Source organism: Spartinivicinus poritis, assembly GCF_028858535.1.
GTDB lineage: Bacteria > Pseudomonadota > Gammaproteobacteria > Pseudomonadales > Zooshikellaceae > Spartinivicinus > Spartinivicinus poritis.
The window spans coordinates 115,344-173,014 of the sequence record NZ_JAPMOU010000001.1; the positions used below are offsets into that span (position 1 = coordinate 115,344).

The window sequence follows — 57,671 nt, forward strand, 5'->3', positions numbered from 1 at the left end:
CTTTGATTTTCCAACTATTTTCAAATGTTAAAACTAAGTCGATATTTTTGACTAAGTGCTCTCGCTTTTCATATTTAAGGCTGGCGGAAAGAAAACCACTCTCTTTTTTAACGACCACATCTTTAACATTTACATCACGAATCATATTGGTGGTAAAACCTTTAGAAATATAGTCCCGCACCTGCCTGGGGCTTGATTTAGCAATGCCAGGGCGCTCATCCAATGAGTCAAATACATTTTGAATTGCATAATTATCCATATAAATAGGTGCCAACTTCATTACCGTTACAACAGCAAAACCACCTACACATAATGCTAAAAACCAACCAAATGCAGTTAAGCCCAACTGCGACTTTTTAAGTTTCATGCCCAATAGCCCCTTAGTTTCTTATTAATTATTAGCTACTTACCAAAACTAGTTAATAGCTCCATTATTCTTAAAGCTAGGTAATTGCGTCCATTTTGGCCAGTGCATCCAAATGGCCACCGCTTTACCCACTATGTTCTCATCCGGAACAAACTTCCAAAAGCGACTATCATTGCTATTGTCACGATTATCACCCATGACAAAATAGTGTCCTTCTGGCACTACCCACTCGCCTTCTCCATCTTTTCTTGAAGCAGCCCCTAGGATTTTGCGTATGGTATGCTTATTTTCATCAATTGTTTCTTCAAATACTTTATATGGGCCTGCTCCAACATCAGTTCGTTTGGTGATAAATGACTCCTCAACCACATTACCATTGATATAGAGTTTTTTATCTTTATATTTGATGGTATCACCAGGCAAGCCAATCACCCTCTTAATAAAGTTAATATCGTCTCCGGGTTTGATAAACACCATCACATCACCACGTTGTGGATCACCAACATCGATTACTTTAGTCCCAATAACGGGCAGCCTGATACCATAGGCAAACTTATTGACTAAAATAAAATCACCGATATCAAGAGTGGGCTTCATTGAACCTGAGGGTATTTGAAATGGTTCATATAAAAATGAGCGTAATACCAACACAATAAATAACACAGGAAATACTGATTTAGCGGTTTCAATACCCACTGGCTCTTTCTGCAAACCTGCTACAACCTCATGGTCTTCAGCCGTTACGGTTGAACGGTATTGCTCTACTGCTAGTCTTCTTTTTGGCAGCAGTACTAACACATCCACCAGGTAAATAAGACCTGTGCCAAATACCAGTAACACTAAAATCAGAGGGAAATTGATATCCATATAATCCTACTTATCAACTTTTAACACCGCTAGAAAGGCATCTTGGGGGATTTCGACCTTTCCTACTTGTTTCATCCGCTTTTTACCTGCTTTTTGTTTTTCAAGCAGTTTTCGTTTACGACTAACGTCACCACCATAGCATTTAGCTGTCACATTTTTACGCAATGCTTTAACCGTTTGCCGAGCAATAATATGACCACCAATAGCCGCTTGGATAGCAACATCAAACATTTGCCGAGGAATAATCTCTTTCATTTTTTCACACAACTCTCGCCCCCGACGCATTGAGTGTTCTTTATGAACAATCAAAGCCAAAGCATCTACTTTCTCGCCATTGATTAAGATATCCAACTTAACCAAATCAGATGCTTCAAAGCGATCGAAAGTATAGTCTAGTGAAGCAAATCCTCGGCTCACTGACTTTAGACGATCGAAGAAGTCTAACACGACTTCACTCATAGGCAGTTCATAGGATAACGACACTTGTCCACCAACGAACTGCATATCTTTTTGCACTCCACGCTTTTCAACACACAGGCTAATGACGTTTCCTAAATAATCTTGTGGCACCAAAATATTGGCTATCACAATTGGTTCGCGCATTTCCTGAACACTAGAGGGATCAGGTAGTTTCGAGGGATTATCCACCATCACAATAGAGCCATCTTTCATTTCCAGCTCATAGATAACCGTGGGTGCCGTGGTAATCAGGTCTAGATCGTATTCTCGCTCGAGCCGCTCCTGGATAATTTCCATATGCAGCATACCCAGAAATCCACACCGGAAACCAAAACCCAACGCATCAGACGTTTCTGGCTCATAAAATAATGAAGCATCATTCAGGGTTAATTTTGCTAATGCATCTCTAAATGACTCATAGTCATCCGAAACAACAGGAAAAAGGCCTGCATATACTTGTGGTTTTACCTTTTGAAATCCTGGTAAGGGGGCCACTTCAGGGGTTTTTATTAAGGTGAGGGTATCACCGACAGGTGCACCATGAATGTCTTTAATACCAGCAACAACATAGCCTACTTCACCTGCTTTTAGCACACCCGTGGTTGCTCGTTTTGGAGTAAAAATGCCTACATCATCAACGACATGGCTGGCACCTGTAGACTTAACCAGCATTTTATCGCCTTTTTTCAGCTGCCCCTGTTTTACCCGAACTAATGAAACAATACCTAAGTAGTTGTCAAACCATGAGTCAATGATCAGTGCTTGCAGCGGGGCATCAATATCACCTTCAGGTGCAGGAACCAGTTCTACTAGTCGCTCTAATACATCTTCAATACCCAAACCGCTTTTTGCACTACAGCGCACTGCATCAGTAGCATCAATACCAATAATGTCTTCTATTTCCTGGGCTACTCGCTCTGGCTCAGCTTGTGGTAGATCCATCTTATTGAGCACTGGCACTACCTCAAGCCCTTGCTCAATAGCGGTATAACAGTTAGCTACCGATTGAGCCTCTACCCCTTGCGCTGCATCCACCACTAACAATGCACCTTCACAAGCAGAAAGTGATCGAGAAACCTCATAAGTGAAGTCAACATGGCCTGGTGTATCAATAAAGTTCAGCTGATAAGCCTTGCCATCCTTTGCCTGATAAGACAATGTGACACTTTGTGCTTTAATGGTAATGCCTCGCTCACGCTCCAAATCCATTGAATCAAGCACTTGCTCAGCCATTTCTCGCTCAGTAAGCCCTCCACAAAGCTGGATAAAACGATCGGCTATGGTGGATTTTCCATGGTCGATATGGGCAATAATAGAAAAGTTACGAATATGACTTAAATCACTCACGATGTAATCTACACATAATGCTAATGATGCATCCTGGAACAGGCTGCATTACTAAGTAGTTATAACAGACAAAGCCGATTGCTCAGCGGTTAATTTGGCGGGTAGTTTAGCCCATTAGTGGCAGGGCTGTCATGTAACAGCAAGAGATATAGTCTGCCAGGGCAAGAGATTTTGCCCTGACATAATTAGCTAATACCTACTCTGTTAATTTAAAAGTGATATAGCCTGGCCGAGCATTTCTTACCAGCCGCATTGAGACTGAGCGGTTAGTAGGCAGCTTAGCCATTATCTGTTTAAAGTCACGTACTGAATTTACTGGTTGGTTGTGGAGATCAGTAATGATATCTCCCCGACGGATACCCACTGAGCTAGCAGGTCCAACTAATACGCCAGTAACAATGACTCCATTACTTACTTCATATCTACGTTTTTGCTCATCAGTCAGATCTTCCACCTGTAAGCCTAACCGATTACCTGACTTGGTTGGTGCTGAAGTACGAGTTTTCCCTTTTTCATCTGGTAACTCACCAATAGTAACATCCAGCGTAATCTCTTTACCCTGGCGAACCACTTCAACAGGCACTTTTTTACCTACTGGTGTTTGGCCTACCGCATGAGGTAGATCAGCTGACACATCAATTTCTCTTTCAGCAAACTGGGTAATGATATCCCCTGGTTTAAACCCTGCCTCATCAGCAGGACCTTCTGGTAAAACTTCAGCGACAAGGGCGCCATGGGGCTTATCTAAACCAAATGACTCAGCCAAGTCTTTATTTACATCCTGAATATAAACACCTAGCCAGCCACGGCTCACATAACCTTTATCTTTTAGCTGAGACACCACATTCATTACAACATCAATGGGGATGGCAAATGAAAGTCCCATGAATCCACCAGAGCGGGTAAATATCTGCGAATTCACTCCAATTACTTTACCATCCATATCAAATAAAGGCCCACCTGAATTACCTGGGTTAATAGCAACGTCTGTTTGGATAAAAGGCACATAGTTTTCACTTGGCAAACTACGATTAATAGCGCTGATAATCCCTGCGGTTACTGAGTAGTCAAACCCAAAAGGTGAGCCGATAGCAACCACCCACTGCCCTGGTTTTAAGTTATCAGTTGTACCCAGTTCAACGGTTGGTAAGTTTTTAGCCTTAATTTTAAGTAGTGCCAAGTCAGAACGCTTATCTGCTCCAATCAGCTTTGCTTCTAGTTCCCTGCGATCACTCAGGCGAACAATAATTTGATCAGCCCCTTTGACCACATGATTATTTGTTAAAATGTAGCCATCTTCTGAGATAATAAACCCAGACCCCAACGACTGCGGTCTTGGCTTTCCACCTGGAGCTGGGCGCTGAGGATGAGGTCGACCAAAAAACTCTTGAAAAATATCAGGTATTTCATCATCAGGAAAATAGTAGCGATTCATTCGGTTCTGTTTCGGCAGCTGCAGCGTACTAATATTAACTACCGCAGGAGAAGCCTCTTCTACTAACTCCGTAAACTCAGGTAAAGACTTTGCATAAGCAGTTAGTTGAACCGTCATAAACAATGCAAAAATTGCAGTTGATTGTTTAAGCCAAGATCTCACTTTCATAAAAAATTTAATCCCTTCGCTAAGAGTTTGTTATTAACCTAATGTCTTAAAGTGTTAGCTTTATAAGGAAGTCACTATTGGGCTTTCAGCGTCTTGAATAGGCACTAAAACCTTTAGCACTGAGGGCTCCAGTGATTGTTGAAAAGATGTTTTATTAATAATTTTTCGTAACAAATAAAAACTCAGAAACAAACTGATAAAACCAAAAAGTATAGTGACCTGTTCCTGAAAACCTTGCCACTTCAGTAGCCAGCAGGTAAATAACATAAATATCAAAGGCAATAAATAAACCAATAATGAACCCTTGACTAAAGTATTTTCAGGTATTCCAATAACAACCGTGTCGCCCACTTGCAGGGAATGTTCGCTTCTCACTTTAATAGAGGAAGCAGAAGCAGTCTTTCTAGATGACGGTAGTTTATTTAACAGCTTATGACCACAGCCCTTATTTGCGGCACACTGACCACATACTGACTGCTGTTGGGTTTCTACCCAAGCACCACCATTTTTATCAATAGCTGTTACAATTCCGTGCTCTTCAACCATTAATAACTAAACCAACTGTATTTCAACCTATAATAATAGCCCAGTTGCTGCTAAAGCTAGTTATACATAACTTGTTATTAAGCTTAGACGGCTACTGGCTTATAGAAACAGCACTGCCTTTCTGCAACTTTACTGACATTGCAATGCGTTCAGCTGCTGCTAAAGGAAGCTCGCCTACTACTGTAATTAAAAACTCACCTTGCTCAAATGACAGTACTTTAGTAAACGCGGTAATCGCACCTTCTCGCTTAATGACTGATACAGCATTTGTAGGTTTTGCCTCTACAAAGACAGAGAACCCTGCAAGACCATCAGTATACATCAATGACTCAACTGCTTTTTTGGTTACAGGGCTATGCTGTTGATTGCGACGAAATAGCTCAAACCCTGGAGGAACCCAATTCACATACCAGCTTTCATTATCGCCTGGCTTGTCATTAGCTTTATTGTAAGCTTTGGATACGATGACTTTTTCTGATTTAACAGACCCTTTTAACGAAGCAACCAGCTTGGTTTCAGGTATTTCATGCCCCACTTCAAGGGAAGTAAACTGGAGTCGTTCTAGCATTTCCCCTTTTCGGTTAAGCAAGACCAGTTTTAACAACAAAGATGAGGCCTCATCCAACCATATTTCATAGCCATACCGAAACTCATCCTTTGGCTGAACTAAAACAACAACCGCCTCTCGGCCTGCTACTCGACCTTTACCTGCTACTTTTAAACTATAATGTTCCGCTAGTTTGCCTGGATTTTCACTAAGAACCCTGCCAAATGCTAATGGAGAGTCACCACGCTCAAAGCGAATCACTTCATTATCAGCATTTATACAAACTACCTTGTTACCATCTCGCACAACCTCTCGCTTAGGTCCATCTAAAAATACCAACCGCTCTCTTTCTTGGCCATCAGTGACAGAATGAGTAATAGCAATACTATTTAAGCCTTGGCTGTGCTGATAAATAAACTGGCCTTCATAATTTAATTCACGAAAGGCCTTAGTCATTCCTGTCAACCATTGTGCAGCTGACAGGCCGGTTTCTGCTAAAATATTGCCACTTGATCCAATCAATAATGAAAAAGCTAGCCACGAGGTAGCTCGACTCCAACACCGCTTTTTCATACTACTGAGTCTCAAATTTATCTACCCGGGCAAACGGTAAAATACCTTGACCATTAGTAAGAGTCGAGTGCTCAGCATGCTGTATCAAATAAGACTGAATGCGAGTTTGCGTTGCTTGGTCAATTGTCTGCTGAGGAAATAGCCGAGGCGAATTCACAGAAGACTGTCGAACAGCCGAGACAGGAGTTGCTACTTGCGGCGATGATGCTAATTGTGGCCCAGAATTAAAAGCAGGTGCTGTGTATTTTGCATTAGTTTCAGCTGCTCTTTCTTGATCAGTAACAGCAAGCGGTTGTCCTGGCTGTTCTAATTGCTCAGCCTGAAATACCTGCACCCCTACTACTACAGCAAAAGCAACAGATGCTGCAACAGCAACACTAGCTAAAGGCTGCAACCAGCGCCCCACCACTGTTTTTTCAGCTCCATTCACAGAGCTAACTTGTAACGCTGGCTCCTCCTTTATCGAAGCACTCACTGCAGAGGAAATATCAATGGAGGAAAACTGATGCGTTTCATGTCGCATGGCCTCACCAATCAGGTGATACCGAAATGATGTTTGTCTAACCGCATCATTCTCTTGCGACTGTTTAAGTAGTCGGTGTATTTCTAACTCACTGGCCTCACCATCGATGAATGCGGACAATGACTCGCACAAACGTTCATCTTGATTCATGAGGCACCTCACAAGAATAGCTATATTTTTGTCGCATTTCTTTCTCTTTCATGCCTAACTTTAAATAGCTTAACTTCAATAATCTCAAACCAATTATTAAATCATTAAGCTTGGTTAACTAATGGCCTAATTTGTTTATCAATTGCTTCCCTTGCACGAAAAATTCGTGACCGCACTGTCCCAACGGGACATTGCATAACCTCAGCAATTTCTTCATAACTTAAGCCATCAAATTCTCGTAATGTCACCGCTGTTCTTAGGTCATCAGGCAAGCCCGCAATTGCCTTGTAGACCACTTTTTCTACTTCATCACGAAAAAGCCGATTTTCTGGTGATTCAATATCTTTAAGAGGATTTTGCCCTTCAAAATACTCAGCATCCTCTGTATCAACATCAGTATCAGGTGGGCGTCGCCCCTTGGATACTAAGTGATTCTTTGCTGTATTTATCGCAATTCGATACAACCAGGTATAAAATGCGCTATCTCCTCTGAATTTATCAAGTGCTCGATAAGCTTTGATAAACGCTTCTTGAGCAACATCCTGAACTTCCTGATGATCATGAATATAACGACTAACAAGTCCCAGGATTTTGTGTTGGTACTTCATTACCAACATATCAAAAGCACGCTTATCCCCCTGTTGCACTCGCTCAACTAATCGTTGATCCGAGTCTTGCGTACTTACCATCGCCACCTCCCCCGCTCAATGGCTAAAGGCTGCAGTTGCAGCTGAAAGCCCCGTGGGAGTTGCCGAAGCATCACATTTTGTTCTGTTGTGTAGACCATACTCAATAACAAAAGTTCTCTGCTTTTTTAGGATAAGTCATCTAATCATGCCCCGCAGGATTTAATAAACCAACTTACCCAATTAACTTTACTCAACTGCCTTCTTAAACTACCTAAAAATGCCTTAGTTATCTGTATTATCTGTCTGCCTAACTGCTGATTAGCTATCAAGCTAGTTGTACCTCAGCCAAACTAACAACAGTTGTAGTCTATTAATAGAAAACAACTTTCTATTTCCTGACGGATAATTGATTCACTCAATCGCCTTAAGTTCCTTCCAGAACCTTAAGCCTTTTCACAAAATTGGTTGATTAGCGCCACAGCAGTCTCGTTATTTAATTAACAGTTTTAGTGTCGTAATCATGCTAGCCGCCATAAAGGGTATGCAGTTATACTAGCGTTTTTTGTTAAATGCCCATTGATTAGCTCCCACCCTATGAAAACAGCCCATCATTTTGATGTCCTCATTATCGGAAGCGGTGCAGCAGGTCTGACGTTAGCGCTTCACCTTGCTGAACAGTCCAGTGTAGCCGTATTAAGCAAAGCCGACCTGGCTGCTGGCTCAACTTATTGGGCCCAAGGAGGTGTTGCCGCTGTAATTGACAGTGACGATACCATAGAAGCGCATATTAACGATACTGAAAAGGCTGGAGCGGGTCTTTGCCACGCAGATGCAGTGAAATATACCGTTAGTCACAGCCAAGAAAGCATCCAATGGCTGATTAATAGTGGCGTGCCTTTTACCAAAGACAGAAAAAGTAACAATGGCTTTCACCTTACTAAAGAAGGTGGTCATAGCCATCGCCGAGTTATCCATGCAGCCGATGCCACTGGCCAAGCAATTTTTGAAACACTTATAGAAAAAGCACAGGCTCATCCTAATATCACTCTATTTGACCAACGTGTTGCCATTGACTTGATTAATAGCCAAAAATTTGGTCATGCTCACAACTGTTGTATAGGTGCTTACGTACTGAACCTTAGCACTGATCAAGTAGAGCTATTTCAAACTAAGTTCACTGTCATTGCGACAGGTGGTGCCAGCAAAGTTTATCTATATACGAGTAATCAGGATGGTGCTTCAGGAGATGGCATTGCGATGGCTTGGCGAGCAGGTTGCCGAGTAGCCAATATGGAGTTCAATCAGTTTCACCCTACTTGTTTATTTCATCCCCATGCCAAGTCATTTTTAATTTCTGAAGCCGTTAGAGGAGAAGGTGGCAAATTACTATTACCCAATGGCCAGCGCTTTATGGATCAGTTTGATCCTCGTGGTGAATTAGCTCCTCGCGATATTGTGGCACGAGGCATTGACCATGAAATGAAACGCTTGGGTTTAGACTGTGTATTTTTAGACATTAGTCATAAGCCTGCCAAATTTATTGAGCAGCATTTTCCCACCATATTACAGCACTGTGCCAGCTTTGGTATTGATATCACCAAAGAACCTATTCCAGTAGTGCCTGCCGCTCACTACACTTGTGGGGGAGTTTTAGTTGATCAGCATGGCCAAACAGATATTCCCAACCTTTACGCTATTGGAGAAGCCAGCTTTACAGGCTTACACGGAGCCAACCGATTAGCCAGTAATTCATTATTAGAATGTATTGTTTATGGCCGCTCTGCTGCAATAAACATTTTAGCAAAACTGCCAAACACCCAGACAACACCAGCTGTACCAGCATGGGATGAGAGTCAGGTCACTGACTCAGATGAAGACATTATTATTGCCCACAACTGGGAAGAGTTAAGACGGTTCATGTGGGACTATGTAGGCATCGTCAGAACCAATAAGCGCTTACAGCGTGCCAAACACCGTATTGACCTTTTACAACAAGAGATTTATGAATTTTACAGCAACTATAAAGTCAGTAATGACTTAATTGAGTTGCGTAACCTGGCTGTCGTTGCAGACTTAATTATCCAGTCTGCCTTGCAACGAAAAGAGAGTCGTGGTTTGCATTATACCCTTGACTATCCAGAGCAATTACCCGTTGCTACTGACACTATCTTAATCCCTGAAAATTTTCTAGGTGCGAACTTCTAACGGTAAGCAACAGAAAGTTGTACCTAATTGCAACAAGAGAGACTTTTGCAAAGCTAGGTTTTAAAGAATAGGGTTTTCTGGCTCAGTGGCAAAGTCGTGGCTTAAAATTACTCGCAATTGACGGTAGGCTTCTTTATCAACAGAGTCGGGGGTAATCACCAGCGAGTATCGTGACAACTGGCCTACTTTAATCCGAACAATCGTTAAGGGCACAGTGATAAAACAGTCATTTGCTAGCTCACCCTGAAAAGTAACTTGCTGGTTGGTTAGTAACTGCCACTGAGTTTGACTCAACCGCCTAAGCTCAATAATGCTACCTGGCAGCTTTTTTAATCCATACAACAAAGTTTGATAACAACCAAAAGCCAGTAGGCCACCAACCGTAGTTAACTTAAGTGCCCAGTGTATATTTACCAGCCAACAAAGTAATACTGCCAACCCTAAATATAAACTAGTAAGGTAAATACAAAGCGCCTTAGAAGAACTGATTTTTAACTTAAGTTGGTGACCATTAATTTAGCGCTACTCCTTTGGTTGCACTCGATCCAAAATAATATCAACAATACGAGCTAGGTCAGGGTCTTCTGGGCGACTTTTTTGCATAAACCAGCCAAACATATCTTGATCCTCACAACTCAGTAGCTTTTCATAACGGGCTTGATCTTCAGGGCTCAACTGCGGATAAGCTTCCTTTAAAAAAGGCACTAATAGTACATCCAACTCCAGCATACCGCGCCGACTATGCCAAAATAACCGATTGAGTTCAGTTTGTGATTTCATAACAAGCCTCTACTACTTTGAGATAAGGGTCTGTTCCACTCCCTAGCCCTAGCATTATATGCTTCCTCAACAAATTACGCATTTATTCATGTTGATAATCTCAGTAATATGTCAATCATATTCTCTTTTATCATCATCACTAACAACAGGTTAAATGTTCAACATGACCACCACATGGCAATCATTTCTAACTAAACAGGGTGCAACCTTTGATGGCCATCTACTGACATGCTTCCATAACCAAGAAGAGCTATCAGACATAACTCAACAGTCCATCATTAGTGACCTTGGACCACAAGGAATTTTACAAGTATCTGGAGAAGGTGCTGAGCAATTTTTACAAGGCCAACTGACTTGTGATGTCAAAGCACTCCCAGACAATACCCTGACATTAGGTGCCTGTTGTAATAACAAAGGACGAATGCTTACTAACTTTTACTTACTTCGCTTGCCCAATCATTTTTGGCTAATTATGGATCGTAATTTAGTCGACTCGATGATTGAAGAACTGAAAAAATACTGTGCTTTTTTTAAAGCCGAAATGCTTAATGTCACTGACCAATATGTAAGCCTTGGACTAACAGGCTCACATATCCCTTCATTACTCAATAGCCAGCAAATACCAACACCATCCGAAGCTGGACAAAGCCAGTCTTTTAGTAACCAGGTGATTTGTCAGCTACCAAGCCAGCTCCATCGTTATCAAGTCTGGTTAACTACAGCAACTGCAGTCCAATTATGGGAAAACTTGCCTGCCGAAGTTGCTCCAGTTAGTTACAACCAGTGGCAACTACTTGATATTCAGGCTGGTTTAGCTTGGGTAAACCAGGAAGCTCGCCTGGCATTTATTCCTCAACAGTTTAATATGCAGGTAACAGGAGGTATAAGCTTTAAAAAAGGCTGCTATACAGGTCAAGAAATTGTTGCGCGCATGCAATATTTAGGGAAACAAAAAAATCATCTGTATTGCATTCAATACCAAACAGATCAGCCGATTCCTAATATGACTCCTCTCCAGTCTCACTCACATACGGCAAATGTAGGCCACTTGATTAATAGCGCACAAATAACCAATAACCAGTTCCAAGCACTAGCTGTACTACAAGATAAGGCAGTTGCAGCAGATGACTTATATTTTGCCAAACAGCCAAATGAAAAAGTGATATTGTTGGATTTGCCCTATACTGTCTAAAAAGATACACCTCCCAGGTAATAGAGGGTGTTGCAAAAGAGTACAGAAAGTAAATTTTGCGACAACCTGAATACACTAGGGGTATATTTATCTGTTCGCCAAATAAACGGACTATACTAATCCCGGACTGATTAATTTGGGTGCTTTCCCTATGGCTAACCTGTCAGAACGAATTGAAGAAGAGATTTTAGACGCACTTAGAAATGATGAATTAAGCCTGCCAACCCTTCCTGAAGTAGCATTAAAAGTACGGGAAACCGCAGAAGACCCGGAAGCAGGAGTGGTTGAGTTGGCAAAAGTTATTAGTAATGATGCCGCCATTACCGCTCGCATTATAAAGGTCGTTAACTCCCCCTTAATGCGTACCAGCCGTGAAATCGATAATATCCAAATGGCGGTGAATCGGCTAGGTATGACCTATAGTGCCAACCTTGCCACCGGGCTGGCGATGGAGCAAATGTTCCAAGCTACTTCAGATGTTGTAGACAAAATGATGCGCGATGTGTGGTCTAAAAGCACTGAAGTTGCAGGTATCTGCAATGTGTTATGCCGACACTATACTAAGCTACAACCAGACCAAGCAATGCTTGCAGGACTCATGCATAAAATTGGTGCACTACCAGTGCTGACTTATGTGGAAAGTATCTCTAACATTCCCGATAGTATTACCCTGGCTCATGTTATTGAAAAAACTCACCCCACTCTAGGCACCAAAATTCTTGAAGCCTGGGATTTCCCCAGCATGATTGCCAAAGTGCCTGAAGAATATATCAAGTTTGATCGAGACTCCCCTAAAGTAGATTACGTAGATATTGTGATGGTCGCTAACTTACAAAGCTTAGTCGGCACTGGCCACCCTTATACAGAAATGGACTGGAGTTCAATAAAGGCTTTTGAAAAACTCGGCTTAGATCCAAATGTAGACATGAACGAAGCTGAAGACTTGAGTGATGAGATGGAAGCCGCTATGGCCCTGCTAGCTCAATAATGACCTAATGCTATTAATGGTTTAACACTATCACTTGCCCTGCTGCCAAACAAATGCTGCCTTTAGGCTTCTGGCAACAGGGTTTATTGATAGGCGTATTGCTAGTCTTTTGCAACGATATATTTAAGGGATATTCTCTTCTACTAGGTGCAACGCTTCATCAAAGTCAAAGTTATCAATTTTTTCTCCAATTTGGCCAAGCAGCTTTGGATCAAGTGCGTTCGTTAACTGGGGCATTAACTTTTGCCATACAGCCATTACTTCGGTATCCCCACTAGCCAGCATATTTTTCAATTGACCAAGTTCATCTGCAGCAGAGGCATCACTACTATTATGCTCACTAGTCACTTCAGCTCCAACAGCTGCTTGGATGTCAGTTGTCGTATCATCAGTGTCTTCACTAATGACTCCTGGTAACTGACTCAATTCTTCTGACAACATTTGAGAGCATGCTTCTAGTTGATTAAATGCCTGCTCAGCCTGCTCAAACTGCTCTGCTTTAATTAGTTTTTCTAATGCCAAGCAACTGTCTTGTAATTCGTTAGCACCAATATTACCCGCAACCCCCTTCATTGTATGAGCTTGATAAAGGGCTTGCTCCCAGTCTCGATTAGTAAGTGACTGCCCTAGTGACTGCAAATTTGCTGGCTGCTGATTAATAAAATCGCGGAGCAACTTACAATATAAAACCTGATTTTGCATAACCCTGGATAAGCCTGCAGTTAAATCAATACTAGCAAGCTGCTCTGGCCACTCTAACTGAGGTTGATTAACCCTTTTATTGCTAATAATGGGTTTCGCTTTGAGCCACCTGGCAATCATGACACTCAATTCATCAGGGTTTAATGGCTTTGCAATATGGTCATTCATACCTGCAGCCAAGCACTTTTCTCGATCTCGTCGCATTGCATGAGCTGTCATTGCCACAATAGGCAGCTTATCAAATTGAGGCATACTGCGAATTTTTTCTGTTGCCTGAAAGCCATCCATTTCAGGCATTTGAATATCCATAAATACCAGTTGAAAGTTATCCTGCTGAATGCGGTCTACTGCCTCTCGACCATTATTAACAATGACAACATTCAAGCCCAGTGCTAATAATAATTCCTGAGCAACCTGCTGGTTAATTTCATTATCTTCTGCCAACAATACTTTAGCACCCGCCAGTTGTGGTGCTATTTGAGTCAATTGCTGACTGCCTTTTAATACTCTGGCTCGATACCAGCGGTCGCAGGTTCTTAAGACAGTTTCCAGTAATACGGAAGGGCTGACAGGTTTAATTAAAAAACCATCCACGGCACCTTGTGCCTGTTGCATAATTTCTTCCCGGCCATAAGCGGTGACCATTACAATTGCAGGTATTTTATATAGCCCCTCCATTTGCTTGATATGAATTGATGCATCTATACCATCAGTGTCGGGCATTCGCCAATCCATCAACACCAGCTCAAAACAATCACCAGGCATCTGGTTAGCCTGCTTAATTAATTCATAAGCTTCCGTCGCTGAGCTGACCGCCTGAGGTCTCAGGCTAAATGTTTCCAGCATATCAGTAAGCACTGTTTGTGATGTTTCATTATCATCCACTATTAATACGCGAACACCTTGCAGCTCTTCACTGAGTCTTTTTAATTGATCTTCTGAGCGATGGATGCCAAGTTTAGCGGTAAACACAAACTCACTGCCATGCCCCACTTCACTCACTACTTTTATATCTCCTCCCATCATGGCCACGAGTTTTTTACAAATGGCTAGGCCTAGCCCTGTGCCACCAAACTTACGGGTGGTTGAGCCATCCACCTGAGAAAATGAGTCAAATAAGCGAGTTAAATGATCTTCACTAATCCCAATACCACTGTCCTTGACAGTAAATACCAGTTCAACTTCTTCATCACCTTTCGAGCGTACTTTAGCACTAACCGTCACCTGCCCTTTACGGGTAAACTTAATCGCGTTATGAGTTAAATTAATTAAGACTTGGCCCAACCGCAGTGGATCACCGATCAATTGACGAGGCACATCAGGCTCTATTTGATACACAACTTTTAGGTTTTTCTCTTCTGCTTTAACCCCCATCATGCTCGATAAATTATCAAAGACTTCTTCTATATCGAAGTTGATGGACTCCATATCCATTTTGCCTGCTTCAATTTTTGAGAAATCTAGAATGTCATTAATAATGCCCAGCAAAGCGTGGGATGAAGATTTAATTTTACTAATATAGTCGTATTGTTTTTTACTGAGCTCTGTCTGAAGTGCCAAATGACTCATACCAATAATAGCGTTCATTGGTGTACGAATTTCATGGCTCATATTGGCTAAAAATTCACTTTTCGCTAAATTTGCCTGATCTGCTGTTTCTTTAGCTTGACGAAGCGCTTCTTCAGCGTGTTTACGGTCAGTAATATCCCGGCTGGACATAAACACATAGCCTTCACCGTCATACTCCATAAAGTTAGCCGTTACCTCCACAGGGTAAACAGAATTATCTTTACGGCGTCGGAGGGTTTCGAAGGTTCTGGGTTTACCACGGGTTAGTACATTCCACAACGATTCCCAGGCTCGCTGATTCAACTCAGGGTCAATGTTCGTAACTTTTTTATTGAGTAACTCTTCCTGCTCGTAACCCAATGAACGGCATAAGGCCATATTCACATAACGATGGCTGCCATCCTGACGCACCCAAAGAATATCATCTGCAGAATTATCTAAAGAAAAACGAGCTAATGACAATTCTTGTCGGCGGGTTAACTCTTCCGTGATATCGACATGCGTACCCACTGCACGCAAGGGTTCATTTTTATGATTACGCTTAACCACCTTACCCCGAGTTTGTACTGTACTATAACTGCCTTCTTGCCGGCGTACTCGATAAGTGCATTCAAAACTGTCATTTTGGGTGGCAAACATATGGTCTAAAAATGCCGTCGTTTGCGCTTTATCATCAGGGTGGATTAAATCTTCCCAGGCTTCTTTCGTTCCTTTTATCGTATCAGGCTGATACCCCAGCATAATGGCAAAACGAGGACTAAAATAAATTTTGCCTGCCGGAATATTCCAGTCCCAAAGCCCATCTGTCGCAGCATCCATTGCCAGTTGATAGCGCTCTTCACTTATACGTAATGCATCCTCAGCATCTTTACGGGCTCGGCCAATGGCAATTAATTCTCCTGCGCGCCATAACAAAGCAACTTCTTCACTAGTCCAGGTTTTATCCTGATCAACTGTGACTTGGGCAATGGAGCCAACAACCCGCCCTGACAGCAACATAGGCACATGAATAACTGAGCGAATATTGAGTGATTCCAAATAATGGCGTACTGATGAAGGCTCATGCACACCAAAGCTACCCAACGACCACTGGCACACTTCCCCTTTTAATGGCCGACTATCCAGTGCCCGAAAATGTTCAGTTAACATTTGCTGCTGCTGTTCGGTATAGTCTGGCATGGATTTAATGTGCCAGTTATGAGTGATGCTGGCTCTTTTATAATCAGTGTCATAATTCAGTACATAGCTGCGATCAGCCCCCATAAACTCACCAATCACTCTAATGGTGTACTGAATTGCTTCATCCAGCTCCCGATCCATAAACTGCCGGGTAATGTTACTGATCATCCGGTCCATTTGCGCCCGCATCCGTAAGGCTTTTTCTGCCTTATGACGCTCATCAATTTCTCTGGATAACCGCCAGTTCCAGTAAATAATCAGTAAAATAATGGCCAGGGTAATAACCACCCCGATAATAAATTCTTTCGTAGGCTTCCATACTCTAGGTTGAATAGAAATCCACTTTCCTTCGATTTCATTTTTTTCTTTCGTTGGAATACTACTCAACACTTTATTTAGAATGGTGCTAAACACTTCCCAGTGGCGATGGGTGGCCATTCGATAGTCGTAGTTATACCCCACTTCAGCAACATTGCGTAAATTGGTTATCTTAGTCCGATCAATGGAGTACGATAGAGTCGCCCGGTTAACTATCATCGCATCAAGCTGACCTAACGACACCTGCTTAATACCACTAACAAAGTCCGGCACATTGATAAATTCGATTTCTGGGTAGCGGGATTTAATAAATTCCGTTGGTTCAAAATCAGGCAAAGTAGCCACTTTTTTGCCCGCTAAATCTTTTATGCTTTTAATGCTATCGTCGGTACTGCGCGCAATAATGTCAGTTGGAATTTTCAGATAAGGCTGAGTAAAGGCATAGCGCTTGGCATGATCTTCATCCCAGGCAATCACACTCAGCATATCCACTTCACGACGACGTAATTTCTCTTTAGCTGCTTCCCAATTAGCCGAAGGGACGTATTTCATAGTAATCCCTAAGCGCTTCTCAATAATCTCTATATATTCAGCAGCAATTCCCCGATATTTGCTATCTTCATCTAAAAACTCGATCGGTGGGTATTTAGGGTCACCCGTAAAAGTTATTATGGGGTGGTCAGCTAGCCATTGTTTTTCTTCTTCAGTTAATTTAAGGGGAACAGCCTTATCACTAAAATAACGGGTTTTTGGGTCTGCTAACCAACGAGCTTCCATTTCTCGAAACTGTTCATGGGTGATTAAACTGAGCCCCTTATTAATATCATTTAATAGATCTCGACGCCCTTTCAGTACTCCCGCATGAAATTTTTCCCGAAAAGTAAACTGGGTGGATGCTTTTATTTCACCCACCAGCCCCAACCGATTCAGCAAAATATTAATTGACACGCGCTCAGCAATAAACGCATCAATTTGTTTTACCTGTAACGCACGAATTAGGCTTTCATTATTTTCAAAGGTAATCACTCGGGCATCAGACCAATGTTTATCTATATACACCTGATGGGATGTCCCTCTTACTACCCCTAAACGTCTACCCGCTAATTGCTCTTTGCTACGAATTGGCTCACCCGACGCGTCATAAAACAACACCGAGCTCATTTCATAAAAGGGTTGTGAAAATTCCAGCCATTCTTTGCGAGCAATCGTTTCCGAAAGCCCAGAGTGAATATCCACCTCTCCATCCTGCACTGACTCAAGGGTTTCCTGCCACTCAGTCGCCTTAAAGCGCACTTGCTTGCCATTTTTTTTCGCCCAAAGCCGCCATAAATCAACAAAGAGCCCAGCTGGACGACCTTTGGCATTTAAAAATGATAACGGAGGGAAGTCAGTATCAATAGCAACAATTAAAGCCCCACTGGTGTAGCTTTGGGTTTGCTCCAACCATTTATTTTCTATTGCTTTGCGATCAGCTGCTGAAATTTCTTGCATACCTTCTCGAATCAAGGCTTCGATTGACTCATTATCAGGATTTACTGCAGCATAAAGGGTTCGATGATACAGAGGCTGTTCTGCTTGGTAATTATATTCCCGAGAGATCCCCTGCTTAGCCATTAAAAACCGCAAAGTAGGTCCACTGCCCACAAAAACGCGGATTTCTCCTGCTTGAGCAGCTTTCAACATTGCTATATTATTTTGATACCTAACTAATGACGCATCTTTTAAGCGGCTTGTTATTTCTTCAGCAGTGTCTGAGCCACTGACTATGCCTATTTTAAAGCCTGCTAAATCCTGTAGACTTTTTACCCCCAAAACATTTCGATGATAAAAAAAGTAAATACTGCTTTTTCCAACTGGCGTAACGCCTTTTAGATTAATTGCTTTTAGTTCCTTGGTAAGTAAGCCTGCATGGATATCCGCATGCCCCCTTGCTACCATTTCTGCTGCCACTATCGCAGGTGCACCCAAAAAACGCACCTGCACATTAGCTTGATCAGCCCAGCGACGCCACAAATCAATAACAAAACCATCAGCCTTGCCTTGTTCATTAGTGAATTGATAAGGCTCTTGGCCGAGTGAGTAGGCTACCGTTATCGTATCTTGGGGCTGATTACCAACCTGCTCCCCCTGTTCTGCTTGGAGAGAACTGCAAAAAGTGGTGATAACTAACCATAACGGGAACAACAGAAAAAAAGTAAATTGCTTCATCAATAGACCATGGCAATGCTGACTGAGATAAACCCATTGTTATTATTAGGGGTACCCTTTACTTAATGAATTATAACCATGGCTGGGTAATGAAAGAAACGGGGAAATAAATCCAATGCGATTGATCTATAATTTAAACGTATCCTTGTTTTCAGGCTTCTGAAATAACGGAGGCTACTATGGCTATTCCCCAACTAACCGAATACTTACAGGAAAAAAACGTTCCCTTCAGTATTCATGAGCATTCTGTAGGCTTTACAGCACAAGAAGTAGCCCAATCGGCACATGTTAGTGGCAAAGATTTTGCCAAAACAGTCATGGTGAAAGTGGATGACGTCATGTCAATGCTAGTTATGCCATCCAATTACGCTATCGACTTAAATACTATTGGCAAATACCTAGGCGCAGTTGATATTGAATTAGCCCATGAAAGTGAATTTAGCGACTTATTTCCTCACTGTAAAACTGGCGCTATGCCCCCCTTTGGTAATTTGTTTAATATTCCAGTTTATGTAGCAGAAGCATTGGTTGACGACCATAAAATTGCATTCAATGCTGGCAACCATAATGAAATAATCCGCATGGATTATCGAGACTTTGAACGACTGGTAAAACCTAAAATCGTACGAGGAGGCTTTTATACCCAAAGCAGTCATTATGAACATGACCGCCCAAGAATGGGTACGGTTAAACATTAAGCTCCAAAAAACAAGTGGCTCATAAATGAGCCGTTTGTTTAGTTAAATTTAATAGCGGCTAGAAGGGTGAGTCTTATTTTGGCTTATAAAATCGTTGAATACTTGAAAAGTCCAATTGCTCACTTCCTTGAGCTGCATGAAGATTAAATAGATTACGCGCAAGCGCTCCTAGTGGTGTACTAGAGTGACTCAGCAGTGCAGCTTGTTGAGATAAGCCTAAATCCTTCACCATTAAGTTGACTTTAAAGCCACCTTGATACGCTTTTGATGCTGGTGCAGTTTCCATTACACCTGGATAGGGATTATATAACTCAAGTGACCAGTTTCTACCCGAGCTTTGCACCATAATATCCGACAAGACTTTTGGATCTAAGCCATTATTAACCCCTAGCTGAATAGCCTCTGCCGTACCTGCCATATGAATGGCCAGCAGCATGTTATTGCATATTTTTGCCATCTGCCCAGCGCCATGGTCGCCTGCATGCAAAATATTTTTCCCCATTGCCGACAATATAGGTTGAGCTGCCTCAAAACCTGTAGCAGAGCCGCCAACAATAAATGTCAGAGTACCATCTTGTGCACCTTTGGTACCGCCAGAAACAGGGGCATCCAGCATCGTAATACCTTGCTTAGCTGCCGCATCTGCCACGGTTTTTGTAACATCAGGGGCTATAGTGCTGCAATCTATCACTAGTGTTTTCGGATCAATATGATCTAACAGCGCTTCTTCCTCTAGATATAACTTCAACACATGCTCACTGGCTGGCAGCATGGTAATTAAACAGTCAACCCCTTCTATTGCTAATCGCGCATTATCAACTGCTATTGCTCCATCTTGAATTAATGGCTTTAACAGCGCAGGTACCAAGTCAAATACTTTCAGCTCATAGCCAGCTTTTAATAAATTATGAGCCATAGGGCCACCCATTAATCCTACGCCAATAAATCCGATTTTCATAAATCCCTCTTGCTTATTTCAATAAACTTTTTAGTGGATTATTTTTATCAATCCATGGAGTTTGAAAGTGTGCTTCTACCCATTCTGTAGGTACTTCAGCTACTGATTTAAATTGCCAGTCTGGCTGATTATCTCGATCAATTAACCTTGCTCTTACGCCTTCCGCCAAGTCAGGATGTAAACAGCATTGCACTGATAAAATTAATTCTAATTGAAAAGCTTCAGCCAATGATAAGTGGCGACCGCGCTGGATCTGTTCCCACACAATCCAGGCCGTTGTTGGGCAACCATTAATATAGCTTTGTAATGTACCTGTTAGCCAATCATCTTCTGTTTTTGCAACATGGTATTTCACAGCCACATCGATTTCTTGCAACGAAGGTAAGCTAAACAGATGACGTATATCTTGCCAATGTTCCACAACCTTAGATACTGGAAGATGACGCCAGGCCTGACTTTCCAGTGGTTTTAAGAGCTGCCCCACTAATATTTTATTAGCTGCGTCAGATTGTTCCCAGTCTACCTGAATTAAACTATCTAACAATTCAGCCTTTAATTCAGCAGCAATAAAATAATCAGCAAAACCTAATCTAATACTATCAGCTGCATTCAATGCAGCACCTGTTAGCCCAACAAAACAGCCCAAGTCAGTAGGCAAACGAGATAAAAACCAAGTACCAGACACATCAGGATATAATCCAATATTAATTTCTGGCATGGCAACTTGGCTGGTTTCAGTGACCACTCGGTGACTTGCTCCGACCATTAAACCAAGCCCACCTCCCATCACAATTCCATCGCCCCAACAAATAATCGGTTTTGGGTAGGTATGAATTAAATAGTCTAATTGGTATTCATGTTGGAAAAATACAGTTGCATGCGCTAGTCGGTGGTCTGATTGTTCTATCAGCATTTGGTATAATTTTCGAATATCGCCACCAGCACAAAAAGCACGATCGCCCTCACCTTCCAGCCAAACCGCCACCACATCTGGCTGGCTACGCCATTGTTGCAGCTGTTGAAAAATGGCCATGATCATTTCTAAATCGATTGCATTCAGTGCTTTAGCTCGATTTAAAGTAATTTTAGCCAGCCGCTTTCCTTTACTGACGGGTAATTCTTCAAATAACACTGCAGACTGTGACATGTATAATCTCCTAGCCACTTTTTTATATTTTTTGCGTAACCTGCTAACGGTTTTTCCAAACAGGAGGCCTTTTTTCTAAAAAAGCCCCAACCCCTTCCTGTTGGTCTTCCGTATTAAATAAATCAATAAACAATTCTCGTTCGACAGGTAGTGCCTGCCACATAGGATGAAAGCGAGCTTTTTGAATCAATTTTTTACAAGCCTGCACACTTGATGGGCTTTGTTTAGCAACACTTTCTGCTAATAACAGCGCTGTTGCCCTGGCTTTTCCAGATTCTACCTGCTGCTCAGCCAAACCAATTTCAACCGCTTTTTCTGCAGTGACTCGTTCACCACAAAGAATCATTCGTTTTGCCCAGCCCTCACCTACTAACCACGGCAGCTGTTGAGTACCACCTGCACAAGGCAATAAACCCACCGACGCTTCAGGTAGGGCTAATACCGAATGAGACTCTACAATCCGTAAATCACAAGCCAAGGCACACTCTAGTCCACCACCCATTGCATAACCATTAATAGCTGCAATTGACACCCCTTGATATTGGCTAAGGGTTTCAAATGCATCTGCAAAGTGTTTGGCAATATCACGTGCTTTGGCTTTATCTCCTTCTGCAAACAGTTTTAAATCAGCTCCTGCGGAAAAGAATTTTTCTCCCTGGCCAGTAATCACCAAACTATAAATAGAGCGGTCTTGGTTTAATAACTCAACTATCGTTTTTAAACCCAATAAGCTTTCACTATCCCAGGTATTGGCAGATGGATTATTAATAGTGATTAATGCAGTATGACCAATTTTTTCAACTAACAGTTTATTGGTAATAGCCGTTAACTGTCCGGCTGTTATAGGTTCTAATTGTTTTGTCATGGAATTTCCTTAAAAAATCATCTCCAAGCCATTTTCTATTAACAGGCGTCTAGCAATAATCACCCGCATAATTTCATTGGTGCCTTCCAAAATTTGATGGACCCGAGCATCTCTTACATAGCGCTCTAAAGGATATTCTTTGATATAGCCATATCCGCCATGTAACTGTAGGGCTTGGTTACAAATATCAAAACAAAAGTCAGTTGCCAGCCTTTTTGCCATTGCACAATAAGTGGTAGCTTGACTAGACTGTTGATCTAAATGAAAAGCAGCCAGGCGCACCATTTGCTGAGCAGCAATTAAGTGAGTGGCCATATCAGCAAATTTAAATTGCAATGCCTGAAATTCAGCTAAGGGTTTACCAAATTGCTGGCGTTGGTGTAGATAATCGTGAGATTGTTTTAATGCAGCTTGTGCTGTACCTAATGAGCAAGATGCGATATTAATTCGACCACCATCCAACCCCTGCATGGCTATCTTAAAGCCTTGTCCTTCATTACCCAAACGCAAGTTGGCGGGTACTGTTACCTGATCAAAACTAATAGTGCGGGTAGGCTGGCTATTCCAGCCCATTTTTTCTTCTTTACGCCCATAACTAATCCCAGCGGAGTCTGCTGGTACTAAAAAGCTGGAAATACCTTTTGGCCCAGCTTCTCCCGTACGAGCCATCACTAACAGTATATCAGTTGAACCCGCCCCAGAAATAAACATTTTACTGCCGCTTAGTAGATAATAATCACCTTTTTTAGTGGCACTGGTTTTTAACGACCCAGCATCAGAACCTGCATTAGGTTCAGTTAAACAATAAGACCCTAGCACCTCTCCTGTCGTTAAACGAGGACACCATTCTTCTAGCACCGTAGCTTGACCAAATTTACAGGCCATCCAAGTCACCATATTATGGATGGTCAAATAGGCAGTGGTAGATGTACACCCTTGTGATAAGGCCTCAAAAATTAAACTGGCATCCAATCGGCTTAAACCCATCCCACCTTGTTCAACTGGAGCATAAATAGCACAAAACCCCAAATTGCCGGCTTTTTTAATCACATCAATAGGGAAGTGCGCTTGCTGATCCCACTCAGCTGCATTTTCAGCTAATTCTTTTTCTGCAAATTGCTTTGCTGTTGCCTGAAACGCTAGCTGCTCTTCTGATAAATTAAAATCCATATTTTCTCCTAACAAGACTGCTGCGAAAGGTAGCGGTGGCTTTAAAGTAATTACATCCTCACCCTGTCCCAGCTGGCGGGTATAGAGTGACAGGGTGTTCTGTAGCTAAGTTAGCTTTTGATGGGCCAGGGATGGCACTTCAAGAGCGGCGGAAGAACATCCTGTTACTCCATATCGGACACTAGACTTATTTTCAACCCCCTTTTCTAACCGATACTCCTACCGTAAATGGATAGTCATATTAGGTGATGCACTCATACCCGGATCAAACCAACGGGCAGTAACTGTCTTAGTTTCAGTATAAAATCGCACAGCCTGCTTACCATAAGCATGCTGATCGCCGTAAAATGAATTTTTCCAACCAGTAAAAGAGAAAAAGGGTAATGGCACTGGAATGGGTACATTAATACCCACTTGTCCTACTTCAATATAATGTTGAAAGTGTCGTGCAGCCTGACCAGAGGCAGTAAAAATAGAAGTCCCATTGCCGTAAGGGTTTTGATTAATTAACTCAATAGCCTGATCAAGGGTATCCACACACAATACGACAAGTACTGGACCAAATATTTCTTCCTTGTAAATACTCATCTCTGGCGATACATCAGTAAATAAAGTGGGTCCGACCCAATTACCGTCTGGTGCTTCAGGCACTTTACAGTCAGAACCATCGAGTAAACAGGTTGCACCTTCTTCTTTACCTTTAGCAATAAAACTCAACACCCGTTGTTTAGCCTGGGGAGAAATTTGTGGCCCATAACTGGCCTGGGGATCATCCCACAGCCCTGGCCTGACATCAGCCATTGCATCACGTAAATCTTCCAACCAGTTTTTAGCATCACCCACCATCACAGCCACACTGATTGCCATACAGCGTTGTCCTGCAGCTCCCACACTTGAGCCAACCAGATTACTAATCACTTGCTCTTTATCAGCATCAGGCATCACTACCATATGATTTTTTGCTCCAGCAAATGCCTGAACACGTTTTAAATGATCTGTACCAGTACGGTAAATGTGTTGACCTGCAGTGACTGAGCCTACAAACGACACCGCTTTTACTAGCGGATGAGTAATTAGCTGGTCCACTTGCTCTTTATCACCATGCAACACTTGTAGAACACCTTTAGGAAAGCCCGCCTCTACTGCCAGCTCCGCCAACTGAACTGGCGTCATTGGGTCTTGTTCTGATGGTTTTAAGATAAAGCTGTTACCACAAGCAATAGCCATCGGGTACATCCACAAAGGCACCATCGCAGGGAAGTTAAAGGGAGTAATTCCTACACAAATACCTAGCGGCTGCAAATAGCTATAACAGTCAATCGCGCGAGCAACATTCTCTACTGTTTCCCCCATCATTAAACTGCTGACATTTGCTGCCTGCTCAACCACCTCAATCCCCCGCCAGACATCTCCTTTCGCATCTGCCAGGGTTTTTCCAGTTTCTTTACTGAGAGTGACTGCTATATCTTCCTGATGTTGCTTCAGCACCCCCTGATAGTTAAGCATTAGTCTCGCTCGTTCTGGAGTAGGCACTTCCCGCCACTGATAATAAGCCTCTTGGGCACTTACTATGGCCGCTTCAACTTCCTGGTCGGTAGCACAGGGCGCTTCACACAATACCGCCTGGGTAGCAGGATTCGTAACAGGAATGCGCCGTTTAGCTTCACTGACAGTAAACTCACCATCAATAAATTGGTTTAAGCAATTAGGTTGAGTAGTCATTATTTAGTTACCTACTTGATGGGTAAGAATTGTATTGTTGTTATTATTGTTGTTGCTTTAGAGTTTTATAATTCTCTTGTAACATGCTTACCACTGATCCAGGATTAACTATCTTGGCAGAAAACTGGACTTTATTGTGGTTTTATCAAAATCGACTACCGAGCCTGAGCTTACCTCAGACTGGCCTCTATCCCACAAAGCAGTTCGATATATAACGCCAGACTCACTTACTAGGCAACTCAGTTTGCATCCGCTCAGCCAGCATTGCTATCCACTAGGGTTCGGCTATTATCCCCAGGCAAAATCCCACCAAATGGAACGCCACCAACATGTAGATCATTTATTAATTTACTGCATTGCCGGCGAAGGAGAGTTACAAACTCAGCAGCACCAAGCAGCAGTCTCAGCAACTACGATCACAGTGGGAGATTTTGTTGTATTACCTCGAGGCTTATCCCATCAATATCAAGCATGCAAAACTAACCCTTGGTCAATTTACTGGGTACATTTTGATGGGGTATTAAGTGACACTTATGTACAGCATTTACTACCAGAGCCATCTACTATAAAACTATCCCTTGGTTTACACCCAGAATTAGTCGCTGGTTTTGATACCCTGGTGTCATTACATCAGGCCGCCTACCAATTAAACCCTTTAATTTATGCAGCTAACCATTTAACGCAATTACTCAGTCTAGTAGCTGTCATTAAACCGCAATTACAAGCTGAGCACTTCGACTTGCAAAAAGTACTGAGTAATATGCAAAAGAATATCCATGGCCAGCTTAAATTAGAGCAACTTGCCGCCAGTGTTAATTTATCAAAATACCACTTCTGCAAGCGATTTAAAGCATTAACAGGTCACAGCCCCATTCAGCATTTTATCCATTTAAAAATGCAGCGTGCCTGTTATTTGTTAGATTTAACTGACCAACCCATTTCAGCAGTGAGCCATAGCTTAGGCTATGAAGACGCTTATTATTTTTCACGCCTTTTTAAACGAGTTATTGGTATTCCGCCCAGAGAATACCGAAAATTAAAGCGAGGGTAATTGCCAGTCGATGGGTGATAATCCTTGTTGCTGTAAATAAGTATTGGTTTTTGAAAAAGGACGACTACCAAAAAAACCTCGATGAGCAGATAAAGGAGAAGGGTGAACTGACTTAATTACCATATGCTTTTCGGTGTCAATAAAGCTGCCTTTACGCTGCGCGTAGCTGCCCCATAGGATAAACACAACCCCATTCCGCTCTGCATTCAACCGAGCAATGACTTCATCAGTAAACTGTTCCCAGCCTCTACCTTGATGAGAGGCTGCTCGTCCTTGCTCTACAGTGAGCACACTGTTTAACAATAATATCCCTTGTTTTGCCCAGTGCTCCAGATTGCCATGATTAGCAGGAGAAATACCAAGATCCTGTTCCAGCTCTTTATACATATTGACTAATGAAGGAGGAATTTTAATCTCTTGTCTAACAGAAAAACAAAGGCCATGGGCTTGCCCTGGTCCATGGTAAGGGTCTTGCCCTAAAATCACGACTTTTACCTGATCAAAGGGAGTGAGTTCAAACGCTTTAAAGTATTCAGAGCCTTGTGGATAAATCACCTTGCCCGCCCGCTTTTCTGCTTGTAAAAAAGCACGCAGACTTTTCATATAGTCTTTTTCAAACTCCTCAACCAGGTGTTCCTTCCAGCTCACCTCTAATTTCACTTCAGCCATCTGCTGCTTCACCCTCACTCACTATCATTCAAAGTGCTATTATAACCATCATAAGAAGCGGCTATAAAGTTAACTGCAGGTGCATCCTATAAATAGCAATGGCAACAGCTCCTCATATTCAAATAGCACAACAGTTAGAGCAAGGTAAAAAGCCTCTTCCTCACCTTCCTGAAACAGTCGTTACCATCCGTCAGATTATTGCTAACCCCAGCCACCACCAAAACGACATTATTCAATTATTAGAACAAGACCCCGTACTAGTTGATCAGCTGATGAAGCTGGCTGACTCCCCTCTCTTCCATCAAGCTGCCTCCCCTGTAGATTTACGTGGAGCAATCCAAAGGCTGGGAGAATACGCCGTTAGTAATTTTGTCTTAACTTACACAATAAAAAAGCTGTTTCCTTCTGATTCGAAGTTGGCCAAACGTTTCATGGCCATCTACTGGCAGCGCAGTGTTGCCTTGTCAGCTATCAGTGCCATTATGGCAAAGCACATTCCACAGCTAAGTACTGATGAAGCAATGCTTGCATCATTATTACAGGACGCTGGCAGCATGTTATTGATTATCAACTTGGCAAAAGAGCCCAACCTGCTTGCCAATGAGAAAAAAGTGAAACAAATGTGTCGGAGCGTTAATAACCGCCTAACTAGCTTACTGCTAAACCACTGGCATATGCCTGTTACCTACATAGAAGCTGTAAAGCATCGAGTTAATTGGCAGTACGCCCCTCAGCAGTATGACTTAACCTGCCACTGCATATTAGCCAGGCATCTTTGGCTTACCCATAAACCCAAGCCAGTTAAACTAATCGCCATAGAGGAACTACCAGCTTATCAACTGTCTCCTATCGTACAGCACCAGTTACCCGAACAAACTCACTTAATGAACTTTATTTATCAGGATGCTTGTGAAATGACAGAAATGCTGGGTGGGAAGGTTAATTTTTATCCACAAAAACGCGCTACAAAAAAAACCAGACCATCCTCGCGCCCTTCTTTTTTCCAAACCATTAAGAAGCATTTTCAAGGTAAAGGTAAATAGACCACCTTCTCCCTCTGAAAAACACTCCATTACTGGTTTGGCTTACAAGGAATCGGTTGCTTGTTTTTATAGGTTAATACACCAGCAACACCTGGCCTTTTCTGGTGGCTCATGACTAAATACCCGCCTGCACAATAGGCTAAAAAAGGAGCTGGTTTATGAGAAAGGAACTGCTCTTGTCCTGGAATATTTTTAATCAGATTAAACTCTGCCAAATACACAGAGTCTTGTTCAGTAGAATGCCGAAGATAGCCATACCAGTGCAACACAAATACGGTTATTGTCACACTAACCACTGCAACGACTATTAGCATGACGGGTTGATTCTTCATAATATCCTCAAAGCCTACCTTAATTTAAGTCAGTAGATTCTTACACTCGCAGCCATTGTTGTCACTATCTTTAGTTGGCTTTAACTTTAATAGGCTTTAAATAGTAGCTATGCCTAAGATGCTTGCTTTAATAAAGCAGCGCTTGAAGAAAAATCCCCTAAAAAGTATCTACCTTGCAACCAAACTCCGTTTTATATGGCACAAGGTTAACTAGCCCAAATATTTCGCCGAATACTCTTATCCCTTGCTATCTGAAGAAATACTTGGGCAAGATAGATGCTGATTAGTTTACAACCTCCTCATCATCAGGGATTTGTAGAACCAACTGAATATGTCGCTGTAAAAATGCTCGTATATATTCACGGCCATAGCGGCTTGGATCAAGCAAACAATAATACTCAGCTTCAACCACTACAGCCTTAGTCAATACGGCATCCAGCTCGGGCTTAGTTGTGCCTAGCAGCTGATAAAAGCGAGTTAGATCCTTTAACAGATTTTGATGATGCACATGCACTAACTGTCGTAAGTGAGAAGATCTCAGTGCTTCTAGTAAAAAAGCCTGTTCAGCAATCAACTCATCACGACGATCAGTCACTTGCTGTTCAATATAGCTTACGGCTAACTCAGTAAAATGCTTAAGCAACCGACGCTTAGTAGTATCTACTGACTCTGATTGCGACAACTGTTGTCTAATAGCTATTTCAGCTTCAATCCAAAAATTACTTAGTCTGGCATTTCCTAGCTCAACAAAGTAAGAAAAGGTGTCACTAATTAAATCATTTATATCCTTAAAATAGTAAGTCGTTGCTGATAATGGTACGTTAGCGGCTTTAGCAATTGCTCGGTGGCGAACGCCACGTACCCCTTCCTTGATTACAATATTAAGTGCTGCTTCTAAAATAGCTCGGCGTCTTTGCTCACTCCCTACACGACTGGCTTTACGACCTTGGTAAGGAATGGTTTGCGCTAGCTGCTCCCTTAATTCAGACATGATTAGTAAGATCCCGTCACTGTACTTTTTTACTGCTCAAGAAAACGGCTTGTTATTGATATGGCAGTACTTACTAACTATCAATAAACCGGATGAGCGATTTTTAGTTTTGTTTATAAAATATGCTTTGACTTTAAAAGCACTTAAAGCCTTGAACTGATAAAAACTCAAACCAGTAAAAGTCGAATAACAAGCTAATCATCAGACAAACATAAGCCTTATTAAAAAGACTACTGAATGAGTGACTACAGTCAGAACTGAGTAAAAGTGCTTTTAACGTTGAAAGCACCTTAATAATAATTATTAAGGCGACAGTGTAAGGATAACTGACCATTGAGCCACAACTCAATGGTCAAATGCGTCAAATTTCAGTTTGAGGTCTCATGTGGGGAAAAAGTAGCACATCACGAATAGAAGCAGAGTTGGTAAATAGCATAACTAAACGATCGATGCCAATACCCTCTCCTGCAGTAGGCGGTAAGCCATATTCCAGTGCATTGATGTAATCGGCATCATAGTGCATGGCTTCATCATCACCTGCTTCTTTTTCAGCTACTTGCTGCTGGAAACGCTCAGCCTGGTCTTCTGGATCATTTAACTCAGAAAAACCATTGGCGATTTCTCGACCGCCCACAAAAAACTCAAACCGATCAGTCACAAACGGGTTGTCATCATTGCGACGGGCTAATGGAGAAACTTCCGTTGGGTATTCAGTAATAAATGTCGGCTGATCTAAACGATGCTCAACGGTTTTTTCAAAAATTTCTATCTGTACTTTACCCAGGCCATAACTGTCTTTTAATGGGATATCCAGTTTTTCAGCCACTTTACGAGCAGACTCAAGATTATCAATATCGCTGGCTGTTAATTCTGCATTAAAGTGCAAAATAGAATCAAATACCGTCATCCGCTGAAATGGCTTAGCAAAATCATAAGTACTCCCTTGATAAGTCACTTCTGTGTTACCAAGCACTTGCTGAGTAACTGTACGCAACATGTCTTCTGTTAAGTCCATTAAGTCATGGTAATCTGCATAAGCCTGGTAAAACTCCAGCATCGTAAATTCCGGGTTATGGCGGGTTGATAAGCCTTCATTACGGAAGTTCCGATTTATTTCATAAACCCGCTCAAAACCACCTACTACAAGACGCTTGAGGTATAACTCTGGCGCAATACGTAAATACATATCAATATCCAGGCTATTATGGTGCGTAATAAATGGTTTTGCTGCTGCACCACCGGGAATCACTTGTAGCATTGGTGTTTCCACTTCCATAAATGCCTGATTATTTAAATATTGGCGGATCGCTGCCACAATTTGGGTTCTAACTGTAAATACCTGACGTGATTCGTCATTGACAATTAAGTCGACGTAACGCTGGCGGTAGCGCATTTCAGTATCTTCCAGACCTTTATGCTTATCTGGCAGCGGACGCAGTGCTTTGGTCAATAATTGCACCGACTCCATATCCACATAAAGGTCACCTTTACCAGAGCGCTGCAAAGTGCCTTCAGCACCAATAATATCCCCTAAATCCCAGGTTTTAATATCGGTTAGTACATCTTTAGCCAACACTTTACGATTAACATATACCTGAATCCGGTCACTGGTATCCTGGATAACCATAAAAGCACCCCGGTTCAGCATAATACGACCAGCGATTTTTACCCGAATGCCTGCTTCAGCCAGCTCTTCCTTCGATTTATCCTTGTATTTAGCTTGTAAATCTCCGGCTAAGCTATCGCGCCGAAAACTATTGGGGAAAGCATTACGCTCCTCCCGAATAGCTGCTAACTTTTCCCGGCGCAATGCAATCAGCTTATTTTCATCCTGTTGCTCAACTGCATTCTGAGTATCTTCAGTCATACGGGTTACCTGTTATTACATTACTTACTTTAATCGCTCAAGACGATTTTCATTGGCTGTTAACGCCTGCTATACCCACTACTGCTTTAATGGGTAAAATCACAAACCTTTCTTTAAGCTTGCCTCAATAAATTTATCAAGGTCACCATCTAATACAGCATTACAATTTGAGGTTTCCACCCCAGTTCGTAAGTCTTTAATTCTGGATGAGTCCAGCACATAGGAGCGAATTTGACTGCCCCAACCAATATCAGATTTACTGTCTTCTAATGCCTGCTGCTCTGCCGTACGCTTCTGCATTTCTTGCTCATACAACTTAGCTTTTAACTGTTGCATGGCTTTATCTTTGTTTTGATGCTGCGAGCGCTGGTTTTGACACTGAACAACAATGCCCGAAGGTAAGTGAGTAATCCTGATGGCTGAATCTGTCGTATTAACGTGCTGACCACCAGCCCCACTGGAGCGATAGGTATCAATCCGCAAATCAGCCGGATTAATATCTACTTCAATATCTTCGTCAATTTCAGGGGAAACAAAGACGGAGGCAAATGAGGTATGTCGACGATTACCAGAATCAAAAGGTGACTTTCTCACTAATCGATGTACGCCAGTTTCAGTTCTAAGCCAGCCAAATGCATAATCACCCGAAAACTGGATGGTGGCACTTTTAATCCCAGCCACATCACCGGCAGATACTTCAATCAAGTCAGTTTTAAAGCCTTTTTGCTCACCCCAACGCAAATACATCCGTAGTAACATATTGGCCCAGTCCTGGGCTTCCGTTCCACCAGATCCTGCCTGAATATCCAGGTAGGCATTATTGGGGTCCATCTGGCCAGAAAACATTCGCCGGAACTCAAGCTGGCCAAGTAAGCTCGACATCTCACTTAGCTCAGCCTCTACTTCTGTTACTGAGTCAGGATCATTTTCATCAATCGCCATATCCAGTAACTCTTTAGCATCATCAACACCTTGAGAGAGTTTATCAATTGTGCCGACGACTGACTCTAACTGAGACCTTTCTTTACCTAGTGCCTGCGCCCGCTCAGGTTCATTCCAGACACTAGGGTCTTCAAGCTCACGTTCAACTTCGACTAGCCGCTCCTGCTTGCCAGCATAGTCAAAGATACCCCCTCAGCACCTCAGTACGGCGCTTTAAATCATCAATCGTTTGCAGGATTGGATTAATTTCTTGCATTGAGAATAGTTTCCAAAAAAATCTTGCGTAAAAAAACTGGCATTTTAACTGAATGCCAGTCATTTAGAAATGGAGAATTAGTGCCTGCTGGCGTTTAAGCCTAGTTAGTTAATGAAGGCTTTACAGGCTCAATATACTCAACCATCAGCTGTAAATTCTGCTTGCCTCGAAAGTAGTTCACATCAAGCCTATAGGCTAATTTTACTTGGGCAATAGACTGATCAGGCCACACAGCTAAATCGATATTAAAAGCAATAGCATCAACGAATAGCTCTCCACTAAGGTGTTTTACTAATAATTTTAAGTGCTTCTCGCCCACTATACGCTGCTGAATAACTTGAAAATTCCCTTGAAAAACCGGCTCAGGAAAATGCTGCCCCCAAGGCCCAGCTTCTCTAATCAGAGATGCCAGATACAAATTAATTTCATGACAGCCTAACTCACCATCAGTTAACACTTCCGCTTCGAGCTGCTCTTTAGTCAACTGGCTGGCAGCAACCTCCTGAAAGGCCTGACTAAAAGCAGCAAAGTTTTCATGTTTGATACTAAGACCTGCCGCCATTGCATGACCGCCAAACTTAATGATCAATTCAGGGTATTTTTTATCCACAATATCCAATGCATCGCGGATATGAAAACCAGGGATAGATCGTGCAGAACCTTTAATTTCACCATTATCCCCTTCCGCAAAAGCAATCACAGGGCGATGGGTTCGCTCTTTAATTCGGGCAGCTAAAATGCCAATAACACCTTGATGCCAGGCAGCATCAAATAAGCAAATACCCGTTGGCAGCTGCTCCTCTTGATCCAGTTGTAACCGCTGTAATTCAGTTAACGCCTGTTGCTGCATATCAGACTCGATTTGCTTGCGATCACGATTTAATTCATCCAGTTGAAAAGCAATTTCCCTTGCTCGCTGATGATCATTTGTTAACAGGCACTCAATACCCAGGGACATATCATCCAAACGCCCAGCCGCATTTAGTCTTGGCCCAACGGCAAAACCCAGATCGGTTGCAACCAGTTGTTCCCGGTGCCGTCCAGCCACTTCGATAAGCGCTAAAATACCTGGCCTGGCTTTTCCTGCACGAATCCGTTTCAACCCCTGCTGAACCAGTATTCGATTATTGTCATCCAGCGGTACCACATCAGCGACCGTTCCTAGTGCCACAATATCCAGAAAATTTGCCATATTGGGTTCTAGTCGATTAGCAAACCAACCCCGCTCACGAAGGTGCTGTCTGAGCGCTACCATCACATAAAAAATCACACCAACCCCAGCAGGATTACGACTGGGAAAATCACATCCAGGCTGATTGGGATTTACAATAGCATCAGCTTGGGGCAGTTCAGCACCCGCTAAATGGTGGTCAGTGACTACCACCTTAATTCCTTGCTCTTTTGCGAATTCTACCCCGGCAATACTGGAGATCCCATTATCAACTGTAATGATTAATTCAGGCTGATACTTCAGTGCTTCTACAACAATTTCTGGCGATAAGCCATAGCCATACTCAAACCGGTTCGGTACTAAATAGTTAACTTTTTCTGCACCCAATGCATTCAGTGCTAACACAGCCAAAGCACTACTGGTTGCTCCGTCAGCATCAAAGTCACCTACAATCAAAATTTGTTGTTGAGCCTCAATAGCCTCTGCAATTATCTCAACAGCACGCTCAATTCCTTTAAATGAAGTAAATGATAAGAGAGCTTGCAGAGAATGATTCAGTTGTTTTTCTTCACTGACTCCTCGCGCCGCATAAATACGTTGCAAAACAGGGGAGAGAGAATCAGAAAACTGGCATTGGCTAAGGTCAAAAGAGCGTTGGGTTATGCGTTTTTGCATAGAGGCTTTCTATAAAGGTGTCTGACTAACAATTGCTTGAAGAATATGAGCTGTATTTTTTTACTTGAGAAAGGTAAATACCTATCTCTTAAGGAGACCGCTAAAAATAAACATTTTAGCGGTCTCCTTAAATAAATATAGTTTATATACCCAAAGCGTAGAGCTCAATCATTCTCGAAGGGTATAAGCTCATCTATTTTTTATTTAAAAAAACGCCCGTGAGTTTGGATATACTGCTGTACATCTGTCAGTTTATTTTCCAGCACCTGATAGTGTTCTTGCCGCTCAAATAAATCGGTTAAGTGATGAGGTAGCTCAGGGCTAGCCAAACCAGCTTGAACAATAGCATCAGGAAATTTCACTGGATGTGCCGTTGCCAACGTTATCATTGGGTTGACTTGGCTATTTCGACAACGTCGAGCTGCTTTTACGCCTATTGCGGTATGAGGATCTAGTAAGTAACCTGTTTCAGCATAAACCTGTTTAATGGTAGCAACTGTCTCTTCATCTGATACCCGGCAACTACTGAACAACTGTTGTGCTTGTTCCCAGCGGTAAGGCTCAATACTCATAGTGCCTTGTACGTTAAACTGCTCCATTAGAGTTGCAATTGCTTGCCCATCACGACCATGCAAATCAAACAGTAAACGTTCAAAATTGCTGGAAATCATAATATCCATACTAGGCGATAAGGTTGGATGCAGCTGCTCTTTAGCATACTGATTACCACTGATAAACCGGTGCAATATATCATTGCGGTTAGTGGCCACGACTAGCTGATTAATTGGTAAGCCCATCTGTCTGGCAATATAGCCTGCGAAAATATCACCAAAGTTGCCAGTTGGCACAGAAAAACTAACACTACGATGTGGGGCTCCTAAATGAATTGCAGCATAAAAATAGTACACCACTTGCGCCATAATTCTGGCCCAGTTAATCGAGTTCACTGCAACCAAGCGCGCTTTGTTTTGCAAAAAGTTTTGGTTAGCAAAACAGGTTTTAACCATGGCCTGGCAGTCGTCAAAATTACCGTCAATAGCCAAATTAAAAACATTATCGCTAATAACTGTGGTCATTTGCCGGCGCTGAACTTCTGACACACGATTATGAGGATGCATAATAAAAATATCGACATTTTCACAAGGGCGGCATCCTTCAATTGCAGCAGAGCCTGTATCTCCAGACGTAGCACCAACAATCACTGCTCGCTCATCACGCTTAGCAAGCACGTAATCTAGTAGTCGACCCAATAATTGCAGAGCAAAATCTTTAAACGCCAAAGTAGGACCATGAAATAACTCCATCACCCACTCATTAGCCGCCAATTGTTGCATAGGGGCTATCGCCGTATGACTAAAACTGGCATAAGTGTCTTGAATAATCTTGTGTAAATCTTGAGTAGGAATGCTATCGGCAACAAAAGGGGTAATAACTTGTTCAGCAAGTTCCGCATAATTTAAACTTGCCCACTCTGCTATTTGCTCAGGTAAAAATTTAGGCAAGGTTTCCGGCACATACAGACCACCATCACTAGCTAGTCCCGCCAGTAAGACATCCTCAAAGTTCAACGCAGGCGCCTGCCCACGGGTACTTATATACTTCACAGTATTACCTATTATGGAATTTTACTTAATTAGTTTGTTGCTTACACTATACCTTTTAGATCAGATTTTCTTGAAAGGTATAGTCTTTTATTAATCGCTTATCAATGATTTAGGTGATCCATCCGAATAGTAACGACCTCACCCGACACATCAGCTAGTGCTTGAATAGAGTCAATTGCTGCCTTCATGTCTTTTTCTCGTACTTCTCTGGTTAGCATAAAGATATCGGCAAACTGCTCACCTTCAGGCACTTCTTTTTGATTAATCGCTTCAATATTAATATTTAAATCACTAAGAATACGGGTAATGTTTGCCATCACACCTGGGTGGTCTGCTGCCTGCATTCTTAAGTAGTAAGCAGACTCCACTTCTTCAATATCAAGAATTTTAGTGTCATCAATTGCTTCTGGATGAAATGCTAAAGGGGCAACTACCGAAGATACTGAATCGATTGAGCGAGCCACATCGACAATATCTGCTACTACAGCAGAAGCGGTAGGCTCTGCACCAGCACCGGGACCATAATACATAGTTGGCCCAACGGCATCGGCATCGACCATCACCGCATTCATTACCCCATCAACTTTGGCAATTAACTTTGTATCAGGAATCAACGTTGGGTGTACTCTTAGCTCAATACCATCTGACTTGCGTCTGGCAATTCCCAGATGTTTGATTTGATAACCAAGCTCCTTGGCATGAGCTAAATCTTCTGGAGTAATCTGGCTAATGCCTTCGGTATAAGCCGCCTTAAACTGAAGTGGAACACCAAATGCAATGGATGCCAAAATAGTTAACTTATGTGCAGCGTCAATACCTTCTACATCAAATGTCGGGTCAGCTTCTGCATAGCCTAACGCTTGGGCTTCAGCCAAAACATCTGCAAACTCTCGCTTTTCCTTTGCCATAGCAGTCAGAATAAAGTTACCTGTACCATTGATAATGCCAGCAATGGTATTAATCCGATTAGCTGCTAGCCCTTCACGAATGGCCTTAATTACAGGAATTCCACCCGCTACCGCAGCCTCATATGCGACAATAACTCCCTTTTCTGCTGCAGCTGCAAAGATTTCATTACCATGCTCAGCTATCAACGCCTTATTAGCTGTTACCACATGTTTACTATGTTGAATAGCCGTTAATACCAGCTCTTTTGCGGTGTCATACCCCCCAATTAACTCAACCACAATATCTATGGCAGGGTTCTTGGCAACCTCAAAAATATCACGAGTTATATTGATGGACGAAAGATTACAAGCAGGATTATCCCGTCTTGCTCCCACCTGCTCAATTACAAGCGCTCGACCAAGGCGACGCGCAATTTCTTCCGCATTGCGTTGTAACACATTGAATGTACCGCTACCCACGGTACCTAACCCACATATTCCTACTTTTACGGGCTTCAAAATAGACCCCCAGTTGACTTAGCCATCATCAGATTAGGTATTTAAGAGCAACCCCAACCTCTTATATCAAGCCGGTTATTATAGCGCCATTAATCAATGTGTGGAGCAGGAATTGCAGAACAATTATTACTATGCAAACAACATAACTGGAATAGTTAGCATGAGAATGCTAATTAGAGGGGCAAAAGCAAATAGAATACATAGGCCGTCGATATAATACACATAGCACTATACCGACACTAGAAAGTTATGGCTGACATCAAATCATACAAATGTCGGATAACTTATATCACTTATTTTTAACGCCTAACAACTTAGCTAAGTTTTCAGCTGGCTGATAACCTGGAATCAAACGTCCATCAGCCAAAACTAAGGCAGGTGTACCGCTTACACCAACCTGTAAGCCCAGCTTATATTGCTCTTCGACAGGGTTATCGCACTTTTTACCTGCTACTTTTTGGCCTTTTTTCGCTTTGGTCATGGCATCCTTAGGATCCTTAGCACACCAGACATTTTCCATTATTGAATAGGCTGGGGATTGTTTACCACCACGAGGAAACGCTAAATAACGGACTTCTATGCCCATTTTGTTAAGCTCTGGCACTTCGGTATGCAGCTTACGACAGTAGCCACAGTCGACATCCGTGAATACAGTGACATGAGACTTGGCCTTACCCTCTGGAGAAAAAACTACCATCTTCTCTTTTGGTACACCATCAATTACCTTGGCTAGCGCCTTGCTTCGAGCCTGCTCAGTTAAGTTTGTCCATTTATTGCCGTCAATCTTTAACAGATCGCCACGAAACAGATAGCCACCATCAGCACTTGAGTAAACTAGCTGGCCACCAGAAAACTGTACTTCGTAGACCCCTTTCACTGGCGTTTCAGTAATTCGGTCTATTGTCACTTTACCACCCAGCTTACTTAACTTGGCTTTAATCGCTTCCTCAGGAGAAGCCGCTATCGCTGAGCTTGCCACTAAAGCAATTGTTGCTCCAAGGGCTAATTTACGAAAGGGAGTCATACAAATCCTCGTTGTGTTTTAAAATCCACCTGCACTAGAGAGAGAAAATAAAGCAAAAGGTTCCCTCCTACACGCGAGCAATTATAACAGATTGATTACTTGATTAAATTGCACTTTCATCAAAGAAAATGTCGCCAAAGCAATGATTTGGGTAAGAACTACAGCCTGATTCATTGGTAGCAATACTAGGGCCTGTTAACACTATTTGAATCACCACTGCCGGAAACTATTTTTTTGTCCAGCAAAGCACAAGGAATGCCGTGTAGCCATTCTACATAAACGACTTGTAACACAGCTGGGCGGAAAAATAGTCTCGGCCCAAAGGGTTGTGGCTGTAAAAGTGCTACTCGTTGTTGCTCACTGTTCATTTAGAATAACTAAACTTCTCGCTTCGCGCCTAGATTAGCGCTTTTACAGTCACAACAGTGACGGTTCAAATAGTTTAACAGGCCCTAGGCTCTTGGGTGGTGTTCTTTATAAAGCTGTTGCAATCGATGCTGCGCAACATAAGTATAAATTTGCGTAGTAGACAAATCACTGTGCCCAAGCATCATCTGTACTGCCCTTAGGTTTGCGCCATGATTGAGTAAATGCGTAGCAAAGGCATGACGTAGCGTATGTGGAGAAACTTCAATGGTAATTCCTGCCAATACTGTATATTTTTTTACTCGGTACCAGAACGTTTGTCTGGTCATTGCAGTACCACGCGTCGAAGGAAACAGTACTTCACAGCTAGCACTTCCCACTAAGTGGGACCGGCCATTTGCTAGATAACTTTCAAGCCAATCTTGTGCTTCTTCTCCTACTGGAATCAACCGCTCTTTTTTGCCCTTACCAACCACTCGCAAAGCTCCACGATTAAGACTTAACTGATGTACGGTTAACCCCACCAGCTCCGATACCCGAAGCCCACTACTATATAAAAGCTCTAACATAGCTTTGTCTCGCTGCCCTACTAAAGTCGACAAATCCGGGGCTTCGAGCAATGCTTCAACCTGTTCTTCAGACAACGACTTCGGTAAATAACGGCCCAGTTTTGGCATTGCAATATGTTGGGTTGGGTCATCCTCTCGTAACTGCTGCAATAATAGATACCGATAAAAGCGACGCAACACAGATAAACAACGAGCTTGAGAACGTTTATTGTAGCCCGCATGCAACCGGTGCTGAAGGTAGGCCTGAATATGATCAGACGTTGCTAATAGCAGCTGCTTAGACTCAAGCCAGCTTACAAACCCAGACAAGTCACTCCGATAAGCAGTTAAGGTATTTTGGCTAGTCCCTCTTTCTAACCATAAGTGATCTAGAAACTGATTAATTAACTGGTCTGCTTGTATTGTTGCCATTCTTGCCATCACATATAAACTTGATTAACTGCCGTATTAATAAACACTTTTAAGGTTTGGGTTTCAATAAATTTAAAGTTATGAACCAACAGCTAATCAACAAACGTCGTATTTTGCGGTTTCTCTTATCGCCCATTACCCTGTGCTTAATAATACTATTCATTTTACCCTCTGCTATGCCTGCTAATTACTGGTTAACCCGACAGTTTTTTTATCCTGATAGCCATTATCGACTTACTCCTGCTCAATTAGGCATTGAGTACGAAACCATCACTTTACAGCCTTCGCCAGGCAATACTCTCAAAAACTGGCTGCTCAAACCAAAAGATACACCCAAGGCTACTATTTTATTTTTACATGGTAATGCTCAAAACATCAGTACCCATATTCATAGCGTTGCCTGGCTAGTTGAGCACAACTATCAACTTTTTATGCTAGATTACCGTGGTTATGGTAAGTCGACAGGCAGCCCAATTATGCCAGAGGTACTTGAAGATGTGGCTGCTGCCAGTCAGTGGCTCCAACAGCATACTTCTTCTCCTTATTTTTTAATGGGGCAAAGCCTTGGTGCTGCTTTAGCTATTAATCATGCTGCTACCAGCAACACTCAATTTAATGCAATTATTATTGATGCACCTTTTACTGGCTTTCGCACTATTGCTCAGGATGTATTAAGCGCAAACTGGTTAACTTGGGCTTTACAATATCCACTTTCACGCCTGATACCCGACGAGTATGAACCTATTAACCAATTGACTAAAATCACCCACTCGCCTCCCATCCTAGTTTTTCACAGTCAAGATGATGAAGTAATTCCTTATTATCATGGAAAGCGCTTAGTAGAGTCCTGCCCAGACAACTGTCGATTAATTACAACCAAAGGCCCCCATATTGCCACTTTTAGCTATAACCAACACCGCCAAATGCTATTGGATTTTCTTGACCAAAACCTGCAAAATAAATAGCTGCGCTCTACCTATAGAAACAAAGTAAAAGCTCTAGAAAACTATATTGAGCTTTTGCAACACAACCAAGTGGGGTGGCTCAAAGATAAACTATAGCTCTTCATAAGAAATATGGAGCAGCTAGATGAAGTCACGGAAGAGGAGTAAACCATGACACTCTTAGCCCAGTCGTTGGCTAAACCTGTCGTATCTTATTGGCAGTTACCTAGCCGAAAAAACCCGCAATCTGCCGTACGCTTAATAAAGAAGCAATTTCCAAATGTTTGTCACTCTCAGACAACTCAATCAATCTCTTTGTATGACGCTTTTGGTTGGCCCCTTTGGTTTGACAATACAATGCTGTACCAAAGCGACAGCCAACTCATTCTTGCTCCAAAAGGCTGTTTTGCCTACGAAAGCTTAATTGCAAGCTGCACTGTAAACAACCTTAACGGCCATAGTCAGCCGCTGGAGATAAGCCAGCTACCCAGTGGCATACTGAAAAATAAAGTAAAACCTCTTGTTAAGCTTAGAGCTTTGCAACAAATGGCTACCTTAACCTGTGACAGCCATACCATCAAAATGATTAACTCAGACCAAAAAATGGTTTGTAAAGCAATTATCTATATTTTATCAGACCAGCGTAACAGCACTACAAATATAGAGTATTTAGAGTTGCAACCGTTAAGAGGCTTTAATGAAGAGGCTCAACAGTTTACTCAGTTTTTAGAACAACACTTCACAACTATTGCAGAACCACCCCTCATTGATTATTGGGATAAGAATAAATTCACCCCTCAGCCTTACAGCATCAAGCCGCATTTCACTATCCAACCAGAAACGCCTACTCGCGAAGTAGTACTTAATATGGTTAATACCATGCTGGCGCTTGCCCAGCAAAATGAACAAGGTGTAATTAATGATATAGATACTGAGTATCTACATGACTACCGAGTAGCCATCCGTAAAATCCGCTCCTTACTAAGTTTAATCAGGCAGGTATTTCCCAAAACTGAAACCAAACAGTTAAAACAACAACTCAAGGAGCTTGCTCAAAAAACTAATTTATTAAGAGACCTGGATGTATACTTGCTTGCTAAAGATGAGCTAAAAGCTCAACTACCCATTCAACTACAACCAGGATTAGATAAATTATTTCAAACCTTTGCTGATTTACGTAAAACTGAATGTAAAAGCATTGTTCAACACCTACAAAGTAAAACCTATCAAGACACGCTAACTACAATTAAAAACATACTAAAAGCCTGCAAAAAAGCAGCAAAAACCAAGAATAGTCATAAGCCCATCACCAAAATAGCGACACAAGAAATCCACAATAAGTATCAACTGATTTGCCATAATGGTAGCTTATTAACAGCCACAACAGATGATGAAGCATTCCATGACTTACGGCTAGAATGCAAAAAGCTCCGCTACTTACTAGAACTCTTTGCTGACTTAATGGACACAACCACCAATAAACAAGCTGTTAGTAGTTTAAAAAAGCTCCAAGACAAACTGGGTCACTTCAATGATTTATCCGTTCAACAAGAAAAACTTTTATCTTATTTAGATGGCAATAATATCGACTCACTTGAAGCAGCTGCCATTGGCGGGCTAGTTAGTGTCATGCGTCGACAGCAAACGTCCTTAAAAGCAGAGATAATCAGTCAACTCAATGATTTCTGTTCATTTCCCACTCATAACAAGTTTAATCAGCTCTTTCAAAAGGTCAGTCAACAATGAAGATAATAGCGGTTTACAGTATTAAAGGAGGCGTAGGCAAAACAGCTGCGGCAGTCAACTTAGCCTATGAAGCTAGCCAGGCTGGCTATCAAACACTGCTATGCGATTTAGATCCTCAAGGTGCGTCTTCTTTTTATTTTCGAGTAAGTGCATCAAAAAAACAAAAAAGCAAATGGTTTTTCAGCCAGTCTTATAAACTATTTCAACATATCAAAGCTTCGGACTATCCATTACTGGACATTTTGCCTGCCAAACTATCCTATCGACACTTTGATATCAAACTAGGTGCATTTAAAAAGTCACCACAAAAACAAATAGCAAAATTATTAAAACCTTTAAAGAAGTACTATGATGTCATTTTTCTCGACTGTCCACCCAGCATCAGTCTATTATCTGAAAATGTATTTCATACTGCAGACATTATTATGGTCCCTGTTATCCCCACGACTTTATCTGAGCGCACCCTAAATCAGCTAGTCAATTTTTTCCAGGAAAAATCATTAGATAAAAGTAAAATTCACCCTTTCTTTTCTATGGCTCAAGCATCCAAAAAACTACACCAACAGTCTGAAGCTAGGATAAAAACTCGCTTTAATAGCATTATTAGCCAATCTATCCCTTTTTGTGCGGAAATTGAAAACATGGGTATTCACCAGAAACCTGTGGCTGCTTTTGCACCTAAAAAGTCTGGAGCAATTGCTTATCAAACGCTTTGGAAAAAAATTGAGTCCTATTATTTTACTTGAAGCCCATTTATTACGGGCTTCTACTTAATCATGGTGAACCAATATAGAGTTTTACTTATTGCTTTCGAGTAACCCGATAATTCTGTCCTAAGTTATTATCTGTATACCAATGACCATCCACTTTATACCTTACAAAGTATGCCAGTTGGTTTTCCTTAGCTACAGGTATTGAGCCTCCCCAGCTTTCTACTCCATATTTACTTGGGTTCTTAACCAAGCCTCCTTTTGGTCCTATAATTTGATAGGCTTGATACTTAGCTTCAATGGTATGGCTTGTTAGCCAGCTATCAAAACTATAAATCACTTGTACTTGCTTAGCATGTGCAATATTTCTCACCAACACCTGCGGATAAAAGCTCTTTTGCTCTTTATATAAGGAGCCAGAAAAAGTATTATTTACAGCAACATTGACATCTTCGGCCAAAAACCAACCAGCACCTTTAGCTAGCCAATAATCTTTACTTTTATTATTGTCCCAATATTGCCCTGTTGCAGTGTTTGCATAAACAGCAAACTTAATAAAGTTGATACTTGGCTGTTGATAATTACTGCTACAACGCACCGTACCCCTCATACAAGACTGATAACTCAATTGCCAGCGCTCTAGATGTCCATCAATAACTGCGATTTTTTTCGCAGGCAAGTCTTGCCATTCGCCCTCATTATTAATCAAACGCAGCCAAACTGTTTCAGCCTTGAGATTACGCTCAACCAAAATCTCAAAAAATTGATGTTCAGAGCGAGTACCATAAAAGCTATAACCCGAACTCATCGCCTTAACCAACTTAACAGGCTGTCCAGCAAAGCTTAAAGAAGAAAAAAGCAAAGTGATAAAACAGATAATACACTTTAACGGTAAGTGTTTCATAAGCATCCTTGTCTTCTTATACCACGCAATAGCAGCAAGAGTCCCAAAGCACTAAGCAAATGGTATAATCGATAAAATTAGTGGTTACAAGTGTCGTATTTTATCAAAGAACCTGTAACAGACAAGAAAAAAGACACACTTTACATTTAAAATACTTAAAAAGTGTCACAAGCAAAAGAGTAGATACTTACAACTGGGTAAAACAAGCTTATTTATAAAAGACATAAAAAAAGCAGCTAATGCTGCTTTTTTTATTGGAACTAGGAAAGTTTTTCTTTAATTCTTGCTGCTTTACCAGAGCGCTCACGCAAGTAGTAAAGCTTCGCTTTACGTACATCACCACGACGCTTAACGGTAATGCTGTCTACCAACGGGCTATAAGTTTGAAACGCACGCTCAACTCCTACCCCATTGGAAATTTTACGAACAGTGAAAGAAGAGTTCAGACCACGATTACGCTTACCAATCACAACCCCTTCAAAGGCCTGTAAACGCTCACGGTTACCTTCTTTTACTTTTACCTGAACAATGACTGTATCACCTGGCCCAAAGGCAGGGATTTCTTTGTTCATTTGCTCATTTTCAATTTGCTGAATAATCTTGTTTTTGCTCATCTCTTGTTTGCTCCTAGATACAAACACTTTCCGCTGGCTACAGACCTTATTGCGTTTGGTTAGCCTGATATTCCTGCTGAAACTCAGCAAGTAACGCCTGTTGCTCATCATCAAGTTGATGTTTTGCTAATAAATCAGGACGTCTTAACCAGGTTCTTCCCAACGACTGTTTCAGTCGCCATTGCCTTATCATTTCATGGTTGCCACTCAGTAATACTGGTGGAACCTGCAACCCTGCCACCTGTTCTGGCCGAGTAAAATGAGGACAATCAAGTAAACCTTCTGCAAAAGAGTCTTCCAAAGCGGAATTCTTGTGACCTAGAGTGCCCGGGACAAAGCGTGAGACCGCATCAATTAGCGTCATGGCAGCAATTTCACCACCACTTAAGACATAGTCACCCACCGACCATTCTTCATCAATTTCGGTTTCGACTATGCGCTCATCAATACCTTCATATCGCCCTGCGACTATGATGAGTTTGTCATTTTGTGCCAACTCCATAACCCCTTGTTGGGTTAGTTGGCGTCCCTGAGGGGACATGTAAATCACCTTAGCCTCAGTTCCAGCAGCCTGCTTTGCTGCATAGATGGCATCACGCAGAGGTTGAACTTTCATCAACATGCCGGGACCACCGCCATAAGGTCGGTCATCCACTGTTTGGTGTTTATCATGAGTAAAGCTTCTTGGATTCCAAAATGCCACCTCAAGTAAACCTTGTTTTACCGCTCTTCCTGTTACGCCATACTCAGTAATGGCATTGAACATCTCAGGGAAGAGGGAAACAACCCCAAACCACACTATTTAAAACTCCGGATCCCAATCGATCCGTATTTCACCTGCTTCTAAACAGATCGACTCAATCACCTGATCGGGTAAGAAAGGAATCAGTCGTTCACGTTGATCAACGCTTTGTTTGTCGCCCTTCACTACTAAAACATCATTTGCACCTGTGGCCATTAGTCTAGTGACTCGACCAAGGTCTGTTTGTTGATACTCATCTGTAGCAATTGCAATAACCCGCAAACCTTCCAGTTGATGCCAGTAATACTCGCCCTCAACTAAGCTAGGCAGTTGATCTTTACGAATGAACACTTCTGCACCACAATATTGCTGTGCCACCTCCCTATCATCACACCCTTCTAAGTGTGCAACCAGGCCTTTACCATGCTTTTTGCCTTGAACAACTGCAATCTCTTGGAGCTGCCCTTTTTGTTTGAGGAGCCAACGTGAATAACCAAAAATGTTATCCATCGGGTCAGTATAAGAGTAAACCTTAACCCAGCCACGCACACCGTACACTGAAGAAATACGCCCCAGTGCCAACAAGTCGTTTTGGTTGATATTACCCGTTACTGCCATAACCACCTCAAACTGCTCACACGGGAAATTAAGCCGCTTGACCAGCTTGCTTACTAGCTTCAGCTAATAACTTAGCCACACGATCAGTAGTTTGAGCACCTTTGCTTAACCAGTACTCAACACGCTCACTATCAACACGTAAACGCTCTTCTTGACCACGAGCAACTGGGTTAAAAAAACCTACTCGCTCAATAAAGCGACCATCACGAGAGTTACGTGCATCAGTCACAGTTAAGTGATAGAACGGGCGCTTTTTAGAGCCACCACGTGCTAAACGAATTGTTACCATTAGACTTTTCCTAGTTCTCTATTTACAACAAATGAGCCATTGCTGCTCAGGTGTTTACTTTCGGGTAGCCAGCTAATTGATCAACCGCTACTCGGAAGGGCGCATATTCTACGGAATATCAACCATAATGAAAAGCCTGCTGAAGTAATCTGCAGCAGGCTTTTGCATTGAATATGCGTTATTGCTTTAAAAGAATAGCTTACATCCCAGGGAATTTGCCGCCAGGTGGCATCATACCCCCCATTCCTTTCATGCCTCCCATTCCCCGCATTAACTTGGTCAAGCCGCCTTTTTTGGTGACTTTTTTCATCATTTTTTGCATTTGCTTGTGCTGTTTAAGCAAACGGTTAATATCCTGAACCTGGGTACCAGAACCCATTGCAATCCGTTTTTTCCGTGAACCATTAATAATATCTGGATTAGCTCGTTCAGAGGGGGTCATTGAGCTAATGATCGCTTCCATTTGAACAAGGGGCTTATCATCAATTTTTTGCTGAGCCAGTTGCGACATCTGCCCCATCCCAGGCAGTTTGTCCATCATATTGGTGATGCCACCCATTTTCTTCATCTGCTGAAGCTGGTCACGAAAGTCTTCTAAGTCGAAGCCTTTGCCTTTTTTCAGCTTTTTCGCCAGCTTATCCGCTTTCTGCTTATCAAGCTTTTGTTCTGCTTCCTCTATTAAAGAAAGAACATCTCCCATTCCAAGTATACGAGAAGCAATCCGATCAGGATGGAATGGTTCTAAAGCATCTGTTTTTTCACCAACCCCCAAAAACTTAATCGGTTTACCAGTAATGTGGCGAACAGATAGCGCAGCCCCCCCACGAGCATCACCATCAGCTTTAGTTAAAATAACACCTGTGAGAGGCAGTGCATCACTAAAAGCTTTTGCTGTGTTAGCTGCATCCTGCCCTGTCATCGCATCTACCACAAACAGGGTTTCGATTGGGTTGACTGCTCTATGCAGGACCTTGATCTCTTCCATCATTTGCTCATCAATATGGAGACGACCTGCGGTATCCACAATCACCACATCATAGTGCTTATTTTTGGCCTCATTGATCGCGCCATTAGCAATATCAACAGGGTTTTGCTCTACATGACTGGGGAAAAAGTGCACTCCAACTTCATTTGCTAGCGTTTCCAGCTGTTTGATAGCTGCAGGACGATAAACATCGGCACTTACCACTAACACAGATTTTTTCTTACGCTCAGTAAGAAACTTAGCCAGCTTAGCAACAGAGGTCGTTTTACCTGCACCCTGAAGCCCTGCCATCAAGATAACCGCTGGAGGCTGTGCAGCTAGATTCAAGTCGTCACAGGCTTCGCCCATAATGGCAATCAGCTCAGACTGGACGATTTTCACAAACATCTGGCCTGGACTCAGGCTTTTTTGCACCTCTTGGCCAACCGCTCGCTCTTTAATCCGTGCAACAAAGTCTTTTACTACAGGTAGTGCAACATCAGCCTCTAACAAGGCCATTCGCACTTCACGTAATGTATCTCGAATATTATCTTCGGTGAGCTTTGCTTTACCTGTTACATTGCGAAGCGTTTGCGAGAGTCGATCAGTTAAGTTTTCAAACATGGAACCAGCCCTATTAATAACCTTTGCTCATTCATTTGTAGTATTAGATATCTACTACAAATGCTATAAGCTGTCTTGATATAAGCTGCTAAAGGCACGGTAAGACTCTGCTCACTTTAGTCACTATTCGCAGCCTAACAGCCCATATCAAGACAGCTTGCTAACCCGCTGTGATTATAACGCAACTCAATAGCCGCTGCCTATTAAACCAAGCAATGTCAAAGGAAACTAAGCTATTTTCCAATTATTCAATAAAATAAGCCTTTACCTGGATAAACTTTTATGCAGAATGAACGATTGCAGTACATAATGACCCAGCCTTTTATACAGTTATGAATATAATCATCATTAGCGTGTTTGCTATTATCTGTTATTGCACGACTGCTATAGGTCAGGCACTGGCCATCAAGCAAAACAAACAGTTCCGTAAATCACTTGTTTTATTTCTAGGCTTTAGTGCGTCCCTATTCCAAGCTATCACCCTCTATCTGCTTATTCATGAACCAAATGGTATTAACCTTGGCTTTTATAATGTAAGTTCCGTGATTTCCTGGATGATTATTAACATTGTATTACTCAGTGCATTAAAAAAGCCTGTTGAAAGCTTGTTAGTTTTTCTTGCGCCACTTGCCGCATTAACAATCATTTTTGCAGTAACCCAAGAAGCACCAAAAACCCTCATACCTGAGCGCAACTTTGGTATGCTTGGGCACATTCTGTTTTCTATTCTAGCCTACAGTATTCTTACCATAGCAGCGTTTCAAGCTGTTTTACTGGCCTATCAAAACTATAAACTCAAGCACCATCAGCTCAAAGGAATCCTTAAAGTATTTCCACCACTACAAACAATGGAAAGTTTGTTATTTGAATTTGTCTGGGCTGGTTTAATTTTGCTTACCGCGTCACTTGCAACAGGCTTTTTATTTGTTGATGACTTACTAGCACAACATTTGGCTCATAAAACATTCTTATCTATATTTGCTTGGCTGGTCTTTGCCACCTTATTATGGGGCCGCCATCAGCTAGGCTGGCGTGGCAATACCGCAATTAAATGGACAATTAGTGGAACAACACTACTTATGCTTTCTTATTTTGGCAGTAAGTTTGTGCTAGACCTGGTTTTGCAGGGAAGATAAACTGATTTAACAAACAAACTCACCTAAGTTCCTGCTGGTTTTTTCATAACCACTTATTTATGAACTATACGGGTGGGCATATTACGCTTGGCAACATGAGGTTAATTCTTGAACGAAGTGCCCCTTGGTTTCCTATTTGGAGCCCTGTTTGTACTCATTTTACTTTCAGCATTTTTTTCCAGCTCCGAAACCGGAATGATGGCTTTAAACCGTTACCGGCTTCGTCACTTAGTGAATAGCAAACATCGTGCAGCGACCCTTGCTAGCCGATTGCTAGAAAGGCCTGACCGGTTGATTGGAATAATTTTAATCGGTAATAACTTTGTTAATATCTTAGCCTCTTCAATAGCCACCATTATTGCCATCAGAGTCTGGGGAGATGCAGGTATCGCCATCGCCACAGGCCTACTAACTTTAGTTATTTTGATTTTTGCAGAAGTAACTCCAAAAACATTAGCGGCACTACACCCCGAGCGCATTGCATTTCCAGCAGCCTACCTGTTACGACCACTGCTCATACTATTGTATCCTGTGGTTTGGTTTATCAATGGTATCACTAACAATTTACTTCGCTTGTTTGGGGTTAACCCTAATGAAAACCAGCAAGATCATCTCAGCACAGAGGAGTTTCGTACGTTGGTTCACGAAACACCTGGCATTATTCCTCGCAAGCGCAAGGGGATGGTATTAGGTATTTTGGATCTGGAAAATGTTAGTGTTGATGACATTATGGTGCCTCGCCAAGAAATAATTGGTATTGATATTGACGATGACATAGAAACTATCATTAGCCAGCTACAAGACTGTCAGCATACTCGCCTACCTATTTATAAAGACGATATCAACAACATTATTGGTGTCCTTCATATGCGTAATGCAGCTCGCTTTTTAGCGACTGGCACGCCAAGTAAAGCAGATTTATTACAGGAAATTGCAGAGCCTTACTTTATTTTAGAGAACACACCATTACACACTCAGCTATTCAACTTTCAAAAAGAAAAGCTACGTATTGCCTTTGTTGTAGATGAATATGGTGATGTTGAAGGTTTAATTACTCTAGAAGATATTCTCGAAGAGATAGTCGGTGAATTCACTACAGATATGTCTGATGATAGCGAGGGTATCAAAGTACAGCCTGATGGCTCTTTTCTCATTGATGGCTCAGCTAATATTCGAGACATCAACCGACTATTGAAATGGGATCTACCTAGCAATGGCCCCAAAACATTGAATGGTTTGATCACTGAATATCTTGAAACCATCCCCGAAACTAAGGTTTGTTTGAAGGTAGACTCTTACTTAATAGAAATTCTACAAATTAAAGACAACGTTATTAAGCAGGCTAAAGTCTCATTCAAGAAGAAAAGGTAACCTTTTCTAGAAAAGCAAAACTCCCTCTGAATATTTCACCTAATTGAATTATATAAACAGGTGAAATATTCAGATTACTTATTCTTCATACTGACAAATTTATCAATAATTTCAGGGTCTCGTTGAGGCCAATCACAACTGATACCTGCATCAAAACCAATATTCAGCAAATCAACCAGCATCAATGCAGTCAGTCCCCAGATCTTAAACTGCTCATAACAAAAATAAGGGATTTGGTAAGTCTCACCAAAAAACTCAATCTGCTCAAACTTGAGATGCCTCGGCTCCAAAAAAAACGCTAAGGGTGCTCTAAAGATTAAATCCAACTCGTCCAAATTTGGCGTTAACGCTACCTGAGAAGGAATCACCCCTACAAATGGCACCACCTTTAAACCAAATCGAGATGCTAAAGGGTTCAACTGGCCTAATGGCGTAACATGATCTGCAGCAAGATTGATTTCTTCATAGGATTCTCTTAATGCAGTAAACCACAAGCTCTTGTCGGTATCGTCTCGCTTGCCACCAGGAAAAGCCACTTCACCACTATGAGTTGATAAGTGGGCGGCACGCAAAGTAAAAATGATTTCCGGTTTTTTAGGGTGATCCGTTATAGGTAACAACACAGCAGCTTCAGGCAAGTCGACAGCCAGTTCACTTTCAGGGTTGTCCGTTAGGGCTTTATACAATTTATTTATCATTAATTATAAAAAACATGATGTTTAACAGATACTCAGTCCTTGGATTATGACGCCAGTTCCTGGCAAATTAGCAATGACTACAAGCCATTAAAAATAACGTAATGCTGCTATTGTGAAAGAAACTCTAAGCTTCAGCAACAAGCAGTGGTGTCAGTGTACTTCACAGACATATATAGCAAATTCATCTAATAAAACCTCAACAAAACTAAAATAGCACTTAGCCTAAACTTGACAATCTAACACTCTGTTTTGATTAGCTTTTTTATTTTAGAGTTCCTTACCTTCTCCATTTATTCTAGCTGGCCCCTAAATTGCGTGTGAATCAGTCAACATACAAGTGTTCTAATAGTCAGGTAGGATAAAGTTTCATCAGTTAGCTCTGTCAAACGGAAAAAAGACGCAGGTTAAAGGATGAAGCTGTAATTCATGAAGAAGTAATGGGTGATTATATGAAGTCAAACCTTCCAGATTTTGATGAGTTGTTGTTTCTTGCCAATAACAAGCCAGATGATCTGGAAAGGCTCAGGAAACAGTTAATTGAAGAAGCAATCCAAGACGCCCCCCTTGAGTATCAAAGAAGATTACGTGGTATTCAGTTTCAAGTTGATATGAAAATTCGTCAATCGTCTAACCCAATGAGTGCTTGTGTTGCTATATCAAAGCTAATGTATGAGTCTTTACATCAGTTACAACTCACTCTCACCAACCCTGAGCATGCACAACTTACCCGCAAACGACTCAATGGTGAGCTACCCGCTGAAGATGGTGCTGCTCCCGCAGATGTTATTTGCTTAACCAACCGCCGTGCGGCCGCACCCACTATTTAACTTCGCATCAATATCCAGTATATACTCATAGCCTCAAATGGAAAAAGGCGAGGCTATGAAATACTGCGCTCAGTGTGGAAAACCAGTTGAGCACTTCACCCCTGCAGGTGACAACCGTCCTCGTTATGTGTGCAGTCACTGTCAGACCATCCACTACCAAAACCCTAAAATAGTCGCAGGCTGCCTGCCAGCTTATAAAGAGTTGATACTGCTTTGCCGAAGAGCTATTGAGCCAAGAAAAGGGTTTTGGACACTTCCAGCAGGTTTTATGGAGCTAGGCGAAACTACTCTTCAGGCAGCCCAACGAGAAACTTGGGAAGAAGCCCTAGCGACAGTAGAGCAACTAGAGCTATACACTATTTTTAACCTACCCCATATCAGCCAGGTTTATATGATTTTCCGCGCCCAGCTTGAAGAGCCAAACTTTGGCCCTGGGGATGAATCCCATGAGGTTCAATTATTTCATGAAACTGATATACCCTGGCAGCAGCTGGCATTCCCTACCATCGAAAAAACCCTTAGGCATTACTTTGTCGACCGGCAATCAGGTAATTTTCCGGTCAGGGTTGAGGATATTACTCAGCCGATCAAAAAGTGATACAGCCAGCTTTAACTCATCCAACTAATTATAGCCAAAGCGAATGGCTTTTAGGGGCGGCGGTCGAGCGATGAAGCCCCATGAGTTTATGTTTTTATAAATGATTGGGGTGAAGGCAGTTAAATGCTCCTGCTTAAACTGCATTCCCACCATCCATGGTGGTCAGCGACGACAACAAGCCCTAAAAGTCATTCGCGAAGGGTATACAAATCAGCTAACTGCCATACATCATATGCAGGCTCTTCATAAGGGTGAGCTTGCTTCATAGCTTGAATTACATTAGTCACATACTGATCAGCACACACCATTTCCACCCGATACTCTTCTACTGTTTCCACCTGATCCATTTGCCCTACATAAGGGTTACTACCAGCGAGTGGTCGAAACTGCCCTTGCCCCTTTACTTGCCAAGCACAACTATCATAATCCCCAATTTTTCCTGCCCCAGCTTGAAACATGGCACTTTTTACTGATTCTAATGCTTCTTCTGGAATAAAAACCGCTATCTTATACATTTGTTAATTTGCCTCCTTGATAACATTGCTTTACAACAGAAACTACTCCACAAAAGAAAAAGCCCAGCTATCAGCCAGGCTTTTTGATCTCAAATATTGGTCAATGACTTACCCAAGCCACACTCGAGCATTTTGGAACAGGCGTAACCATGGAGAGTCCTCTCTCCAGCTATCAGGCGCCCAAGAGTATTGTACTGTGCGGAATACTCGCTCAGGATGCGGCATCATAATAGTCACGCGACCATCGCTGGTTGTCACCCCAGTAATACCCGCAGGGGAGCCATTAGGGTTAGCAGGATAAGCTTCTGTCAACTGGCCATGGTTATCGACATAGCGCAAGGCAACTTGTTTTGCTGAATCCAGATGCTGCTGCCGATCTGCAGTTAGCTCGGCATAACCTTCACCATGGGAAACCGCAATTGGCATTCTTGAGCCTGCCATGCCCTGCAATAAAACTGATGGTGAATCCTGTACCTCTACCATCGCTAAGCGCGCTTCAAACTGTTCAGACTGGTTACGAACAAAGTGAGGCCAATGCTCCGCCCCTGGAATTAGCTCCCGCAAGTTAGATAGCATTTGGCAACCATTACATACTCCTAATGCAAAAGTATCCTGCCTAGCGAAAAAGTCAGCGAACTGTTGTCTGGCAACATCATTAAATAGAATTGACTTGGCCCAGCCTTCACCAGCACCCAAGACGTCTCCGTAAGAGAACCCACCACAGACAGCCATGCCTTTAAACTCAGCAAGCGAAGCTTGTCCTGACAAGACATCACTCATATGAACATCAACGGCCGTAAAGCCTGCTCGATCAAAAGCTGCAGCCATTTCAACCTGGCTGTTCACTCCCTGCTCACGCAATACAGCCAGCTTGGGTTTGGAGGATAAGTTAAGGTAAGGCGCGGCTATATTTTCTTCTGGTTGAAAGCTTAGCTCTGCATGCAAGCCTGGATCATTTTGCTGCAACAGTTGATCAAACTCTTGCTGTGCACAGTCGGGGTTATCTCTAAGAGCTTGAATCTGATAGCTGGTTTCAGCCCACCAGCGCTGATACTGTTGACGGCTATTACTCAGCACTTGCTGGTCATTCAATTTGAACTCTATCTGCTGGGTATCATTAAGCTGACCAATTTCATGAACCAGCTCTGCAATACCTGCTTGTTCAAACTGCTGCTTAACAGCTGCCAAGTCAGCTTGTTTAACTTGAACCACAGCTCCTAATTCTTCAGCAAACAACACTGCAGCCAATTCCTCTTGGCTAGCTACAAGCCCAGTTAAGTCGATAGAAACACCTGTACGGCCAGCGAACGCCATTTCCGCCAGTGTAGTAAACAGGCCGCCATCGGATCTGTCGTGATAAGCCAACAGTTTTTGCTCAGCATTTAATGCTTGTATTGCAGAGAAGAAACCTTTCAGTAATTGAGGGTCATCCAAGTCAGCTGCTTGCTGACCAACCACATTATAAACTTGCGCTAATGCTGAGCCACCTAACCGATTTTTGCCCTGCCCCAAATCGATAAATAGTAAAACTGTTTCACTTTGATTTGTTATGAGTTGCGGGGTCAGAGATAGGCGAGCATCTTCAACAGGCGCAAACGCCGAGATGATTAAAGACAGTGGAGAGATCACCGACTTATCATTACCTTGCTCATCGGTCCATTGGGTTTTCATCGACATGGAGTCTTTACCCACAGGAATCGTAATTCCCAGCTCCGGGCATAACTCCATACCAACAGCTTTGACTGTGTCATAAAGGTTAGCGTCTTCGCCAGGATGACCTGCTGCCGCCATCCAGTTAGCAGACAGTTTGATATCACTGATTTGCTTGACTTTAGCAGAAGCGATATTAGTAATAGCTTCGCCAATTGCCATTCGGCCTGAAGCAGCTGCATCCAATAGTGCTACTGGCGTACGCTCCCCCATTGCCATGGCTTCACCAGTAAAGCTGTTTAGTGTTGAAGTTGTCACCGCAGCATCTGCCACTGGCACTTGCCAAGGGCCAACCATTTGATCACGAGCCACTAAGCCAGTCACCGTCCGGTCACCAATCGTGATCAAGAAACTTTTACTAGCAACAGCAGGGAGCTTTAACACTCGCTCAGCAGCATCAGCCAAATCAACTTGCATGCTGTTAAATACTGCCTGCTCTGTTTGAGCCCGCGTAACATTCCGGTGCATCCGTGGTGGCTTACCCAGCAATACATCAAGCGGCATTTCCACTGGTTTGTTATCAAAGTGGTTATCTGTAACCACTAAATCTTTAGCCTCAGTGGCTTCACCCACAATGGCGTAAAGGCAGCGCTCACGCTGACAAATAGCTTCAAACTGGGCTAGATTTTCTGGGGCAACAGCTAATACATAGCGCTCTTGAGATTCATTACACCAGACAGCCAGTGGTGACATACCCGGCTCATCATTGGGGACATTGCGCAGTTCGAATTTGCCTCCACGATCACCATCATTCACTAGCTCTGGAAAGGCATTGGAAAGCCCACCTGCACCTACATCATGAATAAAAGCAATCGGGTTTTCGTTACCCAGCTGCCAGCACTGATCAATGACTTCCTGACAACGACGCTCCATTTCCGGGTTATCCCGCTGTACAGAAGCAAAGTCTAAATCCTCGGTACTCTCACCGGTAGTCATGGATGAAGCGGCACCACCTCCCAGACCAATTTGCATCGCTGGGCCACCGAGCACAATCAATTTGGCTCCAACAGGGATCTCACCTTTTTCCACATGCTCAGCGCGAATGTTACCTAAACCACCGGCTATCATGATTGGCTTGTGATAACCTCTGACTTCATCACCATCAGGACCCTTAATGGTTTGTTCGTAGGTTCGAAAATAGCCACACAAATTCGGGCGACCAAACTCATTATTAAAGCCTGCTCCTCCTAAAGGCCCTTCCACCATAATATCCAGGGCAGACACAATCCGGTTTGGCTTACCGTTATCAATTTCCCAAGGCTGAGTAAAGCCAGGAATTTTTAAGTTGGAAACACTAAACCCAGTTAAACCGGCTTTTGGCTTAGCACCACAGCCAGTGGCACCTTCATCACGAATTTCGCCGCCCGAGCCGGTTGATGCACCAGGATAAGGAGCAATTGCCGTGGGGTGGTTATGGGTTTCCACCTTCATGAGGATATGCACATCCTCTTGGTTGTAGCCGTATTCTTTAGTTGCTGGGTTGGGGAAAAAACGTTCAGCCTGATACCCCTCGATAACCGCTGCATTATCTTTATAAGCGGATAGCACTCCTTCTTGATGCATTTGGTAAGTATTTTTGATCATCGCAAATAGCGAACGATCTTGCTGCTCACCATCAATTGACCAGCTGGCATTAAATATTTTATGGCGACAATGCTCTGAGTTTGCCTGAGCAAACATCATTAACTCAACATCTGTAGGGTTACGTTGTAGTTTGTTTTGATAGCTGTCGTATAAATAGTCGACCTCATCATCGGCCAACGCTAAGCCAAGCGTCGTATTTGCTTGCACTAACGCTTCCCGCCCCTCTTGCTGTACAGGGATATAGTTCAATGGTGCTGGAGCACCCTCTGCAAATAAAGCGGCTGCTTCATCTGTGGTATAGCAAACAGCTTGAGTCATTCGGTCATACAGTGACTGTGCTAATGCCTGCAACTGTCCTTTATTTAGTGGTTGATTAGTCGTGATGAAATAAGCCACACCACGCTCAACCCGCTTTATTTTTTGCAAACCACAATTGTGCGCAATGTTGGTCGCCTTACTTGACCAGGGAGAAATAGTACCGGGCCGAGGAATAATCAGCAGCCTTTCACCTTGAGTGTGGTGTTCTTTAATATTTGGACCATAAGTCAGCAGCTTGGTTAGAACAGTTTGTTCTTTGACAGATAATGGCTCTGCTAAATCCACCAAATGGATATATTCTGCATAAATATCAGTTGTTTCCGGATGAAGTTGTTTCAGTTTTTGGAACAACTTCTGGCGACGAAAGTCGGATAGTGCAGGGGTTCCACGCAACTCAAGCATTCTAGGACCTCTGAGTGAGCGATGAGGGTTGAAAATCGGGCGTATCATACTGTATCTGGCCTTAAGCAGCTACTTGTCTTAGTGGTCAACACACTACGCCTGGTTTTCCAATTGTAGATAATTTAATCCAGATGTTTTATGAATTTGCATAAAAATGGCATAGCGCCCTTATTTGGAAGTGTATGAGCTTTCACAGCGAAATTTTTGAAAAAGACTTGTATTAAGGATTTCGAGTGACTGAGAAAATATTCTCTGTTGAAACAATGAGCAAATAAGATTATGCAGAACTTTATGAAACACCTAGGTTAAAGTATGATGGCTAAAAATTTGTGATGTACATCATGCAAGTATTTTACGTAACCGAATGACTGGTTGTTTTTATAGCAATACAACAATAAGACTTTTGCTCACTTTTTTTGTCTGTCTGTTGCAAACAGGTTGTGAACAACCCACGTCTTTGCAACAGGTTAAACGACAAAAAGAGCTGATTATTGTTACCCGTAATAGCCCGACCACATACTATCAAGGCAAAGAACAGCCGACAGGTTTTGAGTTTGAATTAGCTAAGCGCTTTGCCAAAGAGTTAGGTGTCAAGTTAACGATTATCACCGCAAATTCGCTCCCCGATGTTTTCCATGCCCTTGCTGATAATGGTGCTTCTCAACGTA

The 57,671-nt window shown here is 42.4% G+C and carries 50 protein-coding genes (2 of these 50 cut by a window edge); 14 read left to right on the plus strand and 36 right to left on the minus strand.

The window, feature by feature from the left end; all coding sequences use genetic code 11:
* From ORQ98_RS00525 to rpoE, 8 genes are all read right to left on the minus strand, one after another.
* Positions 1–367: the 5' portion of a DUF4845 domain-containing protein gene (locus tag ORQ98_RS00525; protein ID WP_274686811.1), read on the minus strand. Its footprint begins 8 nt before the window's first position; the window shows 367 of its 375 coding nt (coding positions 1–367); it begins with the start codon at positions 365–367; its stop codon lies beyond the left edge, outside the window.
* A gap of 48 nt (positions 368–415) precedes the next feature.
* Entirely contained in the window at positions 416–1,234 is an 819-nt protein-coding gene (lepB, locus tag ORQ98_RS00530; RefSeq protein WP_274686812.1) for a signal peptidase I, read from the minus strand.
* Positions 1,235–1,240: 6 nt separating this feature from the next.
* Positions 1,241–3,040: a translation elongation factor 4 gene (gene lepA, locus ORQ98_RS00535; RefSeq protein ID WP_274686813.1), complete on the minus strand. Its 1,800-nt coding sequence runs from the start codon at positions 3,038–3,040 to the stop codon at positions 1,241–1,243.
* A 196-nt stretch (positions 3,041–3,236) separates the two neighbouring features.
* The gene (locus ORQ98_RS00540) at positions 3,237–4,643 is read right to left on the minus strand and encodes a DegQ family serine endoprotease (RefSeq protein ID WP_274686814.1); all 1,407 of its coding nucleotides are present in this window, start codon (positions 4,641–4,643) and stop codon (positions 3,237–3,239) included.
* A gap of 60 nt (positions 4,644–4,703) precedes the next feature.
* Positions 4,704–5,189 (minus strand): SoxR reducing system RseC family protein, encoded by a 486-nt coding sequence (locus tag ORQ98_RS00545; protein ID WP_274686815.1) that lies wholly within the window; start codon positions 5,187–5,189, stop codon positions 4,704–4,706.
* A 91-nt stretch (positions 5,190–5,280) separates the two neighbouring features.
* Positions 5,281–6,309 carry a MucB/RseB C-terminal domain-containing protein gene (locus ORQ98_RS00550; RefSeq protein ID WP_274686816.1) on the minus strand — a complete coding sequence of 343 codons (1,029 nt, stop codon included), beginning with the start codon at positions 6,307–6,309 and terminating at the stop codon, positions 5,281–5,283.
* A 1-nt stretch (position 6,310) separates the two neighbouring features.
* Complete coding sequence (locus ORQ98_RS00555) at positions 6,311–6,982, minus strand: sigma-E factor negative regulatory protein (protein ID WP_274686817.1); 672 nt, start codon at positions 6,980–6,982, stop codon at positions 6,311–6,313.
* Positions 6,983–7,086: 104 nt separating this feature from the next.
* Positions 7,087–7,671: an RNA polymerase sigma factor RpoE gene (rpoE, locus tag ORQ98_RS00560; RefSeq protein ID WP_274686818.1), complete on the minus strand. Its 585-nt coding sequence runs from the start codon at positions 7,669–7,671 to the stop codon at positions 7,087–7,089.
* A 534-nt stretch (positions 7,672–8,205) separates the two neighbouring features.
* Here rpoE and nadB point away from each other — a divergent pair.
* Entirely contained in the window at positions 8,206–9,816 is a 1,611-nt protein-coding gene (gene nadB, locus ORQ98_RS00565; RefSeq protein WP_274686819.1) for an L-aspartate oxidase, read from the plus strand.
* Positions 9,817–9,876: 60 nt separating this feature from the next.
* On the opposite strand, the gene ORQ98_RS00570 is transcribed toward nadB, so the two are convergent.
* Both ORQ98_RS00570 and ORQ98_RS00575 read right to left on the minus strand, forming a co-directional pair.
* Positions 9,877–10,332, minus strand: coding sequence for a protein YgfX (locus ORQ98_RS00570; RefSeq protein ID WP_342455172.1), 456 nt, complete (start codon positions 10,330–10,332; stop codon positions 9,877–9,879).
* 6 nt (positions 10,333–10,338) lie between these two features.
* On the minus strand, positions 10,339–10,596 hold the full coding sequence (locus ORQ98_RS00575; RefSeq protein ID WP_274686821.1) for an FAD assembly factor SdhE: 258 nt from the start codon (positions 10,594–10,596) through the stop codon (positions 10,339–10,341).
* 163 nt (positions 10,597–10,759) lie between these two features.
* On the opposite strand from ORQ98_RS00575, the gene ygfZ reads away from it, so the two are divergent.
* A complete protein-coding gene (gene ygfZ / locus ORQ98_RS00580) occupies positions 10,760–11,788 on the plus strand; it encodes a CAF17-like 4Fe-4S cluster assembly/insertion protein YgfZ (RefSeq protein WP_274686822.1) in 1,029 nt (342 codons plus the stop codon).
* A 151-nt stretch (positions 11,789–11,939) separates the two neighbouring features.
* Entirely contained in the window at positions 11,940–12,776 is an 837-nt protein-coding gene (locus ORQ98_RS00585; protein ID WP_274686823.1) for an HDOD domain-containing protein, read from the plus strand.
* A 123-nt stretch (positions 12,777–12,899) separates the two neighbouring features.
* Here ORQ98_RS00585 and ORQ98_RS00590 read toward each other — a convergent pair whose 3' ends face one another.
* Positions 12,900–18,752, minus strand: coding sequence for a transporter substrate-binding domain-containing protein (locus ORQ98_RS00590; protein ID WP_274686824.1), 5,853 nt, complete (start codon positions 18,750–18,752; stop codon positions 12,900–12,902).
* A gap of 179 nt (positions 18,753–18,931) precedes the next feature.
* Here ORQ98_RS00590 and ORQ98_RS00595 point away from each other — a divergent pair, with 179 nt between their 5' ends.
* Positions 18,932–19,450, plus strand: a complete 519-nt coding sequence (locus ORQ98_RS00595; protein WP_274686825.1) for an aminoacyl-tRNA deacylase — start codon at positions 18,932–18,934, stop codon at positions 19,448–19,450.
* 73 nt (positions 19,451–19,523) lie between these two features.
* Here ORQ98_RS00595 and mmsB read toward each other — a convergent pair whose 3' ends face one another.
* The 5 genes from mmsB to ORQ98_RS00620 all read right to left on the minus strand — a co-directional run bounded on the left by mmsB (position 19,524) and on the right by ORQ98_RS00620 (position 25,312).
* Positions 19,524–20,408 (minus strand): 3-hydroxyisobutyrate dehydrogenase, encoded by an 885-nt coding sequence (gene mmsB / locus ORQ98_RS00600; protein ID WP_274686826.1) that lies wholly within the window; start codon positions 20,406–20,408, stop codon positions 19,524–19,526.
* Positions 20,409–20,421: 13 nt separating this feature from the next.
* The gene (locus ORQ98_RS00605) at positions 20,422–21,555 is read right to left on the minus strand and encodes an enoyl-CoA hydratase/isomerase family protein (RefSeq protein ID WP_274686827.1); all 1,134 of its coding nucleotides are present in this window, start codon (positions 21,553–21,555) and stop codon (positions 20,422–20,424) included.
* A gap of 43 nt (positions 21,556–21,598) precedes the next feature.
* On the minus strand, positions 21,599–22,420 hold the full coding sequence (locus tag ORQ98_RS00610) for an enoyl-CoA hydratase (RefSeq protein ID WP_274686828.1): 822 nt from the start codon (positions 22,418–22,420) through the stop codon (positions 21,599–21,601).
* Positions 22,421–22,429: 9 nt separating this feature from the next.
* A complete protein-coding gene (locus tag ORQ98_RS00615; protein ID WP_274686829.1) occupies positions 22,430–23,590 on the minus strand; it encodes an acyl-CoA dehydrogenase family protein in 1,161 nt (386 codons plus the stop codon).
* 219 nt (positions 23,591–23,809) lie between these two features.
* On the minus strand, positions 23,810–25,312 hold the full coding sequence (locus ORQ98_RS00620) for a CoA-acylating methylmalonate-semialdehyde dehydrogenase (protein ID WP_274686830.1): 1,503 nt from the start codon (positions 25,310–25,312) through the stop codon (positions 23,810–23,812).
* 136 nt (positions 25,313–25,448) lie between these two features.
* Here ORQ98_RS00620 and ORQ98_RS00625 point away from each other — a divergent pair, with 136 nt between their 5' ends.
* Positions 25,449–26,363, plus strand: a complete 915-nt coding sequence (locus ORQ98_RS00625) for a helix-turn-helix transcriptional regulator (RefSeq protein WP_274686831.1) — start codon at positions 25,449–25,451, stop codon at positions 26,361–26,363.
* Here the strand turns inward: ORQ98_RS00625 and ung are convergent.
* Complete coding sequence (ung, locus tag ORQ98_RS00630) at positions 26,349–27,032, minus strand: uracil-DNA glycosylase (RefSeq protein ID WP_274686832.1); 684 nt, start codon at positions 27,030–27,032, stop codon at positions 26,349–26,351. The genes ORQ98_RS00625 and ung overlap by 15 nt on opposite strands.
* 98 nt (positions 27,033–27,130) lie before the next feature.
* On the opposite strand from ung, the gene ORQ98_RS00635 reads away from it, so the two are divergent.
* Positions 27,131–28,075: an HDOD domain-containing protein gene (locus ORQ98_RS00635; protein WP_274686833.1), complete on the plus strand. Its 945-nt coding sequence runs from the start codon at positions 27,131–27,133 to the stop codon at positions 28,073–28,075.
* A 29-nt stretch (positions 28,076–28,104) separates the two neighbouring features.
* On the opposite strand, the gene ORQ98_RS00640 is transcribed toward ORQ98_RS00635, so the two are convergent.
* From ORQ98_RS00640 to xerD, 10 genes are all read right to left on the minus strand, one after another.
* Positions 28,105–28,407 (minus strand): PA3694 family proteiin, encoded by a 303-nt coding sequence (locus ORQ98_RS00640; RefSeq protein WP_274686834.1) that lies wholly within the window; start codon positions 28,405–28,407, stop codon positions 28,105–28,107.
* A gap of 283 nt (positions 28,408–28,690) precedes the next feature.
* Entirely contained in the window at positions 28,691–29,398 is a 708-nt protein-coding gene (locus ORQ98_RS00645) for a TetR/AcrR family transcriptional regulator (protein WP_274686835.1), read from the minus strand.
* Positions 29,399–29,759: 361 nt separating this feature from the next.
* Complete coding sequence (lysS, locus tag ORQ98_RS00650; RefSeq protein ID WP_274686836.1) at positions 29,760–31,265, minus strand: lysine--tRNA ligase; 1,506 nt, start codon at positions 31,263–31,265, stop codon at positions 29,760–29,762.
* 99 nt (positions 31,266–31,364) lie between these two features.
* Positions 31,365–32,463 (minus strand): peptide chain release factor 2 gene (gene prfB / locus ORQ98_RS00655; RefSeq protein ID WP_274686837.1). Its coding sequence is split into 2 segments (ribosomal slippage): positions 31,365–32,387 and positions 32,389–32,463, totalling 1,098 coding nucleotides; the frame shifts between segments, so codons are not numbered across the junction.
* Positions 32,464–32,563: 100 nt separating this feature from the next.
* On the minus strand, positions 32,564–34,309 hold the full coding sequence (gene recJ, locus ORQ98_RS00660) for a single-stranded-DNA-specific exonuclease RecJ (protein WP_274686838.1): 1,746 nt from the start codon (positions 34,307–34,309) through the stop codon (positions 32,564–32,566).
* Positions 34,310–34,509: 200 nt separating this feature from the next.
* Positions 34,510–35,913 (minus strand): threonine synthase, encoded by a 1,404-nt coding sequence (gene thrC, locus ORQ98_RS00665; protein ID WP_274686839.1) that lies wholly within the window; start codon positions 35,911–35,913, stop codon positions 34,510–34,512.
* A gap of 101 nt (positions 35,914–36,014) precedes the next feature.
* The gene (locus ORQ98_RS00670; RefSeq protein WP_274686840.1) at positions 36,015–37,319 is read right to left on the minus strand and encodes a homoserine dehydrogenase; all 1,305 of its coding nucleotides are present in this window, start codon (positions 37,317–37,319) and stop codon (positions 36,015–36,017) included.
* Between the two features lie 289 nt (positions 37,320–37,608).
* Positions 37,609–38,343, minus strand: coding sequence for a DsbC family protein (locus tag ORQ98_RS00675; RefSeq protein ID WP_274686841.1), 735 nt, complete (start codon positions 38,341–38,343; stop codon positions 37,609–37,611).
* A 185-nt stretch (positions 38,344–38,528) separates the two neighbouring features.
* A complete protein-coding gene (locus ORQ98_RS00680) occupies positions 38,529–38,711 on the minus strand; it encodes a hypothetical protein (protein ID WP_274686842.1) in 183 nt (60 codons plus the stop codon).
* Between the two features lie 84 nt (positions 38,712–38,795).
* The gene (gene xerD, locus ORQ98_RS00685; RefSeq protein ID WP_274686843.1) at positions 38,796–39,689 is read right to left on the minus strand and encodes a site-specific tyrosine recombinase XerD; all 894 of its coding nucleotides are present in this window, start codon (positions 39,687–39,689) and stop codon (positions 38,796–38,798) included.
* Between the two features lie 80 nt (positions 39,690–39,769).
* On the opposite strand from xerD, the gene ORQ98_RS00690 reads away from it, so the two are divergent.
* The 3 genes from ORQ98_RS00690 to ORQ98_RS00700 all read left to right on the plus strand — a co-directional run bounded on the left by ORQ98_RS00690 (position 39,770) and on the right by ORQ98_RS00700 (position 43,125).
* On the plus strand, positions 39,770–40,654 hold the full coding sequence (locus ORQ98_RS00690) for an alpha/beta hydrolase (RefSeq protein WP_274686844.1): 885 nt from the start codon (positions 39,770–39,772) through the stop codon (positions 40,652–40,654).
* 150 nt (positions 40,655–40,804) lie between these two features.
* On the plus strand, positions 40,805–42,379 hold the full coding sequence (locus ORQ98_RS00695) for a CHAD domain-containing protein (RefSeq protein WP_274686845.1): 1,575 nt from the start codon (positions 40,805–40,807) through the stop codon (positions 42,377–42,379).
* A complete protein-coding gene (locus ORQ98_RS00700; protein WP_274686846.1) occupies positions 42,376–43,125 on the plus strand; it encodes a ParA family protein in 750 nt (249 codons plus the stop codon). The genes ORQ98_RS00695 and ORQ98_RS00700 overlap by 4 nt, the downstream gene beginning before the upstream one ends.
* 55 nt (positions 43,126–43,180) lie before the next feature.
* On the opposite strand, the gene ORQ98_RS00705 is transcribed toward ORQ98_RS00700, so the two are convergent.
* The 6 genes from ORQ98_RS00705 to ffh form a co-directional block, all read right to left on the minus strand.
* Positions 43,181–43,993: a hypothetical protein gene (locus ORQ98_RS00705; protein WP_274686847.1), complete on the minus strand. Its 813-nt coding sequence runs from the start codon at positions 43,991–43,993 to the stop codon at positions 43,181–43,183.
* Positions 43,994–44,253: 260 nt separating this feature from the next.
* Positions 44,254–44,607 carry a 50S ribosomal protein L19 gene (rplS, locus tag ORQ98_RS00710; RefSeq protein WP_274686848.1) on the minus strand — a complete coding sequence of 118 codons (354 nt, stop codon included), beginning with the start codon at positions 44,605–44,607 and terminating at the stop codon, positions 44,254–44,256.
* A gap of 46 nt (positions 44,608–44,653) precedes the next feature.
* Complete coding sequence (gene trmD / locus ORQ98_RS00715; RefSeq protein WP_274686849.1) at positions 44,654–45,406, minus strand: tRNA (guanosine(37)-N1)-methyltransferase TrmD; 753 nt, start codon at positions 45,404–45,406, stop codon at positions 44,654–44,656.
* 3 nt (positions 45,407–45,409) lie between these two features.
* Positions 45,410–45,967 carry a ribosome maturation factor RimM gene (rimM, locus tag ORQ98_RS00720; protein ID WP_274686850.1) on the minus strand — a complete coding sequence of 186 codons (558 nt, stop codon included), beginning with the start codon at positions 45,965–45,967 and terminating at the stop codon, positions 45,410–45,412.
* Positions 45,968–45,995: 28 nt separating this feature from the next.
* Complete coding sequence (gene rpsP / locus ORQ98_RS00725; RefSeq protein ID WP_274686851.1) at positions 45,996–46,256, minus strand: 30S ribosomal protein S16; 261 nt, start codon at positions 46,254–46,256, stop codon at positions 45,996–45,998.
* Between the two features lie 199 nt (positions 46,257–46,455).
* Positions 46,456–47,844: a signal recognition particle protein gene (gene ffh, locus ORQ98_RS00730; RefSeq protein WP_274686852.1), complete on the minus strand. Its 1,389-nt coding sequence runs from the start codon at positions 47,842–47,844 to the stop codon at positions 46,456–46,458.
* 332 nt (positions 47,845–48,176) lie between these two features.
* Here ffh and ORQ98_RS00735 point away from each other — a divergent pair, with 332 nt between their 5' ends.
* Complete coding sequence (locus ORQ98_RS00735) at positions 48,177–48,980, plus strand: cytochrome C assembly family protein (RefSeq protein WP_274686853.1); 804 nt, start codon at positions 48,177–48,179, stop codon at positions 48,978–48,980.
* Positions 48,981–49,088: 108 nt separating this feature from the next.
* Entirely contained in the window at positions 49,089–50,351 is a 1,263-nt protein-coding gene (locus tag ORQ98_RS00740) for an HlyC/CorC family transporter (RefSeq protein WP_274686854.1), read from the plus strand.
* Between the two features lie 74 nt (positions 50,352–50,425).
* Here the strand turns inward: ORQ98_RS00740 and ORQ98_RS00745 are convergent, their stop codons facing one another.
* Positions 50,426–51,049 carry a CoA pyrophosphatase gene (locus ORQ98_RS00745; protein WP_274686855.1) on the minus strand — a complete coding sequence of 208 codons (624 nt, stop codon included), beginning with the start codon at positions 51,047–51,049 and terminating at the stop codon, positions 50,426–50,428.
* Positions 51,050–51,498: 449 nt separating this feature from the next.
* Here ORQ98_RS00745 and ORQ98_RS00750 point away from each other — a divergent pair, with 449 nt between their 5' ends.
* Both ORQ98_RS00750 and ORQ98_RS00755 read left to right on the plus strand, forming a co-directional pair.
* On the plus strand, positions 51,499–51,876 hold the full coding sequence (locus ORQ98_RS00750; protein ID WP_274686856.1) for a DUF3135 domain-containing protein: 378 nt from the start codon (positions 51,499–51,501) through the stop codon (positions 51,874–51,876).
* Positions 51,877–51,931: 55 nt separating this feature from the next.
* Positions 51,932–52,474 carry an NUDIX hydrolase gene (locus tag ORQ98_RS00755; protein ID WP_274686857.1) on the plus strand — a complete coding sequence of 181 codons (543 nt, stop codon included), beginning with the start codon at positions 51,932–51,934 and terminating at the stop codon, positions 52,472–52,474.
* 188 nt (positions 52,475–52,662) lie between these two features.
* On the opposite strand, the gene ORQ98_RS00760 is transcribed toward ORQ98_RS00755, so the two are convergent.
* Together ORQ98_RS00760 and purL are read right to left on the minus strand one after the other, a co-directional pair.
* Positions 52,663–52,989 carry a YqfO family protein gene (locus ORQ98_RS00760; RefSeq protein WP_274686858.1) on the minus strand — a complete coding sequence of 109 codons (327 nt, stop codon included), beginning with the start codon at positions 52,987–52,989 and terminating at the stop codon, positions 52,663–52,665.
* Between the two features lie 108 nt (positions 52,990–53,097).
* Positions 53,098–57,003: a phosphoribosylformylglycinamidine synthase gene (gene purL, locus ORQ98_RS00765; RefSeq protein WP_274686859.1), complete on the minus strand. Its 3,906-nt coding sequence runs from the start codon at positions 57,001–57,003 to the stop codon at positions 53,098–53,100.
* A gap of 403 nt (positions 57,004–57,406) precedes the next feature.
* On the opposite strand from purL, the gene mltF reads away from it, so the two are divergent.
* On the plus strand, positions 57,407–57,671 hold the start of the coding sequence (gene mltF / locus ORQ98_RS00770) for a membrane-bound lytic murein transglycosylase MltF (protein ID WP_274686860.1). It continues 1,127 nt past the right edge of the window; 265 of the gene's 1,392 nt are visible here — the first part of the coding sequence; its start codon is at positions 57,407–57,409; the stop codon falls past the right edge of the window.

Bases quoted from the DNA above. Each gene is read 5' to 3' on its own strand.
- ffh (WP_274686852.1), bottom strand. From the start codon at position 47,844: ATGTTTGAAAACTTAACTGATCGACTCTCGCAAACGCTTCGCAATGTA.
- ORQ98_RS00585 (WP_274686823.1), top strand. From the start codon at position 11,940: ATGGCTAACCTGTCAGAACGAATTGAAGAAGAGATTTTAGACGCACTT.
- ORQ98_RS00595 (WP_274686825.1), top strand. From the start codon at position 18,932: ATGGCTATTCCCCAACTAACCGAATACTTACAGGAAAAAAACGTTCCC.
- mmsB (WP_274686826.1), bottom strand. From the start codon at position 20,408: ATGAAAATCGGATTTATTGGCGTAGGATTAATGGGTGGCCCTATGGCT.
- ORQ98_RS00645 (WP_274686835.1), bottom strand. From the start codon at position 29,398: ATGTCTGAATTAAGGGAGCAGCTAGCGCAAACCATTCCTTACCAAGGT.
- ORQ98_RS00540 (WP_274686814.1), bottom strand. From the start codon at position 4,643: ATGAAAGTGAGATCTTGGCTTAAACAATCAACTGCAATTTTTGCATTG.
- ORQ98_RS00755 (WP_274686857.1), top strand. From the start codon at position 51,932: ATGAAATACTGCGCTCAGTGTGGAAAACCAGTTGAGCACTTCACCCCT.
- ORQ98_RS00680 (WP_274686842.1), bottom strand. From the start codon at position 38,711: ATGAACAGTGAGCAACAACGAGTAGCACTTTTACAGCCACAACCCTTT.
- ORQ98_RS00635 (WP_274686833.1), top strand. From the start codon at position 27,131: ATGGCAACAGCTCCTCATATTCAAATAGCACAACAGTTAGAGCAAGGT.
- purL (WP_274686859.1), bottom strand. From the start codon at position 57,003: ATGCTTGAGTTGCGTGGAACCCCTGCACTATCCGACTTTCGTCGCCAG.
- rimM (WP_274686850.1), bottom strand. From the start codon at position 45,967: ATGGCAGTAACGGGTAATATCAACCAAAACGACTTGTTGGCACTGGGG.
- ung (WP_274686832.1), bottom strand. From the start codon at position 27,032: ATGGCTGAAGTGAAATTAGAGGTGAGCTGGAAGGAACACCTGGTTGAG.
- ORQ98_RS00750 (WP_274686856.1), top strand. From the start codon at position 51,499: ATGAAGTCAAACCTTCCAGATTTTGATGAGTTGTTGTTTCTTGCCAAT.
- ORQ98_RS00610 (WP_274686828.1), bottom strand. From the start codon at position 22,420: ATGACAAAACAATTAGAACCTATAACAGCCGGACAGTTAACGGCTATT.
- recJ (WP_274686838.1), bottom strand. From the start codon at position 34,309: ATGCAAAAACGCATAACCCAACGCTCTTTTGACCTTAGCCAATGCCAG.
- ORQ98_RS00575 (WP_274686821.1), bottom strand. From the start codon at position 10,596: ATGAAATCACAAACTGAACTCAATCGGTTATTTTGGCATAGTCGGCGC.
- ORQ98_RS00705 (WP_274686847.1), bottom strand. From the start codon at position 43,993: ATGAAACACTTACCGTTAAAGTGTATTATCTGTTTTATCACTTTGCTT.
- ORQ98_RS00735 (WP_274686853.1), top strand. From the start codon at position 48,177: ATGAATATAATCATCATTAGCGTGTTTGCTATTATCTGTTATTGCACG.
- ORQ98_RS00695 (WP_274686845.1), top strand. From the start codon at position 40,805: ATGACACTCTTAGCCCAGTCGTTGGCTAAACCTGTCGTATCTTATTGG.
- ORQ98_RS00700 (WP_274686846.1), top strand. From the start codon at position 42,376: ATGAAGATAATAGCGGTTTACAGTATTAAAGGAGGCGTAGGCAAAACA.
- ORQ98_RS00745 (WP_274686855.1), bottom strand. From the start codon at position 51,049: ATGATAAATAAATTGTATAAAGCCCTAACGGACAACCCTGAAAGTGAA.
- xerD (WP_274686843.1), bottom strand. From the start codon at position 39,689: ATGGCAACAATACAAGCAGACCAGTTAATTAATCAGTTTCTAGATCAC.
- ORQ98_RS00545 (WP_274686815.1), bottom strand. From the start codon at position 5,189: ATGGTTGAAGAGCACGGAATTGTAACAGCTATTGATAAAAATGGTGGT.
- ORQ98_RS00620 (WP_274686830.1), bottom strand. From the start codon at position 25,312: ATGACTACTCAACCTAATTGCTTAAACCAATTTATTGATGGTGAGTTT.
- ORQ98_RS00605 (WP_274686827.1), bottom strand. From the start codon at position 21,555: ATGTCACAGTCTGCAGTGTTATTTGAAGAATTACCCGTCAGTAAAGGA.
- rpsP (WP_274686851.1), bottom strand. From the start codon at position 46,256: ATGGTAACAATTCGTTTAGCACGTGGTGGCTCTAAAAAGCGCCCGTTC.
- ygfZ (WP_274686822.1), top strand. From the start codon at position 10,760: ATGACCACCACATGGCAATCATTTCTAACTAAACAGGGTGCAACCTTT.
- nadB (WP_274686819.1), top strand. From the start codon at position 8,206: ATGAAAACAGCCCATCATTTTGATGTCCTCATTATCGGAAGCGGTGCA.
- ORQ98_RS00590 (WP_274686824.1), bottom strand. From the start codon at position 18,752: ATGAAGCAATTTACTTTTTTTCTGTTGTTCCCGTTATGGTTAGTTATC.
- ORQ98_RS00690 (WP_274686844.1), top strand. From the start codon at position 39,770: ATGAACCAACAGCTAATCAACAAACGTCGTATTTTGCGGTTTCTCTTA.
- ORQ98_RS00550 (WP_274686816.1), bottom strand. From the start codon at position 6,309: ATGAAAAAGCGGTGTTGGAGTCGAGCTACCTCGTGGCTAGCTTTTTCA.
- lepB (WP_274686812.1), bottom strand. From the start codon at position 1,234: ATGGATATCAATTTCCCTCTGATTTTAGTGTTACTGGTATTTGGCACA.
- ORQ98_RS00640 (WP_274686834.1), bottom strand. From the start codon at position 28,407: ATGAAGAATCAACCCGTCATGCTAATAGTCGTTGCAGTGGTTAGTGTG.
- ORQ98_RS00760 (WP_274686858.1), bottom strand. From the start codon at position 52,989: ATGTATAAGATAGCGGTTTTTATTCCAGAAGAAGCATTAGAATCAGTA.
- lysS (WP_274686836.1), bottom strand. From the start codon at position 31,265: ATGACTGAAGATACTCAGAATGCAGTTGAGCAACAGGATGAAAATAAG.
- ORQ98_RS00555 (WP_274686817.1), bottom strand. From the start codon at position 6,982: ATGAATCAAGATGAACGTTTGTGCGAGTCATTGTCCGCATTCATCGAT.
- ORQ98_RS00675 (WP_274686841.1), bottom strand. From the start codon at position 38,343: ATGACTCCCTTTCGTAAATTAGCCCTTGGAGCAACAATTGCTTTAGTG.
- rplS (WP_274686848.1), bottom strand. From the start codon at position 44,607: ATGAGCAAAAACAAGATTATTCAGCAAATTGAAAATGAGCAAATGAAC.
- rpoE (WP_274686818.1), bottom strand. From the start codon at position 7,671: ATGGTAAGTACGCAAGACTCGGATCAACGATTAGTTGAGCGAGTGCAA.
- ORQ98_RS00615 (WP_274686829.1), bottom strand. From the start codon at position 23,590: ATGGATTTTAATTTATCAGAAGAGCAGCTAGCGTTTCAGGCAACAGCA.